The organism is Amycolatopsis sp. NPDC031561 (assembly GCF_055580625.1).
The window spans coordinates 56801-112089 of record NZ_JBVILA010000004.1 but is presented as its reverse complement, the minus strand read 5'-3'; the positions used below and the strand labels follow the sequence as shown (position 1 = coordinate 112089).

Annotated in this window: 55 protein-coding genes (1 of these 55 cut by a window edge); 19 read left to right on the top strand and 36 right to left on the bottom strand. The window is 69.3% G+C overall.

All coding sequences use genetic code 11. The annotated features are described in order from the left end of the window. The first annotated feature begins 216 nt into the window (after positions 1 to 216). The gene (locus tag ACZ5IK_RS12100; protein ID WP_465487731.1) at positions 217 to 774 is read left to right on the top strand and encodes a dihydrofolate reductase family protein; all 558 of its coding nucleotides are present in this window, start codon (positions 217 to 219) and stop codon (positions 772 to 774) included. A 37-nt stretch (positions 775 to 811) separates the two neighbouring features. On the opposite strand, the gene ACZ5IK_RS12095 is transcribed toward ACZ5IK_RS12100, so the two are convergent. The 4 genes from ACZ5IK_RS12095 to ACZ5IK_RS12080 are packed head-to-tail and all read right to left on the bottom strand — an operon-like array spanning position 812 to position 6044. Beyond that, positions 812 to 1375, bottom strand: coding sequence for a GTP-binding protein (locus tag ACZ5IK_RS12095; RefSeq protein ID WP_101606490.1), 564 nt, complete (start codon positions 1373 to 1375; stop codon positions 812 to 814). A 28-nt stretch (positions 1376 to 1403) separates the two neighbouring features. Next, the gene (locus ACZ5IK_RS12090; protein ID WP_465487730.1) at positions 1404 to 2159 is read right to left on the bottom strand and encodes a DUF742 domain-containing protein; all 756 of its coding nucleotides are present in this window, start codon (positions 2157 to 2159) and stop codon (positions 1404 to 1406) included. Positions 2160 to 2166: 7 nt separating this feature from the next. Further along, positions 2167 to 2619, bottom strand: coding sequence for a roadblock/LC7 domain-containing protein (locus ACZ5IK_RS12085; protein ID WP_005166055.1), 453 nt, complete (start codon positions 2617 to 2619; stop codon positions 2167 to 2169). After that, positions 2616 to 6044, bottom strand: a complete 3429-nt coding sequence (locus tag ACZ5IK_RS12080; protein WP_465487729.1) for a sensor histidine kinase — start codon at positions 6042 to 6044, stop codon at positions 2616 to 2618. Before ACZ5IK_RS12080 ends, ACZ5IK_RS12085 begins: the two co-directional genes overlap by 4 nt. Before the next feature lie 972 nt (positions 6045 to 7016). Between ACZ5IK_RS12080 and ACZ5IK_RS12075 the strand changes: the two genes are divergently transcribed. Continuing rightward, the gene (locus tag ACZ5IK_RS12075; protein ID WP_465487728.1) at positions 7017 to 7442 is read left to right on the top strand and encodes a DUF485 domain-containing protein; all 426 of its coding nucleotides are present in this window, start codon (positions 7017 to 7019) and stop codon (positions 7440 to 7442) included. After that, positions 7439 to 9013, top strand: coding sequence for a solute symporter family protein (locus ACZ5IK_RS12070; protein WP_101606487.1), 1575 nt, complete (start codon positions 7439 to 7441; stop codon positions 9011 to 9013). Before ACZ5IK_RS12075 ends, ACZ5IK_RS12070 begins: the two co-directional genes overlap by 4 nt. Before the next feature lie 63 nt (positions 9014 to 9076). Here ACZ5IK_RS12070 and ACZ5IK_RS12065 read toward each other — a convergent pair whose 3' ends face one another. Then, positions 9077 to 9646 (bottom strand): TetR/AcrR family transcriptional regulator, encoded by a 570-nt coding sequence (locus tag ACZ5IK_RS12065; protein WP_465487727.1) that lies wholly within the window; start codon positions 9644 to 9646, stop codon positions 9077 to 9079. A 137-nt stretch (positions 9647 to 9783) separates the two neighbouring features. Here ACZ5IK_RS12065 and ACZ5IK_RS12060 point away from each other — a divergent pair, with 137 nt between their 5' ends. Next, the gene (locus tag ACZ5IK_RS12060) at positions 9784 to 11205 is read left to right on the top strand and encodes an MFS transporter (RefSeq protein ID WP_465487726.1); all 1422 of its coding nucleotides are present in this window, start codon (positions 9784 to 9786) and stop codon (positions 11203 to 11205) included. On the opposite strand, the gene ACZ5IK_RS12055 is transcribed toward ACZ5IK_RS12060, so the two are convergent. The 5 genes from ACZ5IK_RS12055 to ACZ5IK_RS12035 all read right to left on the bottom strand — a co-directional run bounded on the left by ACZ5IK_RS12055 (position 11202) and on the right by ACZ5IK_RS12035 (position 14154). Next, complete coding sequence (locus ACZ5IK_RS12055) at positions 11202 to 11555, bottom strand: DUF3817 domain-containing protein (protein WP_410602172.1); 354 nt, start codon at positions 11553 to 11555, stop codon at positions 11202 to 11204. The genes ACZ5IK_RS12060 and ACZ5IK_RS12055 overlap by 4 nt on opposite strands. 23 nt (positions 11556 to 11578) lie before the next feature. Next, positions 11579 to 11947: a hypothetical protein gene (locus ACZ5IK_RS12050; RefSeq protein ID WP_168214266.1), complete on the bottom strand. Its 369-nt coding sequence runs from the start codon at positions 11945 to 11947 to the stop codon at positions 11579 to 11581. A gap of 189 nt (positions 11948 to 12136) precedes the next feature. After that, a complete protein-coding gene (locus ACZ5IK_RS12045) occupies positions 12137 to 13021 on the bottom strand; it encodes a lytic transglycosylase domain-containing protein (RefSeq protein WP_101606485.1) in 885 nt (294 codons plus the stop codon). Positions 13022 to 13153: 132 nt separating this feature from the next. Then, positions 13154 to 13636, bottom strand: a complete 483-nt coding sequence (locus tag ACZ5IK_RS12040; RefSeq protein ID WP_101606484.1) for a transcriptional regulator — start codon at positions 13634 to 13636, stop codon at positions 13154 to 13156. Positions 13637 to 13986: 350 nt separating this feature from the next. After that, positions 13987 to 14154, bottom strand: coding sequence for a hypothetical protein (locus ACZ5IK_RS12035; protein WP_007033704.1), 168 nt, complete (start codon positions 14152 to 14154; stop codon positions 13987 to 13989). 120 nt (positions 14155 to 14274) lie between these two features. On the opposite strand from ACZ5IK_RS12035, the gene ACZ5IK_RS12030 reads away from it, so the two are divergent. Both ACZ5IK_RS12030 and ACZ5IK_RS12025 read left to right on the top strand, forming a co-directional pair. Continuing rightward, entirely contained in the window at positions 14275 to 15060 is a 786-nt protein-coding gene (locus ACZ5IK_RS12030) for a crotonase/enoyl-CoA hydratase family protein (RefSeq protein ID WP_465487725.1), read from the top strand. A gap of 10 nt (positions 15061 to 15070) precedes the next feature. After that, on the top strand, positions 15071 to 15607 hold the full coding sequence (locus tag ACZ5IK_RS12025) for a GNAT family N-acetyltransferase (RefSeq protein ID WP_465487724.1): 537 nt from the start codon (positions 15071 to 15073) through the stop codon (positions 15605 to 15607). On the opposite strand, the gene ACZ5IK_RS12020 is transcribed toward ACZ5IK_RS12025, so the two are convergent. Together ACZ5IK_RS12020 and ACZ5IK_RS12015 are read right to left on the bottom strand one after the other, a co-directional pair. Further along, entirely contained in the window at positions 15604 to 16746 is a 1143-nt protein-coding gene (locus tag ACZ5IK_RS12020) for a CaiB/BaiF CoA transferase family protein (RefSeq protein ID WP_465488012.1), read from the bottom strand. The two genes, ACZ5IK_RS12025 and ACZ5IK_RS12020, sit on opposite strands and share 4 nt — an antisense overlap. A 31-nt stretch (positions 16747 to 16777) precedes the next feature. Continuing rightward, entirely contained in the window at positions 16778 to 17929 is a 1152-nt protein-coding gene (locus ACZ5IK_RS12015; protein WP_101606482.1) for an acyl-CoA dehydrogenase family protein, read from the bottom strand. A gap of 106 nt (positions 17930 to 18035) precedes the next feature. Between ACZ5IK_RS12015 and ACZ5IK_RS12010 the strand changes: the two genes are divergently transcribed. The 4 genes from ACZ5IK_RS12010 (at position 18036) to ACZ5IK_RS11995 (ending at position 22242) form a co-directional block, all read left to right on the top strand. Then, positions 18036 to 18650 carry a TetR/AcrR family transcriptional regulator gene (locus tag ACZ5IK_RS12010; RefSeq protein ID WP_465487723.1) on the top strand — a complete coding sequence of 205 codons (615 nt, stop codon included), beginning with the start codon at positions 18036 to 18038 and terminating at the stop codon, positions 18648 to 18650. 9 nt (positions 18651 to 18659) lie between these two features. Then, a complete protein-coding gene (locus tag ACZ5IK_RS12005; RefSeq protein WP_465487722.1) occupies positions 18660 to 19586 on the top strand; it encodes a hypothetical protein in 927 nt (308 codons plus the stop codon). A gap of 103 nt (positions 19587 to 19689) precedes the next feature. Next, entirely contained in the window at positions 19690 to 20514 is an 825-nt protein-coding gene (locus ACZ5IK_RS12000; RefSeq protein WP_465487721.1) for a hypothetical protein, read from the top strand. Positions 20515 to 20628: 114 nt separating this feature from the next. Then, complete coding sequence (locus tag ACZ5IK_RS11995) at positions 20629 to 22242, top strand: succinic semialdehyde dehydrogenase (protein WP_465487720.1); 1614 nt, start codon at positions 20629 to 20631, stop codon at positions 22240 to 22242. Positions 22243 to 22324: 82 nt separating this feature from the next. Here ACZ5IK_RS11995 and ACZ5IK_RS11990 read toward each other — a convergent pair whose 3' ends face one another. The 8 genes from ACZ5IK_RS11990 to ACZ5IK_RS11955 all read right to left on the bottom strand — a co-directional run bounded on the left by ACZ5IK_RS11990 (position 22325) and on the right by ACZ5IK_RS11955 (position 31870). Further along, the gene (locus ACZ5IK_RS11990) at positions 22325 to 25351 is read right to left on the bottom strand and encodes a helix-turn-helix transcriptional regulator (protein ID WP_465487719.1); all 3027 of its coding nucleotides are present in this window, start codon (positions 25349 to 25351) and stop codon (positions 22325 to 22327) included. 63 nt (positions 25352 to 25414) lie between these two features. Further along, on the bottom strand, positions 25415 to 25627 hold the full coding sequence (locus ACZ5IK_RS11985) for a hypothetical protein (protein ID WP_465487718.1): 213 nt from the start codon (positions 25625 to 25627) through the stop codon (positions 25415 to 25417). Positions 25628 to 25791: 164 nt separating this feature from the next. Beyond that, entirely contained in the window at positions 25792 to 26001 is a 210-nt protein-coding gene (locus ACZ5IK_RS11980) for a DUF397 domain-containing protein (protein WP_101606475.1), read from the bottom strand. A 12-nt stretch (positions 26002 to 26013) separates the two neighbouring features. After that, a complete protein-coding gene (locus ACZ5IK_RS11975) occupies positions 26014 to 26898 on the bottom strand; it encodes a helix-turn-helix domain-containing protein (protein WP_465487717.1) in 885 nt (294 codons plus the stop codon). Positions 26899 to 27358: 460 nt separating this feature from the next. Further along, entirely contained in the window at positions 27359 to 28258 is a 900-nt protein-coding gene (locus tag ACZ5IK_RS11970; RefSeq protein ID WP_465487716.1) for an acyl-CoA thioesterase, read from the bottom strand. Between the two features lie 93 nt (positions 28259 to 28351). After that, the gene (gene pyk / locus ACZ5IK_RS11965; protein WP_101606472.1) at positions 28352 to 29776 is read right to left on the bottom strand and encodes a pyruvate kinase; all 1425 of its coding nucleotides are present in this window, start codon (positions 29774 to 29776) and stop codon (positions 28352 to 28354) included. A gap of 110 nt (positions 29777 to 29886) precedes the next feature. Beyond that, positions 29887 to 30552, bottom strand: coding sequence for a DUF2461 domain-containing protein (locus tag ACZ5IK_RS11960; RefSeq protein WP_465487715.1), 666 nt, complete (start codon positions 30550 to 30552; stop codon positions 29887 to 29889). Positions 30553 to 30649: 97 nt separating this feature from the next. After that, positions 30650 to 31870, bottom strand: coding sequence for a glycoside hydrolase family 18 protein (locus ACZ5IK_RS11955; protein WP_465487714.1), 1221 nt, complete (start codon positions 31868 to 31870; stop codon positions 30650 to 30652). Positions 31871 to 32215: 345 nt separating this feature from the next. Between ACZ5IK_RS11955 and ACZ5IK_RS11950 the strand changes: the two genes are divergently transcribed. From ACZ5IK_RS11950 to ACZ5IK_RS11940, 3 genes are all read left to right on the top strand, one after another. After that, positions 32216 to 32686: a group II truncated hemoglobin gene (locus ACZ5IK_RS11950; protein WP_465487713.1), complete on the top strand. Its 471-nt coding sequence runs from the start codon at positions 32216 to 32218 to the stop codon at positions 32684 to 32686. Between the two features lie 36 nt (positions 32687 to 32722). After that, a complete protein-coding gene (locus ACZ5IK_RS11945) occupies positions 32723 to 34165 on the top strand; it encodes an aromatic amino acid ammonia-lyase (RefSeq protein ID WP_465487712.1) in 1443 nt (480 codons plus the stop codon). Positions 34166 to 34303: 138 nt separating this feature from the next. Further along, on the top strand, positions 34304 to 34741 hold the full coding sequence (locus tag ACZ5IK_RS11940) for a VOC family protein (protein ID WP_465487711.1): 438 nt from the start codon (positions 34304 to 34306) through the stop codon (positions 34739 to 34741). On the opposite strand, the gene ACZ5IK_RS11935 is transcribed toward ACZ5IK_RS11940, so the two are convergent. Together ACZ5IK_RS11935 and ACZ5IK_RS11930 are read right to left on the bottom strand one after the other, a co-directional pair. Beyond that, complete coding sequence (locus ACZ5IK_RS11935) at positions 34742 to 36253, bottom strand: amidohydrolase family protein (RefSeq protein WP_465487710.1); 1512 nt, start codon at positions 36251 to 36253, stop codon at positions 34742 to 34744. 132 nt (positions 36254 to 36385) lie between these two features. Beyond that, entirely contained in the window at positions 36386 to 37411 is a 1026-nt protein-coding gene (locus ACZ5IK_RS11930) for a 6-phosphofructokinase (protein WP_101606465.1), read from the bottom strand. 285 nt (positions 37412 to 37696) lie between these two features. Here ACZ5IK_RS11930 and ACZ5IK_RS11925 point away from each other — a divergent pair, with 285 nt between their 5' ends. Beyond that, on the top strand, positions 37697 to 38773 hold the full coding sequence (locus ACZ5IK_RS11925; protein ID WP_465487709.1) for a 3-deoxy-7-phosphoheptulonate synthase: 1077 nt from the start codon (positions 37697 to 37699) through the stop codon (positions 38771 to 38773). 188 nt (positions 38774 to 38961) lie between these two features. Here the strand turns inward: ACZ5IK_RS11925 and ACZ5IK_RS11920 are convergent, their stop codons facing one another. Further along, entirely contained in the window at positions 38962 to 39447 is a 486-nt protein-coding gene (locus ACZ5IK_RS11920) for a polyadenylate-specific 3'-exoribonuclease AS (protein ID WP_101606463.1), read from the bottom strand. 20 nt (positions 39448 to 39467) lie between these two features. Next, positions 39468 to 40229 (bottom strand): lysophospholipid acyltransferase family protein, encoded by a 762-nt coding sequence (locus tag ACZ5IK_RS11915; protein ID WP_101606462.1) that lies wholly within the window; start codon positions 40227 to 40229, stop codon positions 39468 to 39470. Between the two features lie 214 nt (positions 40230 to 40443). Here ACZ5IK_RS11915 and ACZ5IK_RS11910 point away from each other — a divergent pair, with 214 nt between their 5' ends. From ACZ5IK_RS11910 to ACZ5IK_RS11900, 3 genes are read left to right on the top strand one after another with little or no spacing between them, the layout of a single operon-like run. Then, entirely contained in the window at positions 40444 to 41214 is a 771-nt protein-coding gene (locus tag ACZ5IK_RS11910; RefSeq protein ID WP_410602189.1) for an alpha/beta hydrolase, read from the top strand. Next, positions 41211 to 41759, top strand: a complete 549-nt coding sequence (locus ACZ5IK_RS11905; RefSeq protein WP_465487708.1) for a hypothetical protein — start codon at positions 41211 to 41213, stop codon at positions 41757 to 41759. The genes ACZ5IK_RS11910 and ACZ5IK_RS11905 overlap by 4 nt, the downstream gene beginning before the upstream one ends. Positions 41760 to 41779: 20 nt before the next feature. Then, complete coding sequence (locus ACZ5IK_RS11900; protein ID WP_465487707.1) at positions 41780 to 42922, top strand: glutamate--cysteine ligase; 1143 nt, start codon at positions 41780 to 41782, stop codon at positions 42920 to 42922. Positions 42923 to 42980: 58 nt separating this feature from the next. Here the strand turns inward: ACZ5IK_RS11900 and ACZ5IK_RS11895 are convergent, their stop codons facing one another. The 7 genes from ACZ5IK_RS11895 to ACZ5IK_RS11865 are packed head-to-tail and all read right to left on the bottom strand — an operon-like array spanning position 42981 to position 48098. Then, entirely contained in the window at positions 42981 to 43850 is an 870-nt protein-coding gene (locus tag ACZ5IK_RS11895) for an NUDIX domain-containing protein (RefSeq protein ID WP_465487706.1), read from the bottom strand. 4 nt (positions 43851 to 43854) lie between these two features. Next, on the bottom strand, positions 43855 to 44814 hold the full coding sequence (locus ACZ5IK_RS11890) for an ROK family protein (protein WP_465488011.1): 960 nt from the start codon (positions 44812 to 44814) through the stop codon (positions 43855 to 43857). Between the two features lie 16 nt (positions 44815 to 44830). Then, positions 44831 to 45253: a hypothetical protein gene (locus tag ACZ5IK_RS11885; protein ID WP_465487705.1), complete on the bottom strand. Its 423-nt coding sequence runs from the start codon at positions 45251 to 45253 to the stop codon at positions 44831 to 44833. Then, a complete protein-coding gene (locus ACZ5IK_RS11880; RefSeq protein WP_410602192.1) occupies positions 45250 to 46392 on the bottom strand; it encodes an ArsA family ATPase in 1143 nt (380 codons plus the stop codon). Before ACZ5IK_RS11880 ends, ACZ5IK_RS11885 begins: the two co-directional genes overlap by 4 nt. A gap of 15 nt (positions 46393 to 46407) precedes the next feature. Beyond that, the gene (locus ACZ5IK_RS11875; RefSeq protein WP_101606454.1) at positions 46408 to 46848 is read right to left on the bottom strand and encodes an SRPBCC family protein; all 441 of its coding nucleotides are present in this window, start codon (positions 46846 to 46848) and stop codon (positions 46408 to 46410) included. 26 nt (positions 46849 to 46874) lie between these two features. Further along, a complete protein-coding gene (locus tag ACZ5IK_RS11870; RefSeq protein WP_465487704.1) occupies positions 46875 to 47663 on the bottom strand; it encodes a metallophosphoesterase family protein in 789 nt (262 codons plus the stop codon). A gap of 24 nt (positions 47664 to 47687) precedes the next feature. Then, the gene (locus ACZ5IK_RS11865; protein WP_233224250.1) at positions 47688 to 48098 is read right to left on the bottom strand and encodes a polyketide cyclase / dehydrase and lipid transport; all 411 of its coding nucleotides are present in this window, start codon (positions 48096 to 48098) and stop codon (positions 47688 to 47690) included. Between the two features lie 127 nt (positions 48099 to 48225). Between ACZ5IK_RS11865 and ACZ5IK_RS11860 the strand changes: the two genes are divergently transcribed. Further along, positions 48226 to 50022, top strand: coding sequence for an AMP-dependent synthetase/ligase (locus ACZ5IK_RS11860; protein ID WP_465487703.1), 1797 nt, complete (start codon positions 48226 to 48228; stop codon positions 50020 to 50022). A 160-nt stretch (positions 50023 to 50182) separates the two neighbouring features. Here the strand turns inward: ACZ5IK_RS11860 and ACZ5IK_RS11855 are convergent, their stop codons facing one another. The 3 genes from ACZ5IK_RS11855 to ACZ5IK_RS11845 form a co-directional block, all read right to left on the bottom strand. After that, entirely contained in the window at positions 50183 to 51283 is a 1101-nt protein-coding gene (locus ACZ5IK_RS11855; RefSeq protein WP_465487702.1) for an FAD-dependent oxidoreductase, read from the bottom strand. Positions 51284 to 51347: 64 nt separating this feature from the next. Further along, positions 51348 to 52295, bottom strand: a complete 948-nt coding sequence (locus tag ACZ5IK_RS11850; RefSeq protein WP_465487701.1) for a ferritin-like domain-containing protein — start codon at positions 52293 to 52295, stop codon at positions 51348 to 51350. Between the two features lie 87 nt (positions 52296 to 52382). Further along, positions 52383 to 53627: an aspartate aminotransferase type Ic gene (locus ACZ5IK_RS11845; protein ID WP_465487700.1), complete on the bottom strand. Its 1245-nt coding sequence runs from the start codon at positions 53625 to 53627 to the stop codon at positions 52383 to 52385. Positions 53628 to 53817: 190 nt separating this feature from the next. Between ACZ5IK_RS11845 and ACZ5IK_RS11840 the strand changes: the two genes are divergently transcribed. Beyond that, entirely contained in the window at positions 53818 to 54333 is a 516-nt protein-coding gene (locus ACZ5IK_RS11840; protein ID WP_465487699.1) for a hypothetical protein, read from the top strand. Here ACZ5IK_RS11840 and ACZ5IK_RS11835 read toward each other — a convergent pair whose 3' ends face one another. After that, a complete protein-coding gene (locus ACZ5IK_RS11835; protein WP_465487698.1) occupies positions 54334 to 54828 on the bottom strand; it encodes a hypothetical protein in 495 nt (164 codons plus the stop codon). Continuing rightward, on the bottom strand, positions 54825 to 55289 hold the 3' portion of the coding sequence (locus tag ACZ5IK_RS11830) for a hypothetical protein (RefSeq protein WP_465487697.1). 24 nt of this gene lie beyond the right edge of the window; the window shows 465 of its 489 coding nt (coding positions 25–489); its start codon lies off the right edge, out of view — the gene reads right to left on this strand; its stop codon occupies positions 54825 to 54827. Before ACZ5IK_RS11830 ends, ACZ5IK_RS11835 begins: the two co-directional genes overlap by 4 nt.

The following is a 55289-nucleotide window of genomic DNA, read 5'->3' as shown; positions in this document are numbered from 1 at the left end:
CTATCCGCCGGTCGCAGGGGGCGAGGGTGTGGGCTCGTCAGCCGAAACCTGACACGTACGGATAGCTGATTTTGCCGGGCCCCTACCTTGAGAGCGAGGAAGGATGCCTTCACGAACCGCTGAACGCGGGCCGGGCATGTCGAGAACCCCACGACCGCTCCGACCCCTTGGTGACCGGCGCCCGGAAGGCGGGCGCCACACCGGAGGGATCAAGCCATGCGCAAGCTCGTCTACGCCGTCCACACCTCGCTCGACGGCCGTATCGAAGGCCCGGACGGCGAGTTCGACTGGGCCGCGATGGGCCCGGAACTGTCCGCCCACTCCCAGGAACTGACCGACCGCGCCGACACCCTCGTCTACGGGCGGCGTGTGTGGGACATGATGTCGTCGTTCTGGCCGCGGGCCGAATCGCTGTCGGATCACCCGCACGACGTCGAGTACGCCCCGATCTGGCGCGAGACGCCGAAGATCGTCTTCTCCCGGACGCTGGAAAAGGCCGGCTGGGGCACCGAAGTGGTCGGCGGTGACCTCACCGAACGGGTCACCGAACTCAAGAGCAGGCCCGGTAAGGATCTGCTGCTGATGGGCGGGGCCGAGCTGGCCACCGCGCTGTCGGACCGCGGCCTGATCGACGAGGCCCATGTCGTCGTGCACCCGGTGGTGCTCGGCGGCGGCAAGCAGGTGTTCGGGGGCGGGGCGCGCACGGATCTGCGGCTGACCGGCACCCGGACGATGGACGGGTGCGCGGTACTGCTGACCTACGAAACGGTGTGAAACCGGGGCGGCAGCCCCTACGCTGCCGCCGTCAGGATCACCTCGAGTTGCTCGCGCGCAACGCGATCCACTGCCGCATCGCGTACTCGACCAGCGTGATCAGCGTCTGTTTCGTCGACTCCCGCTCCCGCGCGTCACACCGGACGATCGGGATGTTGGGGTCGATCGACAGCGCTTCACGCACGTCGTTGATGTCGTGCTCGAGGACGCCGTCGAAGGTGTTGACCCCGACGATGTAGGGCAGGCCCCGGTCCTCGAAGAAGTCGATCGGCGCGAACGAATCGGCCAGCCGTCGCGTGTCGGCCAGCACCACGGCACCGATCGCGCCGCGCACGAGGTCGTCCCACATGAACCAGAACCGCTGCTGCCCGGGCGTGCCGAACAGGTAGAGGATCAGGTCCGCGTCGAGGGAGACCCGGCCGAAGTCCATCGCGACCGTGGTGGTCGACTTGTTGGGCGTCTGGTCGAGGTTGTCGATCCCCCGACTGGCGTCCGTCATCATCGCCTCGGTGGTGAGCGGGACGATCTCCGACACCGAACCGACGAAGGTCGTCTTGCCCGCACCGAAGCCACCCGCCACGACGATCTTCGCGGATGTCATGGTCGGGGGCGCGGTTTCCCGCGGTGCCTTAAAGCCGACGGAGTCCACTCAAAACCCTTTCCATCAACACCAGATGTGCCTCGGCGCCGTCATTGCCCGAAATCGTCTTGTGCACGCTGACCAGCCCCGCGTCCGCCGCGTCACTGATCAGCACGCGTGCCACACCCAGCGGTACGCGCAGGGTCGCCGCGATCTCGGCGACCGAACGCGGGGTCCGGCACTCCTCGATGATCGAAATGCACTCGATCTGCCCCACGGCCACCGAGGGGAGGCTACCCGCGGCGACATGGTCCTTGGTGGAGATGAGGGTCTCCAACTCGAGAGCGTAGTTCGCCTTGGTCCGGCCGCCGGTGAGGGCATAGGGACGGACGATCGCCGTCTCCTCGAACGGTGAGTGCGCCTGCTCGAACACGGCGGGCATGATGAACTCGCCACTCGGCGGGCCCGGGTCGAACAGACCACCTGGTCTCGGCCCAACGGCGTCAGCGCCGCTGTTGGGTGGAGAAGCAAGTGAGGTCACGCGGTCTCCTTGATCGGTCGGCTGCGGGACTGCCGATTCCCCGGCGGCGTGGGCCCCACCCGCCCGGGAAACAGCGGCATCTTCGGACTGCTTGCTCTTCTTGCGCTTCCGACGACCACGGCCCGAATCCAGGGTGAAGCCGTTCAGGACATCGGCGAAGGTACCGTCGTCCCTTGAACCGGCAGCATTGGCAGCCCCCGCGCGCGGTGGCTGGTGTTCACCCGTCCCCGGCGGTTCGCCGAAGGATCCGGACCCGGTGCTCATCGAGACATCATCCCACCGGTTCGCCGATCAGCGACCCACCGGCGCCCTGCAATTGTGCGCGAAGTTCCGGCGTGAGGATCTGGCCGACGCGGTCGACGAGCATCGTCATCTCGTAGGCGACCTGCCCGATGTCGCAGTTCGGGGCGGCGAGGATGGCCAGGCAGGAACCGTCGCTGATGGACATCAGCACCATGATGCCGAGCTCCATCTCGACGACGGTTTCGTTGACAGCGCCCGCCTCGAAGCACCTCGCGGCACCCTGGGTCAGGCTCACCAGGCCGGACGCGACAGCGGCCAGCTGGTCGGCCCGGTCCAGCGGGAGACGGCTCGACGCGGTGAGCAGGAGGCCGTCCGCCGACACGACCACGGCGTGCGCCACTCCGGGTACCCGCTCGGCGAAATCGTTCACCAGCCACCCGAACTGGTTCTGCTGGGGCTGGGCCGGGTTCGGCGAGGTCATTCACCCTCCAGGGTTTCGTGGTTGCCTTCGGTCGCCTGGGCTGTGTGGTGCCGTCCGCGCTGGATGCCCTGCTGGAAACTGCTCAGGCGACCGCGCACGTCGTGCGCGTCTCGCTGTGGTCGGGGGGTGACCGCCCCGGCGGGCGGTCCCGCGCTGCCCGGAAGCAGTTGCTCCCCGCGACGGCGCCGGGGTAATCCTGCCGAAGTCATCTTCGAGGGCACGGACTGGGACACCGCTTGGGCCGCTTTCCAGCCCTCGTCGGAGCCGAAGTTCCACGCGTCGGTCTTCTCGACGGCGCTGACCGGTTCCGGTTCCGGCGGCGCTGCCTGCGGTTTCTTCTCGGGTTTGCGGCTCGGCAGCGCGGCGGGCGGGGTCACCGGACGCGCGGTCATCTCCGACGACGACTGCGCCGCCTTCGCGGGCTCGGGTGCCGGCGGCTCCGGCGACACTTCCGGCTGGGTCGCGGGAAGCTGTGTGGTGGCGGGCGCGGCCTTGTCCGCCGCCTCCTTACGACCTCGTTTGACACCCTGCTGGAAGCTGCTCAGCCTGCCGCGCACGTTCACCGGATCGCGGACCGGCAGCTCCGAACCGGTGGCGGGCTCGGCGGGCGGGACCGACGACGTCGCGCTGCCCGGAAGGAGCTGCTCGCCCTTGCGGCGGCGCGGCAGCCCGGCCTGGGTGAACGTCGACGGCGCGGTCTGCGAGACCTCCTGGACCGTGCGGAACGCCTTGTCGCTGGCGAAGTCCCAGTTGCGGGCCTCCTGCTCGGCGGTCGGAGCGGCTTCGGCGGCGGGCTCGGCCGCCTTCTGCTCTTCGGGCTCCTTCTTCCCCGGCTTCTCCTTCTTGGCCGCGGGTTCGGCCGCGGGCTTTTCCGGAGCGGGGGCGGGCGAACGGAACCACGCCGAGAGCATCTCGTCGAAGATCGGCGTCGTCTCCGACGCGGTGGGAAGCGGGGCGACGGCCGGAGGCGGCGTGGCCGCCTGGTTCCACCACTCGCTCAGCGTGGTGCTGTTCTTGGCCTCGAACAGTTCCTTGCCGCTGGGCAGTTCGCCTTCGAGCGACGCCGATGTGGGCTCGGCGGGCTCGGCGGGCTGCTCCGCCTCCTTCGCGACCGGCTCGGGCTCGGAAGCGGGCTCCGGTTCCGGCGCGCGGGGCTGCGGCGCGGGCGGGGTCGTCGTCTCGTCCTTGGGGATCGGGCTGAACAGCGCCGTTCCCGAGATCTCGACATCCGACGGCGGCCGCGGGTCCTGGGTGTGGGTGTGCCCGTTCACCCCGGACTTGGTGTGACCGGCCAGATCGTTCGCGGACGGCCACCGCTCGCCGCCCTGCGAGGGCACGCTCGGCATGCCCGGCCGTGACCCGTTCGCGGGACGCTGGCGGCGGGGCAGGCCGCCCGGCTGCTGCGGCGGCACCGGCGCGAGGCGCTGCGTGATCGGGCCGGTCGCGGGGCCGGGGTCCCCGGGCGGGGCCATCACGAGATCCGCCGGGACCGACACGGTGGCGCGCACGCCCACGATGTCCTTGCCACCGTGGAGCGAGACGGCGATGCGGTGCCTGCTGGCCAGCCGTCCGACCACGAACAGGCCCATCCGGCGCGAGGTGGCGAGGTCGACGTTGGGGGCCTCGGTGAGCCGGGCGTTGGCCTCGGCGACCTCGGCCTCGTTCATCCCGATGCCCTTGTCGAGGATGTCGATGCCGAACGAGCCGTCTTCGACGAGCCTGGTCGCGATGGTCACCTGGGTTTCCGGCGCGGAGAACGCGGTGGCGTTGTCCAGCAGTTCGGCGATCAGGCGCATCAGGTCGTTGGCCGCGTACCCGACCAGCCGGACCGGCGGCGGGTTCTGCACGGTGACCCGCTGGTACTGCTCGATCTCGGAGACCGCCGCGCGCACCACGTCGGTGGCGGAGACCGGCTGACCGGACCGCCTGCCCGGCTCGGCGCCGGAGAGGACCATCAGGTTCTCGTTGTTGCGGCGCATGCGGGTGGCGAGGTGGTCCAGCTGGAACAGCGTGGCCAGCTGGTCCGCGTCCTCTTCGTCGCGCTCCAGCCGCTCGATCAGCTGCAGCTGCCGCTGCACGAGGCTCTGGCTGCGGCGGGAGAGGTTGACGAACACGTTGCTGTACCCGGTGCGCATCGAGGCCTGCTCGGTGGCCAGGCGCAGCGCCTGGTGGTGCACCTTGTCGAAGGCCCTGGCGACCTCGCCGATCTCGTCGTCGCCGCCGACCGGCACCGGCTGCACGTCGGTGCCCTGCGAGCGGCCCTCCTGAATGTTGCGGACCGCGTCGGGCAGCTGTTTCTCGGCGACGTCGAGGGCGCTGGCGCGCAGCATCTTGAGCGAGCGCAACAGCTGACGGGTGATGAGGAAGACGACGGCGACGGCGAGCACCATCGCGCCGAACAGCAGGACCGCGAGCAGACCGGCACCGCTGCTGGCGTCGTCGACCAGTTCGGCCGACACCGAACTCGCCTGGGCGCCGAATTTGTTCGCGACCTCACCGGTCTTGGTGATCACCGCGTTCGAAGCGTCGTTCCAGCCCTGTGCGGACAGCGTGCGGAAAGCTTGGGAGGTGGGGGCGCCCTGGTCGCCGAGGGCGGTCTTCGCGAGCCTGTCGCGGGTCTCCATCGCCTCGTCGGTGACGGCGGCGCCGAACTCCTGGCGCTGCTGTTCCGAAGCGGCGGCGCGGAAGTCGGTGAAACGGTCGGCCAGCCGTAGTTCGGCGGTGCGCAGCTGGTCGAGTTCGCTCGGCGCGAGACCCGACCGGGCGATGCCGAAGGAGACCAGCGCTTGGCTCAGCGACAGCTGTTCCTTCATCACGGCGAGGTCGTGCACCGCGGCGGGAGTGCCGCCGAGGACGTCTTCGCTGGCGCCCGCGGCCAACGCGGTGTCGAGGGCGAGCAGCGCGGTGGTGACGTCGGTGTACTCGCCGATGGCCTGCACGGGGTCGAGTTGTCCGGCGGAGGCCCGCTGACGGATGTCGGCCAGCCTCTCCAGCTGGGCCGCTGCGGCGTCCCGCGCCTGGCGGAGGGACGGCTCGTTCTCGACGGCCCTGGACGCGGCGGCCACGTAAAGGGGAATGGCGGTGTCGACGTCGGCACGGGCGGAGCCGAGCTCGAGGGTCCCGCCGACGGTGCCCGCGGTCAGCCCCGCGGCGGACTGGGTGCGCTCACGGCCGAGTCCGTCGGTGAGGGTGCGGATCTGCCCGCTCAACGCGACGAGACGGTCGAGACGCTGGTAGCCGTCGGAACGGCCGACCTGGCCCGCGATGGTGGCGATGCCCAGCGCGAGCGCGATGAGGATCGGCACCAACGTCACGGCCGACAGCTTCACCGGCAGGCTCCAGTCCCGCCAGCGCACGAGTGCGCGCCAGCCGGTGGCCCACCGCGATGGCCGGGGAGTGCGTCCCAGCAGCTCCCCGACAGGCACTTGGCCTTCTCCTGCAACGGTCACGTAGGTGACTCCCTGTCCGGCGTCCTGGCACGGTCTGAGGCGTCCGTTCCCGCGAGGTGTCTGCCTGCGGAGAACTCGGCCCCGGCCTGACCACGTGATCGATCGCGACATGAGGGACCCCGTCCGGCGATCCGGGTGTCCCCAGGAACACCGGTCCGCTTCGGGAGGTCTTGCACCTGCACGTGCAGGTCGCAACCTGCGAAGTGCACGGTCGTCGAGATCAACTTTTCTTTGCCAATCGATCACAGCGGGTCAGCCGGGCCAAAGAATCGTACACCAATCCGGGTGCCGTCAATTCTGTTCAGTACACGGGTGCTGACCTGGGAAAAGTGTGTATTCGAACGATGTACAAGGCCCGAAATCCGTCTCCGCGTCACAAACGAGGGAATTCCGGTTACAGGTTGCGCCGGTGCATCAGGGGCCCGGGTCACCCGATCAGCCTACGCTGGGTAGCCGCTTCGCCCGGTCGAACTACTTTCCGTGCCCCCATCGGGTGGGTCAAGCCCAAATGTGTGCCCGATGTTGTGGCCTTGCCGATCCGGCCGGTTCCTTGTCGCCCGACATGGTGATTTCTTTCAGGATGATCGTCGAACCAGGGGATCTTCCCCGATCCGCGATGGCGGGCACGGTATCGAAGCCTGCTTCACACCGGAAGCGAAACTACGATCTGTCACCAAAACGAGGGACACAGCGTGGCCGTCTTCCCCGTTTGCCGCAGTGGGCCGTTCGGGCGACGACCGCGCGTGACAATCGGCCTCACTATTACGAGTGATAAAGCCGGTTCATTCCGGCCGAAACGAATTCCCCGGACAACTATTCCGAGGGGAAAACGAATACCGGGTCGCATGTTCGTGGAAGCGGGGTCGCCTATTCAGAGCGCCGGAAGCCGAAGTTAGTATGTGCGCTCCGCACCGCGCCCGGATGCCAGCAAGCCCCCGGAGGAACCCCATGCCCGACGTCGCGCGCCCGTTCGCGGCGAGCAACGCCCTCGAGGACACCGGGCAGATGCCCGCGCTGTTCGTCCGCGAGCGCCAGCAGCCCGCTCCCCCGCCGCCGCGCAGCACCGGCCCCGACTTCGACCGGATCCAGCACGGCAAGGAGTTCGTCGCGCTGCGCAAGACCTTCCGGCGGTTCGTGTTCCCGATGAGCCTGCTGTTCTTCACCTGGTACATGACGTTCGTGCTGCTGGCGGCCTACGCGCACGACTTCATGAGCCGGAAGGTGTGGGGCGAGGTCAACGTCGGCATGCTGCTCGGGCTCGGCCAGTTCGCCAGCACGATCCTGATCACGATCGGCTACCTGAAGTTCGCCAACAAGCGGCTCGACCCCAAGGTCGAACAGTTGCGGGCGTCGGTCGGGGCGGAGGAACGATGAGCATCCCCGACAACGACCCGGTCCTGAACATCGCGGTGTTCGCGCTGTTCGTCGCGATCACCCTGTACGTGGTGTACCGCGTCAGCACGCGCAACTCGTCCACTTCGGACTACTACGCGGCGGGCAGCGCCTTCACCGGGCGGCAGAACGGCATCGCGCTTTCGGGTGACTTCCTCTCGGCGGCGTCGTTCCTGGGTATCGCCGGGGCGATCGCGATCCACGGCTACGACGGCTTCCTGTACTCGATCGGGTTCCTCGTCGCCTGGATGGTCGACCTGCTGCTGATCGCGGAACTGCTGCGCAACACCGGCCGCTTCACCATGGGCGACGTGCTGAGCTTCCGGATGAAGCAGCGCCCGGTCCGCGCCGCGGCCGCGACGTCGACGCTGGTGATCTCCTTCTTCTACATGCTCGCGCAGATGGCGGGCGCCGGCGGGCTGGTGGCGTTGCTGCTGGACATCCACGGCGGCATCGGCCAGGCATTGGTGATCGGCGTCGTCGGCGTCGTCATGGTGCTGTACGTGCTGGTCGGCGGGATGAAGGGCACCACGTGGGTGCAGATCATCAAGGCGACCATCCTGCTGCTGACCGGTGCGCTGATCACCGTGTTCCTGTTCGGCAAGTTCGGTTTCAGCTTCTCGAACCTGCTCTCGGCCGCCGCCGACCGGAGCCCGCTCGGCGACGAACTGCTGGAGCCGGGCGGCTCGTACGGCAAGAGCGAGGTCACGAAACTCGACTTCGTCTCACTGGCGCTCGCGCTGGTCCTCGGCGCCGCCGCGCTCCCGCACGTGCTGATGCGCTTCTACACGGTGCCGAACTCGCGCGAGGCGCGGCGCTCGGTGGTGTGGGCGACCGCGTGCATGTCCGTCTTCTATCTCTGCACGCTGGTCATCGGCTTCGGCGCCGCGGCGCTGGTCGGCCCGGAGGCGATCAAGAACGCGCCCGGCGGGGAGAACTCGGCGGCGCCGCTGCTCGCGCTGAACATCGGCGGCACCGTCCTGCTCGGCATCGTCTCGGCGGTGGCCTTCGCGACCATCCTCGCCGTCGTCGCCGGGCTGACGATCACCGCGTCGGCCTCCTTCGCCCACGACGTCTACGCCAACATCTTCAAACGCGGCAACGCGGAACCGGCCGCGGAGGTCCGGGTCGCCCGGCTGACCGCGGTCGCCGTCGGGGCGCTCGCGATCGTGGGCGGCATCCTGGCGAACGGGCAGAACATCGCGTTCCTGGTGGCGCTGGCGTTCGCGGTCGCGGCGTCGGCGAACCTCTCGACGCTGCTGTTCTCGCTGTTCTGGAAGCGGTTCAACACCACCGGAACGCTGTGGGGCATCTACGGCGGGCTGATCGCGAGCCTGGTGCTCGTGTTCTTCTCACCGGTGATGTCCGGGGCGGCGGACTCGATCATCAAGAGCGTCGACTTCCACTGGTTCCCGCTGAAGAACCCGGGTCTCGTGTCGATCCCGTTCTCGTTCCTGTGCGGGATCGTGGGCACTTTCGTCGGCCGGTCGAAGGCCGACCCGGTCAAGCACGCCGAGATGGAGGTGCGGTCCCTCACCGGGATCGGCTCCTGATCTCGGTCCCGGCGGGTGTCATGAAAGGGGCTTTCAGGACGAAATTTGTCCTGAAAGCCCCTTTCATGACACCCGGAGGCCGTCCAGCACGATCGCGAGAAGCCGTTCCGTGTCCTCGGGTGACGCCTTGCTCGCGGCCGAACCGACCCCGTGACCGAGCCGAAGGATGTCGACGCCTCTGACGTCGGGCCGGATCACGCCCTCGTCCTGAGCGGCCTTCACGATCGTGTCGGACGCGGCCCGCAGCCGTGACTGACACCAGGCGAAGACCTCGGAGCCCGCGTCGACGGACGCCTTCAACGTCATCGCCAGCCCGTGTTTCTCGACCACGTAGACAACGTGCGTGGCCAGCCACGTCTCGAGCGCCTTCCCCGGCGGCAACTCTTCGAGCAGGTCGTAGGCCTGCTGCGCCAGCCCGTCGATCTCGTCGCGGTAGACGGCCTCGACCAGTTTGTCGCGCGTCGGGAAGTGCCGGTACAACGTGCCCGCGCCGACACCGGCGCGTTTGGCGATGTCGTCGGCGGGCACGTCCACGCCGTCGGCGGTGAACGCCTCCTTCGCCACCGCCACGATGCGCTCGTAGTTGCGCCGGGCGTCCGCGCGCATGGGCCGGTCCGGATCGGCCGTGACCATCTGCACCTCCTCGGGCGACGAAAACGGAGACATTCTCCGAATCCACTTGCGTAAGCGGAGAGTCTCTCCATATCATCGCTCACGACCTCAAGTGGAGAGTCTCTCCGCTTCATCTCGTTACGTCTTTGGAGTATTCCTTGACCGAGCGAACCCTGCGTACCGAGCCTAGGCCCGAGACGGCCGAGGCCCCACCACCCCCACACCGGCTGGTCCTGCCGATCGTGCTGACCTGCCAGCTCATGCTCATCCTCGACGCGACGGTGATGAACGTCGCGCTCCCCCGGATCCAGACCGAACTCGGCTTCACCGACACCGGCCTGTCCTGGGTGATGACGGCGTACAGCCTCGTCTTCGGCGGCTTGCTGCTGCTCGGCGGGCGCGCGGGCGACCTGTTCGGCCGCCGCCGGATGTTCGTCGTCGGCGCGGCCGTGTTCACCGCCGCCTCCCTGCTCGGCGGCCTCGCCGGCTCGGCGGAGATGCTCATCGCGGCCCGGATCGCCCAGGGTGTCGGCGCCGCGATGGCCGGGCCGAGCACCTTGGCGCTGATCACCAGCACGTTCACCGAGGCCAAGGCCAGGGTGCGCGCGCTGGCACTGTTCTCGGCGATGTCCAGCGGCGGTTTCGCGATCGGCCTGCTGCTCGGCGGGCTGCTGACCGAATGGATCTCGTGGCGGGCGGCGCTGTACATCAACGTCCCGTTCGGGCTCGCGATCGTCCTGCTCACCTCGCGATACGTCGCCGATCCCCCTCGCCGACGGGCACGCCTGGACCTCCCCGGCGCGTTCACCGGCACCTTCGGCGTCGGCTCGCTCGTGTTCGCGTTCACCCACGCCGCGTCGGACGGCTGGGGCGACACCGTCACCCTCGGCAGCCTCGCGGCCGGGCTGGCCCTGCTGGCCGCGTTCCTCACGATCGAAACCAGGGTGAGCCAGCCGCTCATCCCGCTGCGGCTGTTCGCGGAACGCAACCGGGCCGCGGCCTACGTCAACTTCTTCCTCGGGCCGATGGCCATGATGTCCATGTTCTTCTTCTTGACCCAGTTCCTGCAGGACATCGCGGGTTTCGCCGCGCTGGAGACCGGGTTCGCCTTCTTGCCGATGGCGGTGTGCATGTTCGGGCTCAGCAGGCTGATCCCGAAGCTTCTCCCCCGGTTCGGCCCGAAACCGCTGGCGCTGACCGGGACGGCGTTGATGACCGGCGGCGTCGTCTGGCTGACCACCCTCACCACCGACAGCGGGTACTTCTCGCACCTGCTCGGCCCGATGCTGCTGATGGGTGTCGGCGCGGGGCTGGCGTTCTCCCCGCTCAGCGTGATCATCATGGCGACCGTGCCCACCGAAGACGCGGGTGCGGCGGGCGGCGTCCTGCAGACGTTGCAGCAGGTCGGGGCGACCTTGGGGCTCGCGATCCTGATCACCGTGTTCGGCGCGGTGACGCGGACCCCGTCCGGGAGCCCGGCGGAGACCACGGTCGACGGGATGACCGCGGCGTTCGCCACCGCCGCCGTGGTGACGGCTTTGTCCTTCGGGGTGGCGCTGACCTTCCGGCGCCGGGCTTAGAGCTTCACGCCCGCCTGGACCTTGTGCGTGACCTTGCGTTCCATCACGAAGGAGAAGAACGGGATGCAGCCGGCGATCAGCACGAGGAGAGTGCCCTTCATCGACCAGCGGGCCTTGATCGCGAGGTCGACCGCGAGCAGCAGGTAGATCAGGTAAAGCCCGCCGTGGACCATGGGGATCATCTTCACGAACTGGGGCAGTTCCACACTGAAGACGTACTGCAGCAGCATCTCGACGACCAGCCCGAGCAGGGCCACACCGGTGGCGTACGCCGCGAAGCGGAACCGGATCAGCGGCCCGCCCAGCGAGACCGAGCGGGCCGGGGCGGCGTCGTCAGTTCGGGTGGTCATAGCGTCTCGAACCTCTCTGGGAACTACTTGTCGCGGGCGTTGAGTTCGCGCAAATACTTGTTGTACGCGGCGAGCTCGTCGTCTTCGGGAGCGGGCGCCGGGGCGGGCCTCCGCCGGGGCGCGGGCACCTCGGGGACGGCGGCCTCGGCCGTCTGCTCCGGAGTGTCGGCCTCCGCGGCTTGGCGGCGGAGTTTGCGGATCCGCCAGAACATGAACGCGGGGAACAGCCCGAACAGCGGCCACTGCAGGACGTAGCCCAGGTTCTGGAACGTCCCGCTGGCCGAGGAGAACCGCTCCCACTGCCACCAGGCGAGCCCGCAGCACAGCGCCAGGCTCACCAGGCAGACGCCGGCGATGCCGAGACGGCGCAGGGCGACGGACGAGGCGGGCACGCATCGACGCTAGCACTGGGCGCGCGGCGAAAGTTCGGCGACCGGGCCGGTCGGGACCTTGGTCCCGGTCACCCCGCCTGGCCCCGCGGCGTGTCATGAAAGGGGCTTTCAGGACATATTTCGTCCTGAAAGCCCCTTTCATGACATCTGGGTCGAGGCGAGGGGATGCGAGGACGGAACCCCCGAGCGTCACTTAGCGGTCTGGACGGCCTTCGCGTAGTCGTCCGCCAGCCCGAAGACCTTCTGCGCGTACTCCGTCGAGTTGTTGTACGACAGGATCCCCTGCCACCACCCCGAGGCGGCCGACATGTCCCGGTTGTTCACGCACAGGTAGCGCGCCGCCGCCAGCGTCGCGTCGTCGATCTGCTGCGGGTCGCCGACGCCGTCGCGGTTGCCGTCGGCGGCGTACCGGCGCCAGGTGCTGGGGATGAACTGCATCGGGCCGACAGCGCGGTCGACGGCCGCGTCGCCGTCGAACTGGCCGCCGTCGGTGTCGCCGATCGCCTTGACGCCGGGCGAGCCGTCGAGCGGGACGCCGATGATCGGCTTCGAGGGCCGTCCGTCCTGGCCGAGGACGGCGCCGCCGTACTGGCCGTGGTTCGACTCGATCCGGCCGATGCCCGCGAGGGTGGCCCACGAGATCTTGCAGTTCGGCTGCATCTGGCGCATCGCCAGTTCGGCGTTGCCGTAGGCGAGCAGCGCCCTGGCCGGGATGCCGGTGGCCTGCGCGGCCCGCTCGGTCCAGGCCGCCAGGGGGTCCTTGCCCGGTTTCGGCTGTACCTGCTGCGGCGAGGTCTGCTGGGCCGCGCCGCCGGCGGGGGTGGCGTTGACCGGCACGACCGTGCCCGGTTTGACGTCCGCCGCCTTGACCTGAAGGGCGGGGATCTCCATCGTCGTCGGGCTCGCGACCGGGGCGGACGCCTTGGTCACCAGCCAGATCCCACCCCCGGCGAGACCCAGTACGGCCAGCACGATGACCAGCCTGCCGAAGACGGCGGCGCCCACCCCGCGGCGTGGCGGAGCGGGCTTGGCCGGGTCGGCGACGAGTTCGTCGTTTTCCGGGGTGGTGCGCACGAAGCGAGTCCTCCAGCGTGGGGTGGCGATCACGACCGATGCTCGAACAACGAGCCCGCGCAGGTTAGCGTTACGCGGTTGCCGAGATCGCCCCTGCCACGCCGGTTCACCCGCGCGTGCGAGAAGTTCTCGTCAGGCGGACTTCTGCTGCCTCGCCAGCCGTGCCACGCACCAGGCCGGGGCGCTGCCGCGGCGAAGGTGCTGCAAGACGGTCATCGGGCCGAGACGGCGGCTCAGGTCGGACGGGGCGAGCCCGGCCGCGCGGTAGTCCAGCGCACGCTGGTCGAGCGGGCTGATGCCGGCGTCCCACCAGGCTTCGGCCTCGGCGACGCCGCCGACCATCTGCCACCAGCCGGCGGCCGCGACGAGCAGGTCCCGCGGAACCTCGGGAAGACGGCTTCGCATCGCGTCGACGTAGCCGGGGTCGGCGGCCTCGACCGGCGCCCAGCGCGCCTGGCCGGACTGCTGACGCTGGCCGGGGATACCGGGAGCTTGACGGGGAGCGTCGGCGAGCCACGCGGACGCGATCCGGTCGGTCTCCTGCTCCTCGGGGGTCTGCTCACGCTCGGCGGCCCACTGCCGGATCAACGCATCGACTCCGGGATCTCCGGTCATCCCTGCCTCCTCATGATTCCCCGACTGACAAGTCCTGACTTACTTGCCCGGCTGAAAGTTCCGCTGCCCTGAGGCTTGCACCTGCGGAAACCCTTCGCCCAGGAGGCCGGCTCCGGCGCCTGGAGGACCAACCGATCACGCAATGTGAGCACCGTAGGGGCGCGGAGGTCTTTTCCGCCAGAGCTTCTGGGGCACGAATTCGTCGACCAGCGGGTTTTCGGGGGCAATCCACCCGGATGGTCGAGTCGCCCGACCGAAATGCGAGACGGGTGACTCTGAGTGATAACGGCTGGTGGACGCGCACGGTGATCACCGGCGTCGCCAGGGACACCGGTGAGGTCACGACGGGGTCAGGAGAAGAGGCTCCGGACGAACGTCACGATGGCTTCGGCTCCGGACCGGAGCCAGCCGAGCGCGGTGTGGACGGCGTCGGCGGATTGGGTCGGCCTGCTGATCAGAAAGAAGAGCACGAGCGCGACGACGGCGATAACGACGAATTTCTTCAAGCCGGGCGACATGGCTCCATCCCATCACACCGTAGTGTCCAGACGATGACTCCGCGCGCACTGCGGACTTTGTCACCACTTTAAGGAGATCCGGGCCTCGTTGCCCACCCGGTTTCCCCCGAGGAGCGAATGATGAGCGAAAACGTTCTCGTCCACCGGGAAGGACCGGTGACGACGGTCACGCTGAACCGGCCCGGGGCCCGCAACGCGGTGGACGGGCCGACCGCGGCCGCGCTGGCGGAAGCGTTCCGCGCGTTCGACGCCGACGAGGAGGCCGCGGTCGCCGTCCTCACCGGTTCGGGTGACGCCTTCTGCGCCGGAGCCGATCTGAAGGCCGTCGGCACCGACCGCACCAACTCGCTCGGCCCGGTGGGTGACGGGCCGATGGGGCCGTCGCGGATGACGCTGTCGAAGCCGGTGATCGCCGCGGTCCGCGGGCACGCCGTCGCGGGTGGCCTGGAACTGGCGCTGTGGTGCGATCTGAGGGTCGCCGACAGCACGGCCGTCTTCGGGGTCTTCTGCCGCCGCTGGGGTGTTCCGCTGATCGACGGCGGCACGGTGCGGCTCCCACGGCTGATCGGGCATTCGCGGGCGATGGACCTGATCCTCACCGGCCGCCCGGTCGAGGCGGACGAGGCGCTCGCGATCGGGCTCGCGAACCGGGTCGTCCCCGACGGCGAGGCGCTTTCGGCCGCGCAAGCCCTCGCGCGCGAGCTGGCCGCGTTCCCGCAAGCCTGTCTGCGCGCGGATCGCAAATCCGCGTACGGCCAGTACGGGCTCACCGAAGAAGAGGCGATGCGCGCCGAGTTCTCCAACGCGCTGATCGGCGGCGGGCTCGCCGAAGAGGCCGTGAAGGGCGCGAGCCGGTTCAGTGACGGTGCGGGGCGTCACGGCGATTTCGGCACCCCATCGTCCTAGTCTCTGTCAAATGACCGAAACCGGAGTCGCGCTCAGACCGGTATCCGAAGCCGACCTGCCGATGCTCGAGAGCCTGACGAACGATCCCCAGGCCGCGGGCGCGTTCGAATGGCATGGCTGGCACGACCCGCACTTCCTGCGCCGCCGCTGGGCCGAGACCGGCATGCTCGCGGCGGACAACGGGATGCTGATGATCGAGCTGGCCGGGCAGCGGCTCGGCTTCGTCTCCTGGCACAAGACCAGGAGCGGGTCGACGTCGTTCTGCTGGAACGCCGGGCTCGTGCTCATCCCCGAGGCACGCGGCCACGGCCACGGGACCGAGGCCCAGCGGTTGCTGGTCCGCTACCTTTTCTCGCACACGCAAATGAACCGCGTCGAGGCGTCGACGGAGGCGGGCAACGTCGCGGAGCAGCGTTCCCTGACGAAGGCGGGCTTCACCAAGGAAGGCGTGCTGCGCGGCTACGGGTTCCGGGACGGGGCCTGGCGCGACCACATCCTCTATTCGATGGTGCGATCGGACCTGGACCCCGACCCGGAACGCGGCTAGACGATCGTGCCCGCGGCCTTGAGCCGCTCGATCCCGTCGGCGTCCACACCGAGTTCCGCGAGGACGTCGGCGGTGTCGCCGCCCTTGGGCCGCGGCGGTTCCGGCGTCGCGGCCGGCGTGCGGTCGAACCTCGGCGCGGGTGCGGGCTGCATCATGCCGCCGACGTCGACGAACGTCCCGCGGGCGACGTTGTGCGGATGCGACGGTGCTTCACGGGGCGAGAGCACCGCCGTCAAGCACGCGTCGGTGCCCTCGGCCTTCGCGACCAGCTCGTCGCGAGTGTGCTTCGCGACGGCTTCGGCGACGATCTTGCGCAGCTTCGGCCACTCGTTCATGTCGACGTGGACCGGGATCTCCTCGGGATCGAGGCCGAGCACCTTCACCAGGTCGCCCCAGAACCGCATCTCGATCGCGCCGATGGCGACGTACTTGCCGTCGGCGGTCTCGTAGGTGTCGTAGAACGGCGCGCCGCCGTCGAGCATGTTCTCGCCGCGCCCGCCGGGCCAGAGCCCGGAGTCCAGCAGCCCGTGCAGGCTGGTGGTCAGCAGGGCCGCGCCGTCCACCATGGACGCGTCGACCACCTGGCCCTTGCCTGAGGTCTGGCGTTCGAACAGCGCCGCCAACACGCCCATCGCGAGCAGGAGGCCACCGCCGCCGAAGTCACCGACGAGGTTGAGCGGCACCACCGGCCGCTGCCCGGCGTGCCCGATCGGTTCGAGCGCGCCGGAGATGCCGATGTAGTTGATGTCGTGCCCGGCGACTGTCGCCAGCGGGCCGTCCTGGCCGTAGCCGGTCATCCGGCCGTAGACCAGCCGCGGGTTGCGGGCGTGGACCTGCTCCGGCCCGATGCCCATCCGCTCGGCGACACCGGGACGGAAACCCTCGATGAGCACGTCGGCGTCGTCGGCGAGTTTCAGCACCAGTTCGACCCCTTCGGGAGTCTTGGTGTTGATCCCGATCGACCGCCTGCCCCGGGCGAGCGGATCGTTCGGGAAGCCGATGACGTCGTTGCCCGGGGTCGCCCGGTCGATCCGGACCACCTCCGCGCCGAGATCGGCGAGGATGGTGCAGGCGAACGGCGCCGGGGCGAGCCCGGCCAGTTCGACGACCTTGAGCCCGCTCAGCGGCCCAGCCTTCATCGCCACGTCCTTTCCTTGTACGGCAACGTTTTCAGAGAGTACGGGAGATGATTTCCTTCATGATCTCGCTGGTGCCGCCGAAGATCCGGGAGATCCGGATGTCGGCCCACGCGCGCGCGATCGGGTACTCGGACATGTAGCCGTAGCCGCCGAAGAGCTGCAGGCAGTCGTCGACGACCTTGTTGACCCGTTCGGTGGTCCACAGTTTCGCCATCGCCGCGCCCTGCACGTCGAGTTCCTTGCGCAGGTGCCGTTCGATGCACTGGTCGAGGTACGCGCGGGACACGGCGGCCTCGGTGGCGGCCTCGGCGAGCTTGAACTTCGTGTTCTGGAAGTTGTAGATCGGGCGGCCGAACGCCTGGCGGTCCTTGGTGTAGGCGATGGTCTGGTCGATCGCGGCCTCCATCCCGGCCACCGCGGTGACGGCGATGATCAGCCGTTCCTGCGGAAGCTGCTGCATCAGCTGGATGAAGCCGAGGCCTTCCTGTCCACCGAGGAGGTTGGCGGCGGGCACCCGGACGTCGTCGAAGGAGAGCTCCGCGGTGTCCTGCCCCTTGAGCCCGATCTTGTCGAGGACGCGGCCGCGGCTGAAGCCCGGCGTGTCGGTCTCGACGGCGATGAGCGAGACACCCTGCGCGCCCGCGTCCGGATCGGTCTTCACCGCGACGACGACGAGGTCGGCGTGGAAACCGTTGGTGATGAAGGTCTTCGCGCCGTTGATCACGTAGTGGTCGCCGTCGCGCACCGCGCGGGTCTTGATGCTCTGCAGATCCGAACCCGTGCCGGGTTCGGTCATCGCGACCGCGCCGACCATCTCGCCGGAGGCGAACTTCGGCAGCCATGCCTTCTTCTGCTCTTCGCCCGCGTACTCGAGGATGTAGTGCGCGACGATTCCGTTGTGGACGGTGACGCCCCAGGCGCTGTCGCCGGACCGGGCCTGCTCTTCGTAGAGGACGGCCTCGTGGGCGAACGTGCCGCCGCCACCGCCGTACTCCTCCGGGATGGACAGTGCCAGCAGGCCGACCTCGCCCGCCTTCGTCCACAGCTCGCGGTCGACCTTCTTCTCGGCCGCCCAGCGCTCCTGGTTCGGCACGAGTTCCTTCTGGCAGAACGTCCGGGCGAGGTCCCGGAGGTCTTCGAGCTCCGTCGTGCTCCACGAACTCTTCTGGATCTGCAAGGGCACGGCCAACGCCTCCTGATCAGGACCTGGAAAACATGACGCTTAGGATGTAAGTTCCAAGCGGAATGTACATCCGTACCGAGCTGCACGTAAAGGGGGTACCGGTTCGATGACCGCACTGGGCAGGACCCACCGGACACAGGCCGAACGGCGGGAGCAGACCCGCACCGCCTTGCTCGACGCGACCATCGACTGCTTGGTCGACCTCGGGTACGCGCGCACCTCGGTCCAGGAGATCTGCGCCCGCGCCGGGGTCTCGAAGGGCGCCGTGCAGCACCACTTCTCCGCGAAGGCCGAGCTGATGGCGGCCGCCGTCGAGCATCTGACGGAGAAGCTGCGCGGACGGCTCGCGGCATCGCTCTCGACGCTCCCCGGTGGCGCATCGGGCGTCGCGGCGGCGATCGACCTGCTGTGGGAGGGCTATTCGGGCACGTTGTCCACCGCCGCCACGGAACTGTGGGTCGCGGCGCGGACCGATCCCGAACTCCGCGAGGCGATCCGCCCGGTCGACAGGGCGCTGGGCCGCTCGACGCTGGAGCACATCACCGCGGTCGCCGGGGACCTGCCGAAGGAACGCGCGGAGATCCTGTTCTGGCTGACCGTGAACCTCACCCGCGGCCTGGCGCTGGACGCCGAACTCGGCGGCGATCCGAAGCGGCGGCGGCAATTGCTCGACGAATGGAAGCGCGTCGCGGTGATGTTGTACGAGGACGCGGCCACGTAAGCTCCGGACATGTGGGCTCTCAAGAAGATGGCGGCACTGGCCGCGGCAGTGCTCATGCTCGCCGGGTGCGCGGCCGAGCCACCGCCCGCTCCGCCCACGGGGCCTTTGACGCTGCGCGAAGCACTCGGCGACCCCACGACCGTGAACTTCTGCGACATCCTCGACTTCCCTGAGCTCGAGAAGACGTATCCACTGTCCGAACCGACGCTCAGCATGGGCGCGTGCTCGTTTCAGCTCAAGATCGCCGGGGCCCCCGCCCTGATCAGTTTCGGCTTCCCGGAAGACCGGGCGCAGGAGCGCCTCGGCGGTGCAACCCCGGTCGGCGAGCCGTCGCTCGCCCGCGGCCTGCGGATGGTCCGCTCGGACCTCCAGGGTCAGCCCCTTCTTCAGCTGATCTTCACCGATGACACCTCCTTGCGCGTCGGAACGTACTTCGAAGCCCGTCAGGACTTCGGCCCGGAATTGCTCGACGTGGCGACGAAAACCGCGGAGAACGCCGTCCGGTCGCTCGCGGCGGGCAAGCGGCCGTCGCATCTCGAGTACCGCGAAAACTCCCTCGCCCGGCTGGACGCCTGCTCCGCCCTGCTGTCCGATAGCGAGATCTCCGCGCGGCTGGGCGGCGCAGTCTCCGGGAAGGGCGATCTGTCCCGGCACCAATGCCTTTGGGGCGAACAGAACGCGGAACGGTTCGCCCGGCTGGAATTCGGCCTCGGCCCGAATCCGAAGGCCACGAGCGCCCCCGAGGAGACGCTGGGCGGGCGCCGCTCCTTCGTCCAGGAGGTCAGTGGCGGCTGCACGGTGCTGACCGGCCACATCGGCGGCCCGGACGCGAACCGGAACCAGGTCGAGCACGCCCTTCTCGCCGTACAGGCGCCAAAAGCGTGTGACATCGCCAGGGAAATGGCGAACGTCGCCTGGCCCAAGCTCCCCGCGTAGCACGCGCGAAGAGGCTTGACCAGAGCACAGGTGACACTTATCTCGCGGCCCGATCCGTGGTGGAATTCCTTGCTGGACAACAGAACCGGCGGAGGAGCCGACCATGAGCGCGCCGCAGCAGCAGCCGTACCAACCGACTGGCCCGTTCAGCGCAACGCAGCCCGTCCAAGCTCCCGCCGCCGCGCCACGACCACCGTCCGACGTGCGGCTCCCCCGGTTGTTCGCCGCGATGATGGGGGTTTTCGCCGGCCTTCTGGTGCTGATCGGGACCTTTCTGCCGCAGTCGACGTACGAACAGGTCTCCGACGGCAAGACGGTGTCGAAATTCGCCGAGACCGGCTGGACGCGGACCTTCGACATCGAGCCGTCGGCCGAGGAGAAGGAGTTCTACGACAAGACCCATGTCGCCCGGTACGGCATCCCGCTGTCGGCCGCCGCGCTGACGCTGTTCGCCGGGGCCGCGGTGGGCTTCGCGTCGTACCGCCGGAATTCGGGTTCGCCCGGCGCGACGACGGCGAGAACTCTGCTGGTCGCCGGCGGGGCCGGGACGGCGATCGGCGTCTGGATGTTCGGCATGGACATCTCGGCGAGCTTGAGTTTCGGGCAGGACACCGGCCGCTTCGTCTCGCGCTATGGAACCGGGAGCGGATTCTGGATCCTGCTCGCGGGCGGGCTCGTGGCGTTGCTCACCATCGGACTGGCGATCGTGGCCAACCGCCGTGAACCCGCGCCACCCCGCCAGTCCCCTTATCCGGCCGGTTACGCGCCTTATGCGCCCGGAATCCCTCAGCAGCAGTATCCACAGCAACCGCCGCCGCAGGCCTACGAACCTCCGTCGCCCCCGACACCGCCTTCGGGCTCCGCGTTGCAGCAGCAGGACATCCTGCGCCCGTCTCCCGAAAACCCGCCCCAGCCCGGCAATATGTGAAACTTATTCACGTCAGCTGGACAGTCTCCATACCGGCAGTATGCTGTACTCGTCGGTAACACCTGGGCTCTGCGTGGCGCCTCCCGGCTCCACGCGGCATGGAACGGAGACGGCATGACGAGCACGACACCGGCGAGCGCGGGCCACCACACCGAAGGTCCGGCCACCATCGGCGGCGTTTCCGGCGCCCCGGCCACGGCCAGGGCGGAACGGCTCGTGTCCCGGGTCGTGGGTGGCAAGGACTCGGCACCGGTCCAGATGCGCGCCCCGTTCACCGGACGGCCGATCGTGACGCTCCCCCAGGCCACCGACGCCGACGTCCGCGCCGTGTTCGACCAGGCGCGGGAGGCGCAGCGCTCGTGGGCCGAGCGGCCGGTCGAGGACCGTCAGCGCATCCTGATCCGTCTGCACGACCTGGTCCTGAAGCGTCAGGAAGAGGCGCTCGACCTCGTGCAGATCGAGGCGGGCAAGGCCAGGATGGACGCCTTCGACGAGGTCAGCGCCACCGCGCTCGTGGCCGCCTACTACGGCAAGCACAGCGCGAAGTTCCTTTCGCCGCGCCGCGCCGCGGGTCTGATCCCGGTACTGACGAAGGTCGGCGAGATCCGGCACCCCAAGGGCGTCGTCGGGATCATCTCGCCGTGGAACTACCCCCTCGCCCTCACCGCGATGGACGTCCTGCCCGCGCTCGCGGCGGGCAACGCCGTCGTGCAGAAGCCGGACAACCAGACCGCGCTCTCGGCGCTGTGGCTGCAGGAAATCGCCGAGGAGGCCGGGCTGCCCGCCGGCGTCTGGCAGATCGTGCTCGGCCGCGGCTCGCAGATCGGCGACGCGCTGGTCGAAGAGTCGGACTACCTGTGCTTCACCGGATCCACGCCGACGGGCAAGGGCCTCGCCGCGAAGGTGGCGGAACGGCTGACGAGCTATTCGCTGGAGCTCGGCGGCAAGAACCCGATGATCGTGCTGCCCGACGCGGACATCGCCAAGACCGCCACGGGCGCGGTGACCGCGTGCTTCTCCTCCGCGGGCCAGCTGTGCGTTTCGGTCGAGCGGATCTACGTCCACGAGTCCATCCGCGAGGAGTTCACGCGGGCCTTCGTCGCGAAAACCGCCGCGGTGCGGCTCGGTGGCGCGCTCGACTACCGGGCGCAGATGGGCTCGCTGACCTCGGAAGACCAGCTGGCGACGGTGTCGGCGCACGTCGAGGACGCCCGCTCCAAGGGCGCGACGGTGCTCACCGGCGGCAAGGCACGGCCGGACCTCGGCCCGCTGTTCTACGAGCCGACCGTCCTCACCGACGTCACCGAGGACGTCAAGCTGTTCGCCGAAGAGACCTTCGGGCCGGTCGTGTCGATCTACGGCTACACCGACGTCACCGACGCGATCGAGCGCGCCAACGACACGCGGTTCGGGTTGAACGCGAGCGTGTGGTCGCGCAACGGCCGGGCGGGCTGGGAGGTCGCGGCGCGGCTGAAGGCCGGGACCGTCAACGTGAACGAAGGCTTCGCGGCGACCTTCGGGACCGTGGGACTGCCGATGGGCGGGATGAAGGAGTCCGGCGTCGGACGGCGCAACGGCGCCGAAGGCCTGCTCAAATACACCGAGGCCCAGGCGATCGCGGTGCAGCGCGGGATGCCGCTGCGCCCCGGTCGCGGAATCCCGCCAAAGCTCTGGGCGCGAGCCCTGAGCACGAGCCTGAAGGCGCTTCGCCGCCTCCCGCGCCGCTGACCCGTCCCCCACCCCACGCAATTCGTCCTCTAGTTGCGGTAGTTGCGCATGCAAGGACCGCAACTAGAGGACGAAACGCGGGTCAGGAGGACGTCGTCGGGGCGGCCAGCAGGCCCCGGTCGTAAGCGATCGCGACGGCCTCGGCCCGGCGGCTCGCGCCGAGTTTCGCCATCACGCGCGAAAGGTGGACGCTCACCGTCTTCTCGCTGATGTACAGCTCCTCGCCGACCTGCCGGTTGGTCCGGCCGAGCGCGACACGCTCCAGCACGTCCCGCTCCCGGTCGGTGAGAGGATCGACGACGTCACGCCGCGGAGCCGCGGGCGCCCCGGGAAGCTCGACGCGCGCCCGGTGACTCAGGTCCTGGACGGCTTCGCGCAGCGGGCAGGCACCCAGCTTGTCGGCCACCGCGTGCGCGGCCAGCAGCTCCGACGCGGCGAGCGCAGTGTTCCCATCGGACGCCAGCAGGGACTTCGCGTGCTGAAGACGGCACATGGCCTGCTCGTACACCGCGCCGTACCCGAACGCCTCGACCGCCTTCGCCCACAGCGCCGGGTCTCCAGCGCCGCGCAGACAACTGCCCAGCGCCTCGAGCCGGGCGAGCCACGCCAGTGCCTCCGGGCCGAGCGACACCGAACGCGGGATGCCGTGTTCGGCGCACCGGCGTCCGTGGGCGAGCATCTTCTCGCCCGACTCCACCGCGGCGTCCACGGTCGCCTGATCCCCGCGGACCCGGGCTTCGGCGGCCTGCGCGACAGCGGCCGCGAGGCCGTGCACGCTGATCCGGATCCCCCCGAGCACCGCGGGTTCGACCTCTTCGAGCCAGTCGATCAGCTCGTGCGCCTGCCGCACCGCACCCGCGTTGTCCCCGCGCCAGGTCGCGAGCTGGATGGCGGCGTCCGCCGACGCGAGCGCTATCGAGTAGTCCGCGCTCCAGTGCCGGTGCAGACTGGGCAGGATCTTGTCCGCGTCCGCGAACCGGCCCCGTCCGACGACGAACTGCGCCCAGATCCCCAGGAACCGCCCGGCGACGACGCTCGAAACGCCGCGGCCCGCGCGGCCGGCGTCGTCGTCTTCCGGCCAGTCCCCGCTGATGTAGCGCAGCGTGAGGTGCTTGGTCCGCAGCTCGATCCCGAACGAACTCCAGGTCAGCCCGGTTTCCTTGGCCCGTTGGATGCCCTTGGCGTAGTACTTCAGCGCGGAAGGGATCTCCGCCCTGTCGTCGTAGCTCAGCCCGAGGAAGTGCAGCGCCCGCAGTTCGCCGTTGAGCGCGCCGGAATCCCGCGCCTTCCGCTCGGCCTGGCGCAGCCGCTCTCGCGCCTCCTCGACGTCTCCCGCCGAATCGGCCAGCGTGCCGAGCGAGACCAGTGCGGCCGCTTCCGCTCCGCCGGCACCGATGGCCCTGGCGTCGGCGACCGCGGCCAGCGCGCATTGCAGCGCCTCGTCGTGCCTGTCGATCAGCCGCAGGATCCCCGCCCTGGTGGCGAGCACCCAGGCCCGCGCGGAACTCGCCTCGGTGTGTTCGACCAGGCTCCATGCCTTGTCGATCGCCGCGACGACCTCGTCGAGCGTGCCGTCGACCGAAAGCAGCGCTTCCGCGTGCCGTCGCCAGACCTTGGCGGCCCGTTCGCTGCCGTTGTCCGGGCCGAGCGCCTCGGTCGCGGACCGCGAATACGCGACCGCCCGCTCCGGCTCCCCCGACGTGCTCGCGAAGTAGGACGCCTCGTGCAGCAGCCGGAGTTCGTCGACGTCCGACGGCCGGTCCGGCGCGGGCACGGCGTCCCAGATGGACAGTGCCTGCTCGACGTGGCGCAACGCGGAACCGGGCGCGCCCAGCCTCTCGGCCTCGTCCATCGCGCGCAGCAACGCGGCCAGCGCGCCGACGAAGTCCTTGCTCTCCAGGCTGTGGTGCGCGAGCCGCGCGTCCTGGCCCCGGCCCTGCGTCCTGGTGCGGATCCGCGACGCGTAGGCCGCGTGCATGCGCACCCGCTCCCCCGGCAGCAGGTCGCCGTACACCGCTTCCTGCAGCAACGCGTGGCGGAAGGTGTAGAAGCCGTTCTCGATCACCAGTACGTGATGCTGCACCGCCTCGCGCAGTGCCTCGTCGAGTTCGAGCTCGTCCAGCCCGGAGATCTCGGCGAGCGCGGCGTGCGCCACGGCGTCCTTGGCGACCGAGACCACGCGCAGCACCCGGCGGGTGATCTGGGAAAGCTGTTCCACCCGGGCGAGGAGCACTTCGGCCAGCCCGGCGGGGAGGTCACGGCAGTCCTTCGCGGAGGCGAGCAGCTCCTCGACGAAGAACGGATTGCCCTCGGACCGGGAGACGATGTCGGCGATCATGTCCTGGCCGATCGGCTCGTCGGCCAGCGCCTCGACGAACGCGCGCGCGTCCTCGGCGCCGAACGGCTTGACCTCGACGCGCTCGACCGCGCCCAGCCGCACCACCTCGGACAGCAGCCCCCGCAGCGGATGCCGCCGGTGGACGTCCTCCTCGCGATAGCTCGCCACCACCAGCAACCGCTGGGTGCGCAGCCTCGTCATCAGGAAGGACAGCAGGTTCCGGGTGGAGCCGTCGGCCCAGTGCAGATCCTCCAGCAGGATCACCACCGGCCGGCGCTGCGCGATGACGGTCAGCACCCCCAGTACCGCGTCGAACAGCTGGAGCTGGCCGAGGTCCTGTTCGGGCCTGAGCCGTTGCGTCGACACCCGTTCGCTCGCGGTGAGCTGACCGTCTTCGATGGCGGGGAAGTCCTCCGCCTGCTGCATCTGCGGGAGCAGCCTGCCCAGCGCCGGCCGGGCACGGACCGCGGCGGTGACCGCGGGGTCGGACGTCGTCGCCAGCGGCGCCAGGGCCTCGGCGAACGGAAGATAAGGAAGACCGCCCTCATGGACGTCGATACAGCGCCCGGTGAGCACCAGGGCGCCCGCGCCGGCGGTGTACTCGCCGAGCGCGGTCAGGAGGCGGGTTTTGCCGACGCCGGCGTCTCCGGAGAGCAGCACCGCGCCGGCCTCTGCCCGTTCTGCACGGGCGAAGGCGGCGCGGAGCTGCCGCATCTCCTGAGTGCGGGCGACGATCGGGATTCCGGAGCCAAGACGGGGCACGAGGTGCATTCTTGCCTACCGGGCCGACAACTTCGCCTGGGTTTCGGTCGAGAGCTTCATCGCACTCGACCTCTACCGGGTGATCTCGCCGCTGCGAGCGGGCATCTGCCCGGTCTCGCGGCGCTGCTGGGCGGGCACCTGGACCTCGGCACGGTGCGCGCGGATCCTCTTGCTCACCCGGCGGGCCTTGTCGACCCACACGCTGCGGCCTGCCCGCTGCAGCTCTTCCCTGCGGTACTCGACCTCGGCCAGTACTCCGGTGAGCAGGGCGTCGTTCGTGTTCATCACTGTTTCCCCTTAGGAACTCATCCACTTGTTCGGTAGTGATGAGATTCGTCCTGAGGGGTGCCCCGCGGCATCGGGTGATCGCCTACACCCGGACGTGATTCGACCCCTTACTCCTGCCCATCCCCTGCTCGGGAGGCGTAAGGGGTCGAATTCCTCGATCTCTAGTCGTGTGCCGGGCCACTCGGGCGCACGGCGCCGAGCAGCCCCCGCCAAGCGTGCGGCGAGAGGCGGAAGGCACCTCCCTCGGGGTCCTTGGAGTCCCTCAGCGCGGCACCGGAACCGGTGAAGGCGACCTCGACGCAGTCGTTGCCGCCCCCGCTGTGGCTGCTCTTGCGCCACTGGGCCTGGGAAAGATCATCGTTGGGCGTCATGCTCCCCACTCCTTACTCGTTTCCGGTTCTCTCCGGCAGGGCCGCCTGTTCGGCGAACCTTCCGGCGGCCTCGGCGATCACCGCGACCGAGTCGTCCGGCTTCAACGCGGCGGCACGCAGATGGTCGAACATCAACGCGTATCGCCGGACGTCCGGTGGTTCCTCCAGGTAGAGGCCCGTGGAGGTGCTGTCGACGTAGACCACGTCGGTGTCGGCCAGTTCGGGGAAGCCCATGACGAGGAACGGACCCTCCATCCCGGGGTGGGCACCCGCGCCGAACGGCACGATCTGGATGGTCACGTTCGCCTTCGCGGCCATCGTGACCATCCGGTACAGCTGTTCCGCCATCACCTCGGGCCCGTCGACCGTGCGATGCAGGACCGCCTCGTCCATCACGGCCCAGTACTCCGGGGGCGAAGGATCGGTCAGCAGCTCCTGGCGCGCCATCCTCGCGGCCACCCTGCGCCTGATCTCGGCTTCCTCGGCGTCGGGCCGCATCGCCCTGATCACGGCCCTGGCGTACCGCTCTGTCTGCAGCAGGCCCGGCACCAGCAGCGCTTGGAACGCTCGCAGCGAACTCGCGTCCGCCTCCAGACCGACGAAGGTGCCGGTGAACACCTCGTTGTACGCGTGCCACCAGCCGCGTTTGCGGGCTTCCCTGGCCAGCTGGACGAGCGCTTCCTGCTCGTCGCCGGCGATGCCGTAGAGCTCGAGCATGTCGCGCGCGTCGCGCGGGGTGACGCCGACGTGGCCGGTCTCGATCCGGCTGACCTTCGACGCCGAGCATTCGAGCTTCTCGCTCACTTCGTCGATGGTGAGGTCGGCCGCCTCGCGCAACCGCCTCAATTCGCTCGCCAGTCTCCGGCGGCGCACGGTGGGTCCCTGACCCCTCGTCATCACGGCACCTCCACAGGCTGTCCGGCAAAACCGATCACGACGCGGCGAGGAGAACAGTGTTCAGGAACCTCGCTCGAAGCACATCTAACCAGCCCGAGACACATTCGGTGAGATGGTCACCCGACCATTTCCCGACACGTCCGGATTTTCATCCTGCAATTTGCAGATTGCCGTTGTAGGTTGTGCGTTGTGCAACGCGGTACGCCCACCTTCATCGGTGACGGCGGATCCGCTCGCGGCACGGGCGCGGGGCCGCGAGCTGCACCGATGGGCTTCCGGAAGGATACCCGTCGAAGCCGGATTCACCCCCGGTGCAGGGCCGGAGCCGTCCCCCGATCGGTTCCGGCCCTCCCTTTATGCCCGCAGCCATTAGGTAATGCTCTGGCTCCAGATGTTAATGCATTTCGCCATTCCCTCTAAAGGGTGGACAAGGCGCCTCTTCGATGCGGAACGTCACCGTTCACACCACCCGGAGAAGGCCTTCCTGCACAACGGTGGCGATGTGCGTTCCGTCCGCGGCGAAGAACCGTCCCGTGGCCAGACCGCGGGCACCCGACGCTGTCGGGGACGCGCTGTCGTAGAGGAACCACTCGTCGGCCCGGAACGGGCGGTGGAACCAGAGCGCGTGGTCGAGGCTCGCGCCGATCACCTTGTCGAGGTCCCAGTAGACGCCGTGGCGCGCGAGGACCGAGTCCAGGAGCGTCATGTCGGAGGCGTAGGTGAGGACGCAGACGTGCAGCAACTGCTGGTCCGGGAGCTTGCCGTCGGCCCGCATCCAGACCTGGTTCCTGGCGGGGCGCTCCCCCGACTCGCGGGTCACCCACGGCGGATCGTTGACGTACCGCAGGTCGATCGGGCGCGGCCGGTCGCGGAAGCCGTCGAAGAAGCCCTCGGCCCGCTCCTGCAGCGTCGGCAGCGACTCGGGGTCCGGGACGTCCGGCATGCCCTCGGAGTGCTCGATGCCACCCTCGTCCTTCTGGAACGAGGCGGACAGGGAGAAGATCGCCTTGCCGTGCTGGATGCCGACGACACGGCGGGTGGTGAACGAGCGGCCGTCGCGAATGCGGTCGACCTCGTAGACGATCGGGACACTCGGGTCACCGCCGCGGATGAAGTACGCGTGCAGCGAGTGGACCTTCCGCTCCTCGGGCACGGTGCGGCCGGCGGCGACGAGCGCCTGCCCCGCGACCTGCCCGCCGAACACCCGCACCGGCGAATGCGCCGGTGAGACGCCGCGGAAGATGTTCTCTTCGATCTTCTCCAAGTCCAGCAGCGCGACCAGCCTGTCGAGTACCGGCTGACCGCCGACGCCGCCGGTGCTGTCGAAGCCGGCCGCGGCCTCCCTGGCCATCTCAGTCATGTACCGAACCTTAGGCCGTAAGGGTGCTTCGGACCCCTGCGAGGCGGGACGTTTGTCGCGAAGGCCACCTTCGGGACGCTTTGGGTGCCCGCGTCAGGCGTGGTCGTCTTCGCCGAGGCGGTGCACCCGGATGAGGTTGGTCGAGCCGACGGTTCCCGGCGGGGAGCCCGCGACGATGACCACCAGATCGCCCTTGGCGTACTTGCCCATTTCGAGCATCGCGTGGTCGACCTGCTGGATCATCTGGTCGGTGGAGTCGACCTTCGGCACGATCCGCGTCGTGGTGCCCCAGGTCATCGCGAGCTGGCTGCGGACACTCTCCTCCGGCGTGAAGGCCAGCAGCGGCAGCCGCGTGTGCAGCCGCGCGAGCCGCCGGACGGTGTCGCCGGACTGGGTGAAGGCGACCAGAGCCTTGGCGTTCAGCCGCTCGCCGATGTCACGGGCCGCGTAGGAGATGACGCCGCGCTTGGTGCGCGGGACGTGCGACAGGGGCGGCACGACCGGGGAGTCGGTCTCGACGGCTTCGATGATCCGGCCCATGGTCTTGACCACGTCGATGGCGTAGCGGCCGACGCTCGTCTCGCCCGAAAGCATGAGGGCGTCCGCGCCGTCGAGCACCGCGTTGGCGACGTCCGAGGCCTCCGCGCGGGTCGGGCGGGAGCTGTTGATCATCGACTCGAGCATCTGCGTCGCGACGATGACCGGCTTCGCGTTCTCGCGGGCGATCTGGATGGTGCGCTTCTGCACCAGCGGGACCTGCTCCAGCGGGAGTTCCACGCCCAGGTCGCCACGAGCGATCATCACCGCGTCGAAGGCGAGCACGATGGCTTCGAGGTTGTAGACCGCTTCGGGCTTCTCGATCTTCGCGACCACCGGGAGGCGGCCCTTGCCCACGCGGTCCATCACCTGGTGGACCAGGTCGATGTCGGCGGGCGAGCGGACGAACGACAGCGCGATGAAGTCCACGCCGAGTTCGAGCGCGAACTCGAGGTCCTCGATGTCCTTTTCGGACAGCGCGGGCACGGAGACGTCCATACCCGGCAGGGAGACGCCCTTGTTGTTGCTGACGGGGCCGCCTTCGGTGACCTCGCACACGACGTCCGGGCCCTCGACGTCCTTGACCACGAGGCCGACCTTGCCGTCGTCCACGAGGAGACGGTCGCCGGGCTTCGCGTCGTCGGCGAGTCCTTTGTAGGTGGTCGAGACACGGTCATGGGTGCCCGCGACGTCCTCGACGGTGATCCGCACGATGTCGCCGTTGTGCCACTCGACCGGCCCGCCCGCGAAGGTGCCGAGACGGATCTTCGGCCCCTGGAGGTCGGCGAGGATGCCCACCGCGCGGCCGGATTCGGCGGCTGCGGTGCGGATGAGGTCGTAGACCTGCTTGTGGTCGCCGTGTGTCCCGTGGCTGAAGTTCATCCTCGCGACGTCCATCCCGGCGTCGACGAGTTGCCGCATCTTCTCCGGCGTAGCGGTCGCGGGGCCAAGGGTACAAACGATCTTCGCGCGTCGGCTCACGTTCGCACAGCGTAGTCCCTCATCGGAGCTACGTCTTTACCGATACCGAAAGTTCAAGAAAAGTGTCAGTTCACCAGGGCGCCCCGCAACCATCGAACGAGGTTCGACGGTTATCGGCGCGGCTTCTCGCTCGGCCCGACACGGTCCCGCGCCCACTCGTTGAACGCGCGGACCTGCCGCCACGCCTTCCGCACCCGGTCGAGCGCGCCGGGTTCGTGCAGGACGTCGTCCGGCTCCCAGCCCCGGACGGCGTACACGGAGCGGTACTTCAGCAGGTCGATGCGGGGGTGATCCTCCGCGAACCCGCGCGGCTTCGACTTGAGCCTGTCGCCCTTGATCTCCCAGCCCGCCTTCTCCAGCTTCGCGAGGATCTTGGCCAGCTCGACACCCCGCAGTTCGGTGTCGACGGCCTTGCGGAACCGGGCGAGCTGATCGGACTCGAAGTGGAAGCAGCCGCCGCCGACGCGCAGCCCGGCCGGGCCGACCTCGACGTAGTACGCGCCACCGCCGCGGCCCTGCTCGATCACCGCGCCGCAGTGGGTCTTGTACGGCGTCTTGTCCTTGGCGAACCGGACGTCGCGATACGGGCGGAAGACCTTCCCCGTGCCGAAACCGTCGCCGAACTCCGGGACCAGTTCCGCGAGCAGCGCCTCCATCGGCGCGCGGACGTCGGCCTTGTAGGTGGCGAGGTTCGCGTCCCAGTAGGACTTGGAGTTGTCGGCCTCGAGACCGTCGTAGAAGTCGATGGCGTACTCACCGAAACCCTCGAAACCCATGCGGTGACGTTAATCCTCACCACCGACAAGCGCGTGAAGGCCCCCTTCACGCGGCTGAGCCGAGGGAAGGGGGCCTTCACGCGCGCCCGAGAGAGACTTACTTGGCCAGAGCGGTGATCAGCTCGCCGTCGGCGGTGTCACCGGACAGCTCCCAGAAGAAGGCGCCGCCGAGACCCTGGTTCTTGGCGTAGGTGACCTTGCCGCCGATGGTCGCCGGGGTGTCGTAGCTCCACCAGTCGCTGCCGCACTTGGCGTAGGCGGTGCCCGCGATGGTGCCGGTGGCCGGGCAGGTGTTCTTCAGGACCTTGTAGTCCTGGATGCCCGGCTCGGTCCCCGCCGCCGGACCGGTCGCGGTGCCGCCGGGGGCGTCCTGCGTGACGCCGGTCCAGCCGCGGCCGTAGAAGCCGATGCCCAGCAGCAGCTTGGTCGCCGGGACACCCTTGCTCTTGAGCTTCTGGATCGCGGCGTCGGAGTGGAAGCCGGCGGTCGGGATGCCCGCGTAGTCGTTCAGCGGCGAGTGCGGGGCCGTCGGGCCCTGTGCGGCCCAGGCGCCGAAGTAGTCGTAGGTCATGACGTTGTACCAGTCGAAGTACTGCGCGGCGCCGCCGTAGTCCGCGGCGTCGATCTTGCCGCCGTCGGTGCCGTCCGCGGTGATCGCGGCGGTGACCAGCTTCGAGCCGAACTTCGCCCGCAGCGCCTGCGCCAGATCCTTGATCGCGGCCGGGCCGCTGGTGTCACACGAGAGACCGCAGGCGTTCGGGTACTCCCAGTCGATGTCGATGCCGTCGAAGACACCGGCCCAACGCGGGTCGTTGACCAGGTTGTAGCAGGACTCGGCGAACTTGGCGGGGTTCTTCGCCGCCTCACCGAAGCCACCGGACCAGGTCCAGCCGCCGAAGGACCACAGCACCTTGAGGTTCGGGTACTTGGCCTTGAGCTTCTTGAGCTGGTTGAAGTTCCCGCGCAGCGCGCCGTTGTCCCAGGTGTCCGAGACACCGTCCACACTGGAGGCCGCGTCGTAGAACTTGCTGGTCGCCGCTTCGGCGTCACCGAGGGCGCAGCCACCGCCGGTCACGTTGCCGAACGAGTAGTTGATATGGGTCAGCTTGCTCGCCGAACCGGACGTGTCGATGTTCTTCACATGGTAGTTCCGCTGGTAGACGCCCCATTCGGCGAAGTACCCGAGTACCTTGCCGACCGAAGCGTCCTGCGCTTCCGGTGCGGCCGTGGCCTGCTGCGCCGGTGCGGCGACGGCCAGCGCGCCCAGCGCGACGGCGGCGGCGCCCACGATCGCGGTGAGCCTGCTCAAACGGGACATGCGTTCTCCCTTCACGGTCACCAGCGGTGACGAGAGGACTGCGGCGGGACACGCACAAGTTAAGTGGACTAGACCACTTCGTCAATGGTTCAGACCAAGACTTTCGGATGGACATTTTCGAACATTCCTCGATGAGAATATGTCGAAGAAGGCACCTTGCAGGATTTCCACGCCCGACACGCGCCATATCGCCGGTTCCGGGACGAGCACCCTTGCGAGGACAGTCAGTGAATAGGTAACGGCTCGAAGGTGCGGCACCCGGCACCGAAAGTAAGCGGTTGCCGCCGGATGGACGGTGGTGTTGCCTTGCCTGACCGGGGGATCACCGCACTGGGAGGACCTTACGTGACCGAGACGCCGACGTTGTACGACTGGGCGGGCGGGCTGGACGCCCTGCGACGGCTGACCGACATCTTCTACGGCCACGTCCTGAAGGACCCGTTGCTGGAGCCGGTCTTCCGCGGCATGGACCCCGGCCACCCCGAGCACGTCGCGGTCTGGCTCGCCGAGGTGTTCGGCGGGCCGGAGACCTACAGCGGCGAGCACGGCGGGCACCGGCACATGGTCGGGCGCCATCTCGGCAAGGGCATCACCGAAGAGCAGCGCCGACGCTGGGTGAACCTGCTCTTCGACGCCGCCGACGAGGCCGGGCTCCCAGCCGATCCCGAGTTCCGCTCCGCGTTCGCCGCGTATGTCGAGTGGGGCAGCAGGCTCGCGGTGATGTTCTCCCAGCCCGGCCGCGAGGTCTCCGTTCCCGAGCCGATGCCGAAGTGGGACTGGGGCAACCGCCCGCCCTGGCAGCCGCCTGCGGACTGATGGCTCATAGTGGTGCGGTCGTGAAAGGAGGCCGCCGTGATCCGGGTCGACGGCCGGACCCTGCGCTGCGCGGACGTCGTGACCGCCGCGGGCACCGAGGGACCGCTGGGCATTGACGTTTCGATCGCCGCGCTGCGCGGCGCCGAGAGCGCGTGGAAACTCGCCGAGGAGCTGAGCACGCGCCGGATCGTCTACGGCCGCACCACCGGTGTCGGCGCCAACAAGGAGGACCCGGTCGGCGAGGGCGAATCGCCGGATCACGGGCTGCGGCTGCTGCGCAGTCACGCCGGGGGCAGCGGCGACGTCATGTCCCCCGGCCAGACCAGGGCGATGATGCTGATCCGGCTCAACCAGCTGCTGGCAGGCCGCGCCGGGCTCAGCCCCGAGCTGATCGGGGCGCTGGCCGCCGCGGTGCGGACCGGGTCGCTGCCGCTGGTGCACCGGCTCGGCGCGATCGGCACCGGCGACCTCGCCCCGCTCGCGGAGACCGCGCTGGCCCTCACCGGCGAACGGCCGTGGCTGGCGGGCGGCGTGCCACCGGTTCCGGTGCAGGCGGGTGACGCGCTCGCGTTCATGAGCAGCAACGCCGCGACGCTCGCCGAGGCGACTCTCGCGGCCATGCGGCTCGACACGCTGACGCGGGCGAGTCACGTCGTCGCGGCGCTGACGTACATCGCGCTCGACGGGAACCCGGAGGCGTACGCGACTCCGGTGCACGAAGCTCGTCCGCACGCCGGGCAGGTCGCGTGCGCGGCCGAGATGCGGCGGCTGCTCGGGATGGAGGGCACGCCCAAACCCGGGCGGCGCATCCAGGACCCGTTCGGGCTCCGCGCGTTCCCGCAGGTGCAGGGGCCCGCGCTGGACGCGATCCACTACCTGCGCGACGTGCTCGCGGTGGAGATCAACGCCAGCACCGAGAACCCCATGATCTCGACGGTGCACCAGGACGCGTACCACCACGCGCATTTCCACACCGCGTACGTCTCGACCGCGCTCGACCAGGTGCGCGCGACCATCCACCAGGTCGCCGAGCTGTCGGTGGCCCGGCTGGGCGATCTGGTGGAGCCGGAGTTCACCGGGCTGCGGCCGTTCCTCGCGGCCGGGCCGTCGGGCAGTTCGGGCGTGATGATCCTGGAGTACGTCGCGCACGACGCGCTCACCGAACTGCGGCAGGCCGCGCTCCCGGCGACGCTGGGCACCGCCGTCGTCTCACGCGGGATCGAGGACCACGCGAGCTTCTCCACCCAGGCCGCGCGAGCGGCGACGGCGGCGGGGACGGCGTACCGGCAGGTGCTGGCGTGCGAACTGGTCGCGGCCGTCCGCGCGCTGCGGATGCGGAAGGCCGAACTCGTCGCCCTGCCCGCGCGGGACGCCTACGAGGCCGCCGCGGCCGTGCTCGACCCGAGCGTCGAGGACCGGCCGCTCACCGAGGACATCGCGCGTGCCGTGTCGCTCCTGGACACCCTCGCGCTCATCTGACCCCCGCGTTTCGTCCTCTAGTTGCGGTCCTTGGCCCGCGCAACTACCGCAACTAGAGGACTAATTGCGGGGAGGATGTCGAGAACGGTGAAGTGGCGTCGTCCCTGGGCCGGAAGCACCCACAGCGAGGAGATCTGCATGAGCATCCAGCGGATGGACCACGTCGGCGTCATCGTCAGCGACCTCACGGCCGCCGTCGCGTTCTTCGTCGATTTCGGACTCGAACTCCAGGGCAAGATGACGATGGAGAGCGAGCTCGCGGACCGCATCACCGCCGTCGACAAGGCCAAATCGGAGGTCGCGATGGTGCGCGTCCCCGGCGATCAAGGATGCCTCGAACTCATCCAGTACCTCACCCCTGAGGCTCACGCCGGTGACTCGCACGCCCCGGCCAACACGCTGGGCCTGCGCCACCTCGCCTTCCAGGTCGACGACGTCGAGGCCGTCCTCGACCGCGTGCGACCGCACGGCGCCGAACTCGTGGGCGAGGTCGTGAACTACGAGAACAGCTTCCGGCTCTGCTACCTGCGCGGACCCGACGGGATCATCATCGAACTCGCCGAAAAGCTCGGCTGATCAGCAACAGCAGCCCCGGCGGGCCAGGGAGTGGATCCGGGCGCTCGTGACCGGGCGGTTCGCGGCGACCTCGACGGCGTCGAGCATCTGGCGTCGCGTCGTCTTGTCGAGGACGCGGCCACGCGTGATCACCAGGTCGATCTTCGCGACGTTGCGGATGTCGGCGGCCGGGTTCGCGTCCAGCAGCACGAGATCCGCCTCCTTCCCCGCCGCGACGGTGCCCGAGGTCCGTTCCCTGCCGAGGAACTTCGCCGCGTCACCCGTGACGGTCTTCAGCGCCTGCACCGGTGAGAGCCCGGCCTCGACCAGGAAGGCGAGTTCCTCGTGCAGCCCGCTGCCGGGGAAGGTGTACGGGTTGAGACAGTCGGTGCCGCCGATGATCCCGACGCCCGCGTCGTGCGCGACCCCGACCAGCCGCAGCGTCTCCTGGTAGTACCGCTCCTGCAGGGCGATGTCCGCCGGAGTCTTCGGCGCGAACCGCTCGATGCCCAAGGCCCAGCTCTCGCGGATGTCCGCGGGCAGGTACTTCAGCCGCGCGTCCTGCTTGTGGGTTTCGGCGGGCTGGGTGACGACCCGGTTGATGGTCAGCGTCGGCGAATGCCAGGTGCCGTTGCGCCGCAACCGGTTGAAGTAGTTCCACGCCGCGTGGGGGCTGTACGCGGAGACCGACTCGAACTCCAGCTGCCGCGCCACGTTGAAGAAGGCACGCGGCGCCGCCGGGTCGTAAGGCAACGCGCTCAACCGGGCGAGGATCTCGTCGCGCCGGGAGGAGCAGTGGATGGAGACCCCGAAGAAGTGCTCGAAACTGTGCTGGCCGAGATCGCTCGCCTCGAAATGGGACACCTTGTACGGCCAGTGCCCGGAGAACCGCAGCCCCAGGTCCCGAGTCTCGTCCGCGACCGCGCGCAGTGCCTCCGGACCGAGATAGGAGTAGACCTTGACGAACTCGGCGCCCGCCGCCGCCTCCGCGCGGACGGCCGCCCGCGCCTCGGCGTCGGTCGACACCTGGAGCACCGGCGGGCTCAGGAGCGTGACCGGTCCGTCGACGATCCCGCTGCCCAGCACCATGCGCGGGCCCAGCAGCTCACCGCGTTCGATCTTGTCCCGGGACGCGCGGTTCTCCGCGTAACCCCACATCTCGCGGGCGCCCGTGACGCCGTGGACCAGGTGCAGCGGCGGGACGATCTCCTCGAGGTCCGCGCCGTGGGTGTGCATGTCCCACAGTCCCGGCATGAGGTACTTGCCGCGGCCGTCGATCACCCGCGCGACACCGGTTTCCGGGAGCTGCTCCGAGCCGCCGACCCAGGCGATCCGCTCGCCGACGAGGACGACGGAGACGTCACGCCGGGGGGCCGAACCCGTGCCGTCGATCAGCGTGACCCGGCTGATGACGACGATCTCGCCCGTGGCCGCCGCGGCCGTGCCGGGCAGCAGCCCGGCGAGCGCCACTCCGGTCCCGCTCGCGGCCAGCCATTTCAGGAACTCGCGCCTGCTGGATCCCGCTCCGGTCATGAGAACCCCCGCCCTTCCACCCAGATCCCCCGGGTGGCCGATTCAACTCGCCGCGAGGGCGGGGCCGCAAGGAAAGTGAAGGCCCCTTACCCGAGCTCAGCACAAGTAAGGGGCCTTCTCCTGTAACACAGCTCAGCCGAAGAAGACCTCGGCCTCTTCGTACCGCTCAGCCGGGACGGTCTTCAGTTCGGCGGTCGCTTCGGAGAGCTTGACGCGGACGATGTCCGTGCCGCGCAGCGCGACCATCACGCCGAAGTCGCCGTCGGCCACGGCGTCGACGGCGTTGAGGCCGAACCGGGTGGCGAGCACGCGGTCGTACGCCGTCGGGGTGCCGCCGCGCTGGACGTGCCCGAGCACGACCGCGCGGGACTCCTTGCCGGTGCGGGCGGCGATCTCGTCGGCCAGCCAGGTGCCGATCCCGCCGAGCCGGACGTGCCCGAAGGCGTCCTTCTCGCCGGTGAGCAGCTTCTCCTCGCCGCCTTCGGGCAGCGCGCCCTCGGCGACGACGATGATCGGCGCGAACTCCTTCTCGAAGCGGCGCTCGACCCACGAAACGACCTGGTCGACGTTGAAGTGCCGCTCCGGCACCAGGATCACGCTCGCGCCGCCGGCAAGGCCGGAGTGCAGCGCGATCCAGCCCGCGTGCCGCCCCATGACCTCGACGACCAGGGCGCGGTGGTGCGACTCGGCCGTGGTGTGCAGCCGGTCGATGGCCTCGGTGGCGATCGAGACCGCCGTGTCGAAGCCGAAGGTGTAGTCCGTGGCGCCGAGGTCGTTGTCGATCGTCTTGGGCACCCCGACGACGCCGATGCCGTCGTCCGTGAGCCGCTTCGCGACGCCGAGGGTGTCCTCGCCGCCGATCGCGATCAGGGCGTCGACCTGCTGCTCCGCGAGGACGGCCTTGATCTTGTCGACGCCGCCGTCGACCTTGTACGGGTTGGTCCGCGACGAGCGCAGGATCGTGCCGCCGCGGGTGAGGATGTCCTCGACGTCGTTCAGGCCGAGCGGGCGGCTGTCCCCGGTGAGGGGACCGTTCCAGCCGTTGCGGAACCCGACGAGGTCCCAGCCGTGCACCTCGATGCCCTTGCGCACCACAGCGCGGATCACCGCGTTGAGTCCCGGGCAGTCGCCACCGCCGGTCAGCACACCGACACGCATCAGAAGCCTCCGTCTTGTGTTCCGTAGAGATGACAGTCACATGTCCCGACGCCAGGGTAGCGGCAGTTCTCTGGATCGGTGCAGGGCGGACCACCTCGGGAATCGGTCCACGTCACGGGATGTGCTAGCTTGGCGTCGTGCAGCGCTATTTCTGGTTTACGAAGCCGGCCCCGGGTGGGCACGGCGGCGTGAACCTGCGCTGAGCGACCACCCCCGAGCCGGAATCACACCGGCTCGGCGAGTTCCCGCGGGTCGGTATCCCTTTCGAAAGGAACCAGACCCGCGATGTCTCCCTCCGCTGACACCCTGATCGCCCTCGACGGGCACCGCACGGCGGCCATCAACCCGCTGCTGTCGCCCGCGATGCTGCGGCACGAGCATCCGATGACGGCGGAAACCGCCGATACCGTCCTAGCCGGGCGGGCCTCGGCCGTCGACATCCTCGACGGCCGGGACGACCGGCTCCTCGTCGTCGTCGGGCCCTGCTCGGTGCACGACGCGGACGCCGCGCTCGACTACGCCCGCCGCCTCGCCGCCAAAGCCGAAGAACACCACCGCGACCTGCACATCGTCATGCGCGTCTACTTCGAGAAGCCGCGGACCACGCTCGGCTGGAAGGGCCTGATCAACGACCCCGGCCTCGACGGCACCTACGAGGTCAACCAGGGTCTCCGGATGGCGCGCAAACTGCTGCTCGACATCTCCGCGCTCGGCCTGCCGGTCGGCTGCGAATTCCTCGACCCGATCACCCCGCAGTTCATCTCCGACACCGTGACCTGGGGTTCCATCGGCGCGCGGACCGCGGCGAGCCAGGTGCACCGGCAGCTGTGCAGCGCGCTGTCGATGCCCGTGGGGATCAAGAACTCGACCGAGGGCGACGTCCAGGTCGCCGTCGACGCCACCCGCGCGGCCGGCGCGAGCCACGTGTTCGCCGGGATCAACCCCGACGGGCTCGCCGCGCTGATCACCACCGCCGGGAACGAGGACTGCCACGTCATCCTGCGCGGCAGCTCCGCCGGCCCCAACTACGACGCCGCGACGGTGGCCGACACGCTGGCACGGCTGGCGAAGTCGGGGCTGCCGGAGCGCGTGATCATCGACGCGAGCCACGGCAACAGCGCGAAGGACCACGTGCGCCAGGCCTCGGTCGTCCGCGAACTCGCCGGGCGGATCGGTGCCGGTGAGCGGGGCATCGCGGGGCTGATGCTGGAAAGCTTCCTGGTCGCCGGGCGGCAGGACCTGAAGCTGGGCTCGGCTTCCTCGCTGGCCTACGGGCAGTCGATCACGGACGCCTGCCTGGGGTGGGACACGACGGCCGAGCTGCTGGACACACTGGCGGAGGCCGTCGACGCGCGGCGGTGAGCGCTGGCGCGTTGGGTTCGCTTCACGGATGTCATGAAAGGGGCTTTCAGGACACTTTTTGTCCTGAAAGCCCCTTTCATGACACGCGGAGAGCGACCACACGGTCTCCCCAAGGGCGCCCTCCGCACTCACGTGAGCGGGGTATGGAACAGCGCCCCTTCGGCGAGTTTCCGGCAGCGCGCGACAGATCAACGCTGCCAGTAGGACTCGATGGTTCCCCACCGCTGGAAGTTGTGCCGCGCGTCCGCCAGGGCGTCGTGCTGGTCGTCCGGGGCGGCCGGGAGCTTCGGCTTGCCCGCGTCCTCCCAGCGTTGCCGCAGGTCACGCGTGAATCGCGGCAGCTGGCGCGGCAGCGCGGGCATCGGCCCCCACAGCTGCGCCAGCGCGACGTGGTCATAGGCGGCGAACCAGGCCCACAGTTCGATCCCGCCGGGCGGCTTGCCGAAGAACTCGAGCAGGTCCGTACGGATCTTCTCGCGGCTGCGCCACGCCGGGTCGGCGGGCGACGGGAGTTTCGGGAGCACGTTGTCGCGGACCCAGGGGCCCGCTTTGCCGGGGTCGAAATCGGTCGAGACCGCGTAGAACTCGCGGCCTCTTTCGTCCACGACACCGATCGACACCAGGTCGATCGTCACGCCGTCCTCGATGAATTCGGTGTCGTAGAAAAAGCGCACCGGAGAACCCTAGTGGGCGCTCAGCCGACCTTGGTGTCCGGGATGCGGGCGACGTCCTTGGCGGACGGCTGCGCGGGCACCTTCGGGCGGATCCCCGCCTCTTCGGCGGCGAGCAGTTCCTTCGCCTTGGCGGCGTAGATGTCGACGTATTCCTGGCCGGAGAGCTCCATGAGCGCGTACATGATCTCGTCGGTGATGGACCGCTCGATGAAGCGGTCGCCGGCGAGGCCCTCGTAGCGCGAGAAGTCGAGCGGCTTGCCGAACCGGATCTCGAGGCGGCGCGGCCACCACATCTTCGAGCCGATCGGGTTCACCTTGTCGGTGCCGACCATGGCCACCGGGACCACGAGGCCGCCGGAGTCGAGCGCGATCCGCGCGACGCCGGTCTTGCCCTTGTACAGACGGCCGTCCGGGGAGCGGGTGCCCTCGGGGTAGATGCCGAGCAGATGCCCTTCGCGGACCAGCCGGGTCGCGGTGTCGAGCGCGGCCTGCGCCGCGTTGCCGCCGGAGCGGTCGATCGGGAACTGGCCGACGCCGGTGAAGAACCACTTCTTCAGCAGGCCCTTGAGGCCCTTCTCGGTGAAGTACTCCGATTTGGCCGGGAAGGTCACCTTGCGCTTGACCCGCAGCGGCATGAAGAAGGAGTCCGCCACCGCCAGATGGTTGCCCGCGAGGATCACGCCACCGTCGTCGGGGATGTTCTCCGCACCGACCACCTTGGTGGGCCACAGCGCCTTGAGCAGTGGCCCGATAAACACGTGTTTCATGAGCCAGTACAGCACTGCGAAAACTCCTCCTTGCAGCTCAACCCCCGCGCCCGATGGTCAAGACTACGAATCGCGCACCCGCGGCACAACGAAGTCCACCCGGTTACCCGCACCCAGCGACGGATCTCACACCCGATCCGGCTCGATTCCGGCGACGGCCGGGGGCCCACAAGCCGCTCCGCTCGTGCGAACATAGTAGACCTACCCAGCTCTCACGGAAGGCGATCGCATGGCCGTCCTCGCCGGCGCGGAACCGTTCGCTCACACCGGTTCGACCGAAGCAGGTTTCCTGCTGTGCCACGGATTCACCGGCACCCCCGCGAGTATGCGGGCCTGGGGCGACCATCTGGCCGAGGCCGGGTACACGGTGCGCTGCCCGCTGCTCCCCGGACACGGGACCAGGTGGCAGGACATGAACCGGACAGGATGGGAAGACTGGTACGGCGCGGTCCGTGAAGAACTCCTGGCACTTCTCTCCACGTGCGACTCGGTGTTCGTCGCCGGGTTGTCGATGGGTGGGACGCTGACCCTGCGGCTGGCCGAGGAGTTCGGCGACCGGATCGCCGGGATCGTGCTCGTGAACCCCTCGATCATGCGCCGCGGCCTGGACACGAAGCTGCTTCCGCTGCTGGCGAACATGGTGCCGTCGGTGAAGGCGATCGCGAACGACATCGCGAAGCCGGGCGAGACCGAATTGGCCTACCCCCGCACCCCGGTCCGCGCGGCCGCGAGCCTGGCGAAGCTGTGGGCCGTCGTACGGCCGGACCTGGCCAAGGTCACGCAGCCCGTGCTGCTGCTCCACTCGGCCGTCGACCATGTGGTGGAGCCGGAGAACTCGCGGATCATCCTCGACGGGATCGGCAGCGAGGACGTCACCGAGGTGGTGCTGGAAAACAGCTTCCACGTCGCGACCCAAGACCACGACGCAAGCCTGATCTTCACGCGTACGGTGGACTTCGCCCGGTCCGTGCGCCGGGCGGGACAGGTGGACGCCGGATGAGCAGGGGCAAGGACGGGCCGGAGGACGTCGACGCGACGTTCGCCGAGATCGTGGCCGACCTCCGTGCGGAGGGCGTCGGGCTGTTCCCCGAGGGCGAACTCGAGAAGCCCGCCGGGAAGGCCACCGAAAAGGTCGAGAAATCCGAGACGGCCGAGAAGCCTGAGAAAGCTGAAAGGTCCTCGGAGAAAACGCCCCGGCCCGAGACGTCGGAGGCCGAACCCGAACCGGGCTGGCGAGGTGGCGGCACCAGCTGGGACAAGACCCTCTTCGAGGGCGACCCCGCCGGCTCGAGCGACGACGAGGGCCACTTCGTGCCGCCCGAGCCGCCTCCCCTGCCACGGCCGCGCAAGGGCGCGTTCATCGTCCTGCTGTTCTTCTTGCTCGGTCTCCTGCTCCTGATCGCGCCCACCCTGATCGGCATGGGCACGCGCCTCGGCACGCCGCTCGGCATCCTCGCCCTCGCGACCGCGATCGCGCTCCTCCTGCTGCGGGTCCGCCAGGGGCCGCCCCCCGGCGCGGATCCGCACAACGGCGCGCAGGTCTGAACTGCCGGACAATTCCGACCATGAAGATCGACTTCACTCCCTCGCGCCGGTCGACGGTCGGCGCGGAATGGGAGCTCGCCCTCGTCGACCGGCGGACCGGTGAACTCTCGTCGGTCGCGGAACAGGTGCTCGACGCCGTCCGTCCCGACGGCGAGGAGGAGCATCCGAAGATCAAACAGGAGCTGCTGCTCAACACCATCGAGGTGATCAGCGGCGTCTGCGACACGATCGCCGAGGTCAAAGCGGATCTGAACGAGTCGCTGGACGTCGTGCATTCGGTGCTCGACCCGCTGGGCGTGGAGCTGTTCTCGGCCGGGTCGCATCCGTTCTCGACGTGGTACCAGCAGAAGGTCACCGACAAGGAGCGGTACGCCAAGCTCATCGACCGGACCCAGTGGTGGGGACGGCAGATGCTGATCTACGGCGTCCACGTGCACGTCGGCCTCGACCACCGCGACAAGGCCCTGCCGATCCTGGACGCGCTGCTCAACTACGCGCCGCACCTGCAAGCCCTTTCGGCGTCCTCGCCGTACTGGGGCGCGGAGGACACCGGGTACGCGTCGAACCGCGCGCTGATGTTCCAGCAGTTGCCGACGGCGGGGCTGCCGTTCCAGTTCCGGAAGTGGACCGAGCTGGAGAGCTACGTCGACGACATGTTCACCACGGGCGTGATCGACCACTTCTCCGAGATCCGCTGGGACGTCCGGCCCGCCCCGCATTTCGGGACGATCGAGATGCGCGTGTGCGACGGGCTGCCCACGCTGGAGGAGGTCGGCGCGATCTCGGCGCTGACCCAATGCCTGGTCGACGACTTCAGCGCGCGCCTCGACGACGGCGAGATCCTGCCGACCCTCCCGCCGTGGCACGTCCAGGAGAACAAGTGGCGCGCGGCGCGCTACGGCGTCGACGCGATCGTCATCCTCGACGCCGCGGGTAACGAGCGGCCCGTCACCGAAGACACCTTCGACCTGTTGAACCGGCTCGAACCGGTGGCCCGGCGCCTGGACTGCGCCGACGAGCTGCGGTCGGTGGAGACGATCCTGCGCTACGGGCCCAGCTACCTGCGTCAGCGCGAGGTGGCGAAGCAGTACAACGGCAGCCTGCGCGCCGTCGTCGCCTCGCTCATCGCGGAGATGCGAGAGGGAAAGATCGCGCGCCCCTAACCCCGCGTTTCGTCCTCTAGTCGCGGTAGTCAGACGTCGAAGTACCGCAACTAGAGGACTAATTGCGGTCGAGGTGGGCCAGGAGGGTGCCGGGGCCGAGGGTGGAGGCGCCCAGGGCCTCGACGCGGGAACGGAGTTCCCGGTCGGCGGTCACGACGACGACGTGGTCTTCCGGTCCCTCGGCGCGAGCGGACCGGGCGACGGCGACGATCTGGGAGTCCCCGTCCGTCTCGGCGTCGACGACCTCGACACCGGGCACCGCCTCGACTCCCCGCGCCTTGCCCTCGACGACCAGCACGACCTTCGGCCACCACGACCACTCGCCGCCGCCGGGGAGCGCCGGATCGGCGAACCCGGTCCCGGCCAGGGTCGCGAGCTTGTCCCGCAACCGTTCCGCGGCGCCGCGCCGGTCGCGCCACCAGCCGTCTGGCCGCGATCCGACGACGTTCGCGCCGTCGACCACCAGCACCAGCCTGCGATCCAAGTGTTCCCTCAATCCCGGCCACGCCGTCGCGAAGTCCCGGTGCAGGCGGAAGCCCGCGACCTCGCCCGCGCGGACCCACCGCAGTTCCGCGCTCTCCGCGTTCTTCACCCTCGCCGAAAGCGTGCCGATCGGCGCGGCCAGGATCGTGGTGTAGCGCCAATTGCCGTGGTCGACGAGCGACGCCGCCAGCGGACGGACCCGGGTGGGCGGGATGTCGGCCTCTTCGTGTGCCTCACGGGTGGCGGCCTCACGAGGGCTCTCCCCCGCCTCGACCGCTCCCCCTGGCAACGCCCACGTGCGCCCGTGATGCACCCACCAGGCCCGGCGTTGCAGCAGGACACCGCGCGCGGGATCGGACAGCAGCAACCCGGCGGCACCGTTCAGACCCCAGTGAAGATGCCCGAAGTCGCATTTCACGAAGCCGTTGCCGTCTTGACGGGTCACGGCTTCAGCCTGTCACACCGACCTCGGCGCCGGGAGCCTTCGCCGCGTCGACGGCGAGTGCCGCGGCGCCGACGATGGCGGTGTCGTCCCCGTGCTGGGCCGCGCGGATCCGGGCCAGCGGCCGGTGCCCGGCGCCGGTGATCTTGCCCGCGTAATGCTCGCGCGCCTCGTCGAGGAACAGCGGAGCCGATTCGGACACCCCGCCGCCGATCACGATGATCTCGGGGTCGAAGACGTCGGCGACCAGCGCCAGTCCCTCGGCCAGCCACTTCGCCAGTTCGGTCATCGCGCGCTGGGCGATCGGGTCGCCGTCGCGGGCGGCACCGGCCACCCGCCGCCCGGTGACCGAGCCGGGGTCTCCCCTGGTCTCGCGCGCCAGCACGGTGGAGCGCCCGGGGTGCCGCGCGAGCAGTTCCACCGCCGTCGCGGCCAAGGCCGTCCCGCTGCAGTACCGCTCCCAGCAGCCGTACTTCCCGCACGGGCAGGCCCGCCCGCCGGGGACGACGGTCAGGTGCCCGAGTTCCGGCGCGACACCGTACGCGCCCCGGTAGATCTTGCCGTCGAGCAGCAGGCCGGCGCCGATCCCGGTGCCGAGCGCGATCAGCGCGGCGACATGGGCTCCTCGCGCGGCGCCGAAGCGGTACTCGCCTATCGCGGCGGCGTTCACGTCGTGTTCGAGGGTGACGGGAAGGCCGACGCGCTTCTCGATCCGGTCCGCGACCGGTGCGGCGCGCCACGACAGATGCGGCGCGAACATCACCGTCCGCCGGTCGTTGGCGACGAACCCGGCGACCGCGAGCCCGACACCGGAGACGTCGTGCCGGTTGCGGAGGTCTTCGACGACGCCCGCGATGGCGTCTTCGAGCGCGTTCTCCTCGCCGGGGGTACCCACCCTGGCGGTGTCCATCAGCGAGCCGTGCTCGTCCACCACGCCGGCGCGCACACTCGTGCCCCCGACGTCCACCCCTACCGTCAGCAACTCAGTTCTCCCGGTCCGGCTGCCAAGCGTCGCGCCTGGTCACCGCGATGTGCTGGACCCGCGAAGCTCCCACCGGCGCATCTTCCCGCGCGGGCTCCTTCCGCGCAGGCTGGAACCCCGGCATGTGCACCCCGCCCTCGGGCTCCCAGCGGTCCGCGAGCACCGCCCGCAGCAACGCGACGAGCTGCGCGGCCTGCTCCATCAGGTGTGCCACGAACTCGGGCCGCTCACCGCGGAAGATCCCGACGATCGCGCAGAGCGGGCACCAGCCGCCGTCGGAGTCGTGTTCCGAGCAGCCGTGCCCGGCGGAGATCAGGCCCTCCAGCCACGGCGCGGCGTGCTCGACGACCAGTTCGACCAGCAGCCGGATCTCTTCGGCCAGTTTCAGGCCGTCGGTCCGTGTGTGTCCGTCGTTCTCGCTCACCCGGGTCCCCGGTTTCCGGCCAGGCTCACGACCAGGCCGTGCGCGTCGGATTCCGCACCGGTGATCCGGCACGGGCGCAACATCTCCGGCAGCGCGATCAGCCGCCGGAAACCGTCCACGGTGACGGCGAGATCATCGTCCACTCTGGCCAGGTCCACTTCGGATTCCCGGTGCAACGGCACGGCGATCCGCAGCCGGTAACCACCGTCCGATTCGGACACCTGCAAGAGCGGGGTGACACCCTTTTCGTTTCCGGCCAAGGGGTCCAGGCCTTGGTACAGCTCGTACGCGATTTCCTGCAGCGCCTCGAGCCCCACCGGCTCGACTGCGCGGTGCTCGACGGGCTTCACCTGTCCGGGCCCGAAGCCCGCGTCGGCGAGTTCGGCGAGGACGGTGTTCTGCTGCGTGCGCCGCGTCCGCATCCACGAGGCCGCCGCGCCACGCCAGAACCCGGGCGCGGGCATCAGCCGGTTGACGATCAGGCCGTCGACCAGGATCCCGCGCAGGGCCAGGGAACTGAGCGTGCGGCGGGCCTCCGCGACGACGACGCGTTCCGGTGTCAGCACGAGCCGCACGGTGGTCGTGGCCGGATCGGTGAGCAGGGTGCGCAACGACTCCAGGTGCGCGCCGAGGCGCCGTACCGCGGTCGCCGTCCGCCGCGCGCCCGGTTTGAACATCCTCGTCAGATAACCCGAGACGGCCTCGGGCAAAGCCAGCAGGCGCAGCGTTTCCGCGGTCGGCCCGCAGTCGACGACGACCGTCTCCCAGGGACCGTGCTCGGCGAGACGCTGAACCTCGGTGAGGGCGAGGAGCTCGTCGACACCGGGAACGACCGTCAGCTCTTCGGCGTCGAGCGAGTCGAGACCCGCTCCCGCGAGCGCTGTCTGCAGTTCCTGCCGGAGTTCGCGCCAGGTGCTGTCGACGAGGCCGCGGGTGTCGATCTGGGCGGCGTGCAGCAGCTCGTCCACTTCGGACGGTTCCGCGCCGAGCGCGCGGCCGAAGGCGTCAGCGAGGGAGTGCGCGGGGTCGGTCGAGACGACGAGCGTCTTCCTGCCCCGCCCGGCGAGTGCCGCCGCCGTGGCCGCGGCCAGTGTGGTCTTGCCGACACCCCCCTTGCCGGTGAAAAGCAGGATCCGCATGCCTACCCTTCGAACTCAGGATGCTTCGGCGCGCTTCTTGAGCTCCTTGAGCGCGGTGTCCATGACCATCTTCTCGGCCTTGCGGCGCAGCAGCCCGATCATCGGCAGCGCCAGCTCGACGGACAGCGTATACGTCACCTTGGTCCGGCCGGCGCCCAGCGCTTCGAGCGCGTAGCGGCCGTTCTGGGCCTTCTGCATCTGCCCCTTGACCAGGTGCCAGCTGACGCCCTGGCCGTCCGCGTCCCAGTCGTACTCGAGGGTGTAGACGTCCTTGATCGGTCCGGCGTCGAGGGTGAGCTTCACCTGCTTGGCGCGGCCCTTGTCGTCCTCGCCGAGCACCTCGGTCTCCCGGACGGCCTTGGCCCATTCCGGGTACGCGGGAAAGTCGGCGATGACGGCCATGACCCGCTCGGGCTCGGCGTCGACCTCGATGGATTGCGTGGACTGCTCGGCCATGAACGCAGCCTAGCCGGAGCCGAGGGTCACCAGCGCAGCACGTACGGCTGTGCCGTCTCTTTGAAGTGACCGACGTTACGGCATTCGGTCCTGCCGAGCCTCGTCCGCGAGGCCAGCGGCTGGTGGACGTGCCCGAAGACCGACCAGCGCGGCCGCTGCTCGCGGATGAGGTCCACCAGGGCCGCCGACCCGATCTCGGACCGCCGCGCGATCACGTCGTAGGTCAGTTCCGGGATGGCCGGCGGGATGTGGGTGCACAGGACGTCGACGTTTTCGAGCGCGCCGACCGCGGTGTCGTACTCCTCGCGGGTGCGCAGGTACGGCCGCCAGAAGCCGTTGCGGCGCGGGACCACGTTCGGCGGGAGCAGCGCGCCGCCGATGAACCCGAAGCGCAGCCCGCCGAACTCGGCGACCTCGCCGTCGAGGACCTGGATGCCGTCGCCGGCGAACTCGGGCCACAGGGACGGGTCGTCGACGTTGCCGGGAGTCGCGTACGTCGGCGCGGTGAGGGCGCCGAACAGGACGGCGTACTGATCGAGGATCGCTTCGCTGACGGCGGCGGCCGGATCGGCCAAAGTGGCCCACAGGGATCGCGAGAAGGCAACGGTCTCATCACGAGTGCCCTCACGCCGCAGCCGCGCGAACTCGCCGACCTTCTCGGCGCCGAACAGCGCGCCCATGATCCCTTTGTCGTGCTCGCGGTAGTCGACGAAGTCCAGCAGGTCGCCCAGCACGATCAGCGCGTCGGCGCCGTCCCCCGCGCGTTTGAGCGCGTCGGCGTTGCCGTGCACGTCCGACACCACGTGAACCCGCATGCTCTCCCCTGTGTTCGCCCGTGCCTAGTCGGCGCGTGGCCCTACTCCAGGCTCGCGCCCGTCCTCCAGGACTTCCTTGAGCCCGAGCGCGATCGCCTTGGCGGCACGGGCCCTGCGATCGAACTCCCGCCGCAGGTCCCGGGGTTCCAGCGCACGCGGCTCCCCGTCCGGACCGGCGGGAGTGGCACGCAGGAAGTAGTGCAGCAAAGTGCCGTCGAGCACCGGCTCGAGCCAGACCTCCATGGTACCGATCAAGGCACCGCGCACCGTCCAGCGCAAACCTTCGTCCCCGCGGTCGGTGTAGACCTCGAGAACGAGGTCCGGCCAGTAACGTGACCAAGATCGCGGATCGGCGAAGGCGGCGGCGACGGTGGAGGGCGGGACCACGAGGAAGGTCTCGTCAACGATGTCGAGAGCTGGCGGCGCCTGGTTCACACGCGGCAGAATGTCATGCCCTCGGTATGGCCGATTCGTCAGCATGGTCTTAAGGTGCACGGCACGCTAAGTTGACTGGCGGGTAACACCGGTCACACCACTTTGCACGCGAACACGGAGGTTCCTCGTGCGCGAATACAGCGCCCCCGCCGCCAATCCGGTGACCGACGACGAGAACCTCGCGGACGTCGTCTGGGCGAACGCCGAGCGGTTCTCCGATGTCGTGAGTTTCCGCCGCCAGGTCGACGGAACCTGGTTGGACGTCACCGCCAAGGACTTCGCCGCCCAGGTTCTCGCCGTGGCCAAGGGAATGGCACAGGCGGGCATCGCACCGGGCGACCGGATCGGGCTCATGTCCAAGACCCGCTACGAATGGACCCTGATCGACTTCGCGATCTGGGCCGCCGGCGCGGTCACCGTCCCGATCTACGACACCTCCTCGGCCGAGCAGGTCCACTGGATCCTTTCGGACTCGGCGGCGAAGGGGGTGTTCGTCGAGACCGACGAGCACCTCGCGACGCTGGAGAGCGTCAAGGGACGCCTCGACACGCTTGAGCACACCTGGCAGATCGAGGCCGCCAAGCCCGCCGTCGACGACCTCACCGCCCAGGGCGCCGAGCTGAGCGACGACGACCTCCACGAGCGCCGCCGCACGGTGAAGGCGGGCGATCTGGCCACGATCGTGTACACGTCGGGCACCACCGGCCGCCCCAAGGGCGTCGAGCTGACCCACCGGAACCTCCTGGCCGAGATCCGCGCCGACATCGCCGCGTTCCCGCAGCTGATGGAGCAGGGCAACTCGCTGCTGGTGTTCCTGCCGCTCGCGCACGTCCTGGCCCGCGCCATCGCGGTGACGGCGCTCAGCGCGCGCGTGACCCTCGGGCACACCTCGGACGTCAAGAACCTCGTCGCCGACCTCGGCACCTTCCGGCCGACGTTCGTCGTCGCGGTGCCACGCGTGTTCGAGAAGGTCTACAACAGCGCGAAGCAGAAGGCCCACGGCGACGGCAAGGGCAAGATCTTCGACGCCGCCGAAGCCACCGCTGTCGCCTACAGCCAGGCTCAGGACACCGGCGGCGCCGGGCTGGGCCTCAAGGTCAAGCACGCGCTGTTCGACAAGCTCGTCTTCAGCAAGCTGCGCGCGGCGCTGGGCGGCCGGTGCGTCGCCGCGGTGTCCGGCGGTGCCCCGCTCGGCGTGCGGCTGGCGCACTTCTTCCGCGGCATCGGCGTCCCGGTGTTCGAGGGTTACGGCCTGACCGAGACGTCCGCCGCGGCCTGCGTCGGCACCCAGGACGGGTTCCGCGTCGGCACCGTGGGACGTCCGGTCGCCGGGACCTCGGTGCGGATCGCCGACGACGGCGAGATCCTGCTCAAGGGCGACGTCGTGTTCAGCGGCTACTTCAACAACGCCGAAGCGACCGCCGAAGCACTGGAGGACGGCTGGTTCCACACCGGCGACCTCGGCGAACTGGACCGCGACGGATTCCTCAAGATCACCGGGCGCAAGAAGGAGATCATCGTGACGGCGGGCGGCAAGAACGTCGCCCCGTCCGGCCTCGAGGACACCATCAAGTCCAGCCCGCTGATCAGCCAGGCGATGGTGGTCGGCGACCAGCGGCCGTTCATCGGCGCGCTGATCACCATCGACGAGGAGTACTTCCCGTCGTGGAAGTCGCAGCACGGCAAGCCTTCCGACGCCACGGTGTCGGATCTGGCCGGTGACGCCGAACTGCGCGCCGAAGTCCAGCAGGCCGTCGATCAGGCCAACAGCGCGGTGTCGCAGGCCGAAGCGATCAAGAAGTTCACGATCCTCTCGAACGACTTCACCGAGGCCGGTGGCGAGATCACGCCGAGCCTGAAGCTGAAGCGCAACATCGTGAACAAGAACTACGCGACCGACATCGAAGCGCTGTACAAGAAGTAGGTCTTCACGCGCAACGACCGCAACTAGAGGACTAAGTGCAGGCGAGGAGCGTCCCGTCACGGTGCGGGTCCCTAGGCCTCCCGCGTTTCGTCCTCTAGTTGCGGTCGTTCGTGTCGCCAACTACCGCAACTAGAGGACGAAACGCGGGCAGCGCGGGTCCTCACTCGGCCGGGATCTTCGCGTCCCACTCGATGTGGTGCTGATAGAGCCAGTTCCGGTCCCGGTCGGGCGTCGTCCCCGACGACACCGCAGCGTTGCCCGCCACCAGCTTCTCCACCCGCGGCCGCCGCAACCGTTCGTAGGCCGCGAAAGCCGTTGGCGCATCGGGAAGATCCCGCAAACACTGCGCCAGCACGACACTGTCCTCCAGCGCCATCGACGCACCCTGCCCCTCAGCGGGCGAGGCCGCGTGCGCCGCGTCCCCCACGAGCACCATCGACGCGTTGGACCACACCGGTGTCGAAGGCACGTCGTAAGCGTGACCGCCGAAGACGTCGTCCCCCGTCGATCGGATGATTTCCGCGGCGGGCAACGGTTCCCCGTCGAAAGCGGCGAAGGCGGTCGAGCGCCATTCAGCGGCCGAGAGACCGGTTCGCACACCTTCAGCCGTGGGAAGCCGCGCGAACCAGTACGTCGAACCGTCGGGAGCGCTGGTGTAACCGAAGAAAGCGTGCAGGCTCTGGATCATCCGATAGAGGGACGGCGCCTGCGGGACGCTCGTGTCGGTCGTGTAGCCGTAGACGACGTCCTGGCCGGTCGAGCGCGGCGGGGGGCACGAAGGGTCGATGAGGTTCCGGACGACCGACCGCAGGCCGTCGGCGCCGATCAGGATGTCGCCCTCGGCCGCGGTCCCGTCCTCGAAGCGAGCGACACCCGGCGTGGCCGAAACAAGCCGCTTCCCGCGCTCGAAAGTGATCCCGCGCGAGATCGCTTCCTCTTGCAGTGCGCGATAGAACACCGCGCGAGTCAGGGTGCGCGGTCCGGTGAGGCCGTCGATGCCGAACGAACGCCGCTCGACGGTGCGCCCGTCCGGCGTGACGAGTTCCAGACCGGCCGCGGCGAAAGAGTTCTCGATCACCGGTCCGTCGGCACCGATCGCGCGCAGGGCGTCCATGCCGTTGTGCATGATCGTCAGGAACGCGCCCGCGTCCTCGCCGCCGGACTGGTACGCCTCGTGGACGCTCGCTTCGATTCCGGCCCGCCGCAACGCCATCGCGGTCACCGTGCCGGAAATGCCGCCACCGATGATCACAGCTTTCACCGCAAACCCCTCCTCGTGTCGCCGTCACCCGACGGTACCGGGCGACGGCGACACGCCGGAGAGGTCACGCGCCGCCGCTGGCCACGATGTCGCCGTTCACTCCCTTGGGGAAGAACCCGCCCTCCTTCACCGGGCCCGGGTTCAGGTAGACGACGTTCAGCACCCTGTCGGCACTCCGGCCGAAGCAGATGCCGTTGTTGTCGGCGGGCACGATGTTGGCCTGGTTGCCGAGCACGATGCCCTGGTCGGCGTCGCCGGGACCGTCGAGGGCGTCGCGGGCGTTGGAGATCTTGGCAGCCGCGTCGCCGAGGTCCCGTTCGAACAGCGACGTCCGGATGGTGGCCGCGTGGTACGCCTCGGCGGCCAGGATGCCGGCCGCCGCGTCCAGGAACGTCTTGTTGGTGATCAGCGGGGCGGCGCCCTTGTACGCCGTCACGCCGACGTCCTCGAACAGGAACGCCGCGAGCAGGAAGTTCTTCTCGTTGGCGAACGGGTCGAACTGCTGGTACTCGCTGATCAGCCCGGCCGCCCGTGCCGCGGCGGTGAAGCTGTCCTTGAGGTCGATCTCCGGCCGGGAGACGGCGGCCTCGCCCAAGGCGCCGCGCAGGAACTTGACGTGCGCGACCTCGTCGCCCGCGATCTCCTTCGCGAACTGGTGCAGCGCCTTGTCGTGGAACATCACCTTCTTGCCGCCGCGCACCCCGCCCTGGGTGCCGGCACCGCCGGTGATGTCGTCCGGCAGTCCTTTGCCGTAGACGGCGAAGGAGTAGAACTCGGCTTCGAGGTACTCGAGGTTGAGCGCGAAGTTGAGCACGGCCGCGTCGCTGGGGGCGCCCGCGGCGGCAGCGGCGTCACCCGTGGCCGAAGCGGACGACGTGGCCTGTACCCCGAGGTAGGTCGCGCCGACGACACCGAGCCCCGCCGCGCCTGCGGCCTTCAAGAACCGGCGGCGATCCGTGCGGTTCTCGGCGCTGCGCGAAATCAGGGTACGAACGAAGGGCTTTCCGAACACGAGTGGTTCCTCTCGTCTTTGCGGTGCACACCCACCCACTCGGACGTTCGGAACCACCCGTGACCCGGATTGGAAAAGATCTCGGAATTATTTCTTCGTAGCCGCCGCAAGGCGAACGCAGACCGCGAGACCGCGGATCGCCTCTTCGACTTCGGCCAGCTCAGGGTACGTCGGGGCGATGCGGATGACGGCGTCTTCGGGGTCGTCGCCGTACGGGTGCGTCGCACCGGCCGGGGTCAGGGCGATGCCCGCCTCCTTGGCCAGCCGCACGACCTCCTTGGCGGTCCCGGACGGCACGGTCAGCGAGATGAAGTACCCGCCGGTCGGCTTGGTCCAGGACGCGAGGCCCGATTCGCCCAGTTCCTTGGTGAGGATCTCGTCGACGGCCGCGAACTTCGGCCCGATGAGCCCGGCGTGCTTGCGCATGTGCTCGCGGACGCCGTCCTCGTCACACAGGAACTGCGCGTGCCGGAGCTGGTTGACCTTGTCCGGGCCGATGGTCCGCTTGCCGATGAGGCCGGTCCACCAGGCCAGGTTGGCCTCGGAGGCGCCGAAGAAGCCGACGCCGCCACCGGCGTAGGTCACCTTCGAGGTCGAGCCGAAGACGAACACGCGGTCGGCGTTGCCCGCCTCCGCGGCCAGCGCGAACAGGTCCGCCAGCGGCACCTCGACGTCGGTGAGGTGGTGCACGGCGTAGGCGTTGTCCCAGAAGATCCGGAAGTCCGGGGCGGCCGTGGTCATCGCGGCCAGCCGGCGCACGGTGTCGTCGCTGTAGGTGACACCGGTCGGGTTGCTGTACTTCGGCACGCACCAGATGCCCTTGACCGCGGCGTCCTCGGCGACGAGACGCTCGACGACGTCCATGTCCGGGCCGGTCTCGGTGAGCGGCACCTGGACCAGCTCGATGCCGAAGCGCTCGGCCAGCGCGAAGTGGCGGTCGTAACCCGGGACCGGGCACAGGAACTTCACGCTCGCCTCGTCGGCCCAGCGGCGCTCGGCGCCCGGGAGCTTGCTGAGGAAGGCCTGCACGATCGAGTCGTGCATGAGCTCCAGGCTGGAGTTGCCCGCGGCCAGCAGCTGCTCGGCCGGGACCTGCAGCGGCCCGGCGAAGATGCGGCGAAGCTCGGGCAGGCCCTTGAGGCCGCCGTAGTTGCGGACGTCGGTGCCGTCCTCGGCCTTGCGCACATCTCCGGGGAGGGCGAGCAGTCCGTCGGCGAGGTCCAGCTGGCGGGGGGACGGCTTGCCGCGGGTGATGTCCAGGGAGAGGCCACGGTCGACGAGGGCCGCGTAGTCGCGGCGGGCGCTCTCGACATCGACAGGTGCAGTGGTCATGCCTAACGCTAAACCCGGTGGCGGTCCGGCGTGAGACGAGGGTCGCCCAACGACGGCCCACGCAAGATCCGATAACGGTCCCGGCGCGTTTTCCGGTATCGGTAACAGGGACAAGTCCTCTAGTGGGCCGGGCGCTTTTCTCGCATTCTCGGGTAATACGAACGACAAACGAGAAACGAGGGGCTTGGCAATGAGAGCGAAGAACTGGGCGGCTTTGACGATAATGGCCGCGGGCGGACTGGCCGCGTGCGCGACACCGAATCAGGGCACGGCGACTCCCGTCGTCGCACTGGCCGCTCCCACGAGCACGATCGTGGTACAGCCACCGGTGGTCGCGGCCCCGCCACAGACGGTTTATGCCGCGCCACAGACGACACGGACGATCTATCCCGAACCCGCGCCCGCACCCTCGGTTCCGGTGGCACAGACGGTGATCGCCTACTACGACGCGATCAACCGGGGTGATTTCTCCACCGCGTGGAGTCTCGGCGGGCAAAGGCTGGCCAAAGGCGGCACTCTCGCCTCGTACCGCAAGGGATACGCGACGACTTCCTGGGCCGCCCTCACCGTGACGAACGTGAGCGGGAACAGGGTGTACGTCGATCTTTCGGCCCGGCAGACCGACGGTTCGATCCGGACTTTCTCCGGTTCTTACACCGTTTCCAACGGTGCCATCACCGGCGCGAACATGAAGCGGATCTCGTGATCACAGCGCGGTGAGCTGGGAGATCTTCCACCGGCCGTCGACGCGGTGCGCGGTGACCGAAAGCTGGGAGACCGACGACTGTGGTGTACCTCCGCCCGCGGCGATCGTCTGCTGGTCGAGGAACAACAGCACTTCCGCCTGGTCGCCGCGCAAGGACCGGACACCGAGCGAACGCACCGTCGTCGTGCGCACCAGCTTCTGTTCTTCGGCCCGCGTGCGCGCCGAAGCGAACTGGTCCCGGTACTGCCCGGTCGCCTCGCCGGTCAGCACGTCGGCGGCGGCCCGCTCGGTCCGCGCGAGGTTGCTGTAGTCGTAGGAGAAAACGGCCTTCACCCCGGCGCCGACCTGGTCCGCGACCTCGGCCGTGGCGGCCTGGTCCACCAGTGCCGCGTTGCCGTCCGAACCCAGCGAGGACGCCTGGATGCCGAACCACACCGCGCATCCGGTGGCCAGCACGATGATCGCGACGAGGATTCGCTGAGCGCGCCCGGTCATGAACCCGCCGCCTGGACCGCGCTGACCTTCCAGCCGTCTTCGACGCGCTGGTAGTCCACGGTCAGCCTGCTCACCTTGGGCGCGGCCGATCCGCCGCCGGTGCTGACCTTCACGTCCAGCACCGCCATCAGCCTCGCCGTCCCGGCGACGGCGTCGAGTTCGGTGACCGCGGCCTGCTTGAGCTTCGCGGTCGCGACGGTCTTGCCGGTGTTCGCCCGGTCGATCTGGGTCTGCCGGTCGCCGGCGAGGTCCTTGCCGAGCCGTCCGGTGGTGACGCCGAGCCAGCGGTCGACGTCCTGGGCACCGGTGCGGTAGTCGATCGTGTTGAGCACTTCCAGCTGGCCCGACGCGGCGGCGAGGACGGCCTCCCGTTCCCGGCCGCGGGCCAGGCCGTCGTCCCGGGCCGCGCTCCACCACGACCAGCCGAACCAGGCGGCCGCGAGGACCGCCAGCGCGGCGAC

What these genes read in the sequence shown, in the direction of transcription:
- ACZ5IK_RS11995 (WP_465487720.1), top strand. Translation starts at nt 20,629, where the DNA reads ATGACGAGCACGACACCGGCGAGCGCGGGCCACCACACCGAAGGTCCG.
- ACZ5IK_RS12075 (WP_465487728.1), top strand. Translation starts at nt 7,017, where the DNA reads ATGCCCGACGTCGCGCGCCCGTTCGCGGCGAGCAACGCCCTCGAGGAC.
- ACZ5IK_RS12025 (WP_465487724.1), top strand. Translation starts at nt 15,071, where the DNA reads ATGACCGAAACCGGAGTCGCGCTCAGACCGGTATCCGAAGCCGACCTG.
- ACZ5IK_RS11905 (WP_465487708.1), top strand. Translation starts at nt 41,211, where the DNA reads ATGAGCAGGGGCAAGGACGGGCCGGAGGACGTCGACGCGACGTTCGCC.
- ACZ5IK_RS11925 (WP_465487709.1), top strand. Translation starts at nt 37,697, where the DNA reads ATGTCTCCCTCCGCTGACACCCTGATCGCCCTCGACGGGCACCGCACG.
- ACZ5IK_RS11975 (WP_465487717.1), bottom strand. Translation starts at nt 26,898, where the DNA reads ATGACGAGGGGTCAGGGACCCACCGTGCGCCGCCGGAGACTGGCGAGC.
- ACZ5IK_RS11980 (WP_101606475.1), bottom strand. Translation starts at nt 26,001, where the DNA reads ATGACGCCCAACGATGATCTTTCCCAGGCCCAGTGGCGCAAGAGCAGC.
- ACZ5IK_RS11960 (WP_465487715.1), bottom strand. Translation starts at nt 30,552, where the DNA reads ATGGGTTTCGAGGGTTTCGGTGAGTACGCCATCGACTTCTACGACGGT.
- ACZ5IK_RS12035 (WP_007033704.1), bottom strand. Translation starts at nt 14,154, where the DNA reads ATGTCGCCCGGCTTGAAGAAATTCGTCGTTATCGCCGTCGTCGCGCTC.
- ACZ5IK_RS11985 (WP_465487718.1), bottom strand. Translation starts at nt 25,627, where the DNA reads ATGAACACGAACGACGCCCTGCTCACCGGAGTACTGGCCGAGGTCGAG.
- ACZ5IK_RS12040 (WP_101606484.1), bottom strand. Translation starts at nt 13,636, where the DNA reads ATGACCGGAGATCCCGGAGTCGATGCGTTGATCCGGCAGTGGGCCGCC.
- ACZ5IK_RS12000 (WP_465487721.1), top strand. Translation starts at nt 19,690, where the DNA reads ATGAGCGCGCCGCAGCAGCAGCCGTACCAACCGACTGGCCCGTTCAGC.
- ACZ5IK_RS12020 (WP_465488012.1), bottom strand. Translation starts at nt 16,746, where the DNA reads ATGAAGGCTGGGCCGCTGAGCGGGCTCAAGGTCGTCGAACTGGCCGGG.
- ACZ5IK_RS12085 (WP_005166055.1), bottom strand. Translation starts at nt 2,619, where the DNA reads ATGACCTCGCCGAACCCGGCCCAGCCCCAGCAGAACCAGTTCGGGTGG.
- ACZ5IK_RS12065 (WP_465487727.1), bottom strand. Translation starts at nt 9,646, where the DNA reads ATGGTCACGGCCGATCCGGACCGGCCCATGCGCGCGGACGCCCGGCGC.
- ACZ5IK_RS11930 (WP_101606465.1), bottom strand. Translation starts at nt 37,411, where the DNA reads ATGCGTGTCGGTGTGCTGACCGGCGGTGGCGACTGCCCGGGACTCAAC.
- ACZ5IK_RS11990 (WP_465487719.1), bottom strand. Translation starts at nt 25,351, where the DNA reads ATGCACCTCGTGCCCCGTCTTGGCTCCGGAATCCCGATCGTCGCCCGC.
- ACZ5IK_RS12030 (WP_465487725.1), top strand. Translation starts at nt 14,275, where the DNA reads ATGAGCGAAAACGTTCTCGTCCACCGGGAAGGACCGGTGACGACGGTC.
- ACZ5IK_RS11910 (WP_410602189.1), top strand. Translation starts at nt 40,444, where the DNA reads ATGGCCGTCCTCGCCGGCGCGGAACCGTTCGCTCACACCGGTTCGACC.
- ACZ5IK_RS11955 (WP_465487714.1), bottom strand. Translation starts at nt 31,870, where the DNA reads ATGTCCCGTTTGAGCAGGCTCACCGCGATCGTGGGCGCCGCCGCCGTC.
- ACZ5IK_RS11940 (WP_465487711.1), top strand. Translation starts at nt 34,304, where the DNA reads ATGAGCATCCAGCGGATGGACCACGTCGGCGTCATCGTCAGCGACCTC.
- ACZ5IK_RS11935 (WP_465487710.1), bottom strand. Translation starts at nt 36,253, where the DNA reads ATGACCGGAGCGGGATCCAGCAGGCGCGAGTTCCTGAAATGGCTGGCC.
- ACZ5IK_RS11900 (WP_465487707.1), top strand. Translation starts at nt 41,780, where the DNA reads ATGAAGATCGACTTCACTCCCTCGCGCCGGTCGACGGTCGGCGCGGAA.
- ACZ5IK_RS12010 (WP_465487723.1), top strand. Translation starts at nt 18,036, where the DNA reads ATGACCGCACTGGGCAGGACCCACCGGACACAGGCCGAACGGCGGGAG.
- ACZ5IK_RS11970 (WP_465487716.1), bottom strand. Translation starts at nt 28,258, where the DNA reads ATGACTGAGATGGCCAGGGAGGCCGCGGCCGGCTTCGACAGCACCGGC.
- ACZ5IK_RS11845 (WP_465487700.1), bottom strand. Translation starts at nt 53,627, where the DNA reads ATGACCACTGCACCTGTCGATGTCGAGAGCGCCCGCCGCGACTACGCG.
- ACZ5IK_RS12005 (WP_465487722.1), top strand. Translation starts at nt 18,660, where the DNA reads ATGTGGGCTCTCAAGAAGATGGCGGCACTGGCCGCGGCAGTGCTCATG.
- ACZ5IK_RS11870 (WP_465487704.1), bottom strand. Translation starts at nt 47,663, where the DNA reads ATGCGGGTTCACGTGGTGTCGGACGTGCACGGCAACGCCGACGCGCTC.
- ACZ5IK_RS12055 (WP_410602172.1), bottom strand. Translation starts at nt 11,555, where the DNA reads ATGACCACCCGAACTGACGACGCCGCCCCGGCCCGCTCGGTCTCGCTG.
- ACZ5IK_RS11880 (WP_410602192.1), bottom strand. Translation starts at nt 46,392, where the DNA reads ATGCGGATCCTGCTTTTCACCGGCAAGGGGGGTGTCGGCAAGACCACA.
- ACZ5IK_RS12095 (WP_101606490.1), bottom strand. Translation starts at nt 1,375, where the DNA reads ATGACATCCGCGAAGATCGTCGTGGCGGGTGGCTTCGGTGCGGGCAAG.
- ACZ5IK_RS12070 (WP_101606487.1), top strand. Translation starts at nt 7,439, where the DNA reads ATGAGCATCCCCGACAACGACCCGGTCCTGAACATCGCGGTGTTCGCG.
- ACZ5IK_RS11840 (WP_465487699.1), top strand. Translation starts at nt 53,818, where the DNA reads ATGAGAGCGAAGAACTGGGCGGCTTTGACGATAATGGCCGCGGGCGGA.
- ACZ5IK_RS11835 (WP_465487698.1), bottom strand. Translation starts at nt 54,828, where the DNA reads ATGACCGGGCGCGCTCAGCGAATCCTCGTCGCGATCATCGTGCTGGCC.
- ACZ5IK_RS11875 (WP_101606454.1), bottom strand. Translation starts at nt 46,848, where the DNA reads ATGGCCGAGCAGTCCACGCAATCCATCGAGGTCGACGCCGAGCCCGAG.
- ACZ5IK_RS12100 (WP_465487731.1), top strand. Translation starts at nt 217, where the DNA reads ATGCGCAAGCTCGTCTACGCCGTCCACACCTCGCTCGACGGCCGTATC.
- ACZ5IK_RS12090 (WP_465487730.1), bottom strand. Translation starts at nt 2,159, where the DNA reads ATGAGCACCGGGTCCGGATCCTTCGGCGAACCGCCGGGGACGGGTGAA.